We start from the raw sequence: 56,718 nt of genomic DNA on the forward strand, positions 1-56,718 counted from the left end.
ACTTCACGCCAGCCAGCGTGTGCCCGTCCGCCTTGTCGGTGAAGCCGAAGTCGACGGCCTTGAATTTGTAGGCGCTGTCTTCCAGCAGACCGACCGTCTTGTCAGTACCCGAAGGAGCGTCGTTGACGGGCTTGATCGAAAAGCGGAACGCATTCGGCGTCGGATCGGTGTTGATCCCGCCATTGGCCGTTCCGCCATTGTCGATGACCTGGAAGGTGAAGGAGACGGTGGCATTGGCATTGGCAGCCGGCGTATAGACCAGCTTGCCGAGATCGGCTGCGGTGACGATCTGGCCGGCCTTGAGCGCCTTGCCGGACAGCGTCAGGCTTCCAGCGGACGGCAGCGTCGCGAATTTCACGCCTGCCAGCGCATGGCCGTCCGCCTTGTCGGTGAAGCCGAAGTCGGCAGTTTTGAAGGTATAGGTCCTGTCTTCGAGAAGATCGATCATGCGGTCCGTTCCGGACGGAGCGTCGTTGACCGGCGAAATCTCGAACCGGAAGGTCTTCGGCACGGGATCGATATTGTTGCTTGTCCCCTGGTCGATGACCTGAAAGGTGAAGCTGGCGATCCCGGAAGCGTCTGCCGCCGGCATGTAGACAAGCTTCGCGATGTCGCCATAAGCGATCCTCTCTCCCGCCGAAACCGACCGGCCTTCCAGCAGCAGCAGGCCGGGCGGAAGGCTGGTGACCTGCAACATCGCAAAGGATTGGCCGTCGGCGTCGCTGAAGCCGAAGTCGGAGGCTGTAAAGCCGTAAGGCTCGTCCTCCAGAACCACCACCGTCTTGTCCTTGCCGGTGGGGATGTCATCTACCGCGGTGACATCGAAGGTGATCGTGTTGGCCTCGTCGTCCTTGTTGCGAGATCCGTCCGAGCCATATGCGCCGGCATCGATGATCTTGAAGTCTATCGACGCATAATCTGTGCCGTGCTGATCCGGACCCGGCCGGTAGACGAGCAGGCCGATATCATCGGCATCGATGAACCGCCCCACGGCGACCTGCGCGCCGTCGAACAGAAGTGTCCCCTGCTCCGGCAGTGCGGTGATTTCGATTGCGGCCAGCCCATCGTTGTTTGCGTCCGAAAACTGGAAATCATCGGCTGCGAAGACATGCACTCCGTCTTCCAAAAGCGTGATCGTTGCGTCGAGGCCTTCCGGAGCATCCCCGACGTAGTCGACGGAAAGCTGGCGGACCTGCTTTGATCCACCGTCGCTGGTGAGAAATGCGATCGAGAAGTCGCCATCCGGCAGGGCGGTTACGGTGGCCGGCGTGGTGGTATGAAGGTCCGGCAGGGCTGCAATATCGAAGACCGCCCCGTCCAGGCTGCCATCTGCATTGATCCGCAGACCCTGCAGCACGGGCGTTTCGCCCTGGGGTGCCCGGGTCCAGGTAGCCAATATGTCGCCGTCACTCAGTTGCGTGAGGCTCAGAGTCATGTTTCGGACGGATGAGGGCAGGTCGAAAATGGAGGCGTTCGTCGCTTCGCCGGCGTGAAGATCGATGAACGTGACGAAAAGCTGGTTCGATTCCACATAGGCGGTCACACTCTCGCCCGGGCCGATAGGTGTTGCGATGGAAGCGTAATTCGTAACCCATAACCGCTCGAACGACAGCAATTGCAGCTGGGCATCGTAGTGATAGGCAAAATAGACACTATCGTAGCCCTCATAGTCGAAGCCCAGCAGGAAGACGCCGCCTTCACCGTCGGGAATTGCCGTGTATTCGTAGATGAACTGGGGCGCTACGACCGGGTCGCCGACGGGGTCGCCGACGCTGTCGACCATCTGCAACATCAAGCCGTCCCAATGCTCGTAGGAGGCGAGCCAGTTGCCGTTCGAAAGCGGGCTCAGGGAGGCATTGAGGAACGGGATCGCCCCGTTGTCGTCCTGGAACATCTCCACGTCGCCGACCGGCTGGCCGCTGGCATCGAGCACTTGCTGGAAGAGGCCGGCGCCCTTGTTTGCCGCCCACATCAGGACATAGCCGGTTTCGCCTTCACCCGGTTTCGGAATGAGCCACAGTCGCACCGGCGCGGCATTGACCTCCAATGTGAAGCGCTGACTGTCGCCGTCGGGGCCGAAGCCGTGGATGACGATGCTCGCTCCCGTCCCTGCCTGGGCCAGGACATGGCTGGCTGCCATCCGGAGATCCTGCTGAGGCGGGCCTTGTCAGAAGTGACGAAAGATCAAGAACGTCGACGGTTCCGCTGATGTGGCTCACGGCATATCCCTCGCCCAAGCGCGCGGCACACGGAGGCCCGTTCGCGCGAACGTTGTGCTCGCGCGTTAGATCCCTCGCGGATCGCGTCGGTTTGCTGCTAAATTCCCCGGGGCTAAATTATGACACAATTCAACGTTGCGCAATCGGCGCGCGCAATTTTCTTCTTGCGGGTTGTGCTCGATATGCTAGTGGCGCGGCGAATGTGATTCGGCGTGGTTGCATCGGGATGTGCCAATCGTGCCCGACCCGCCGCATGAAGTGGGGTGACGCGCAGGATTCGACGCGCGCAATTTTGCGGCGCCGATCAGTTGCAAGCCATCACTAATGGCGAGGATGCGAGCGCTGTGCCGCCGTTCAGTCGAACAGGCTGGAGACGGACTCTTCCGCTGCGGTCCGGTTGATGGCTTCACCAAGCAGGCCGGCGGTGGTGATGACGCGGATGTTGTGGGCGGACTGCACCGCCGTCGTCGGCTGGATCGAGTCGGTGATCACCAGTTCCTTGAGCTTGGACGAGGTGACGCGGGTGACGGCGCCGCCGGACAGGACACCGTGCGTGATATAGGCGGTGACGCTTGTTGCGCCGTTCTTCAGCAGGGCTTCTGCCGCGTTGCAGAGCGTGCCGCCGGAATCGACGATGTCGTCGATCAGCAGGCAGTCCTTGCCGGAGACATCGCCGATGACGTTCATGACCTCGGACTCACCCGGCCGGTCGCGGCGCTTGTCGACGATCGCCAGCAGACAGTCCAGCCGCTTGGCGAGCGCGCGGGCGCGTACCACGCCGCCGACGTCGGGCGAGACGACCATGACGTTCTTCAGGTCGTAATTGTCCTTCACGTCGCGGGCGAGGATCGGAATGGCGTAGAGATTGTCGGTGGGGATATCGAAGAAGCCCTGGATCTGGCCGGCATGCAGGTCGAGCGTGAGGACACGGTCGGCGCCGGCTTCGGTGATCAGGTTTGCAACCAGCTTGGCCGAGATCGGCGTGCGCGGACCGGGTTTGCGGTCCTGTCGGGCGTAGCCGAAGTAGGGGAGGACGGCGGTGATGCGGCGGGCGGAAGAGCGCCGCATCGCATCGATCATGATCAGGAGTTCCATCAGATGGTCGTTGGTGGGGAACGACGTCGACTGGACGACGAAGACATCCTCACCACGCACGTTTTCCTGGATCTCGACGAAGATCTCCTGGTCTGCGAAGCGGCGCACACTGGCGCGGCCTAGGGGGACATTGAGATAGTTGCAGATCGCTTCGGCCAGCAGCCGGTTCGAGTTGCCCGCGAAAACCTTCATCTATGGTCCGCCTGTTTGATGGCCTACGAGAATGCTGATGGGCTGCCTTTTAGCGTTCCCGGGCGTGAATGCAAGTCCCGTGCCGCAGGGTTTGCGCTCTTTCCTCCACCGTGTTGCTTGTCGGAATGCGCTCGCTGCGCCGGCAGACTGCGGTTAGCAGCCGGCAATGGACAGGATTGTGGCCTTCGGGCGGTGTCTCGCCGCAGCGCTACGGTGGTCCGTGCGTTGCAGCACTCGTGCCCACCGTAAGTCTTTCGGTCTAGTTTGTTTCGTTTCGTTCTCATGATTTTGGAGGCGTGGACAAAATTACAAAGTAAGAACAACATGATTGTGCGGCGAAATCTGTCATTTTTTTCACTACCTTCCGGCCATGGTCTCCCCATGCCGCGAAAACTCTTTGGAATACTTACGTCATTGCAAGGAGGATGAAATGGCAATGTTCGGGAAAGTGCACAATCTGGCTGTAAAGCTTGGAAAATCCGCCTACCACCATGCCCAGGAGCTCAAGTCGCTCGAATGGCTCTTGCTCATCGATCCTGTGGAACACGTGATCCTCGGAACGAGACGCAGCGACGTCCTTGCGACGAAGTCGGAAGGCGACATCGTGTTCGGTCTCGGCGCCGGCGACTGGCTGAGCAGCAGCCACAATCGCACCGCGCTCGTCGGCGGCAGCGGCGACGACAAGCTGAAGACGACGGTGGTGGTCCCTATGCAGGGCGACGATCCGGTCAAGGGGCTCGCCATACAGATGGGCGGGTCCGGCAGAGACAAACTCGAGGCGACAATTACTCTTCAAGGGGGATTGCTTACATTTCCGGAGCGTCAGCTTTCGGCAGAGATCCGGCAGGACGGGGGCAGGGGTGATGACATCATCAAGGCCACTGCGAACCTGGCACAGCCTATCGTCGCAGATTTCACGGCGAAAATTCATATTCTCGGCGGATCCGGCGACGACAAGATCGATGCGTTTGCGGATACGCGCGGCGCTCTCGGCGACCTCCTGGCGGAAAACTTTGTCGCTGGCGGCTCTGGCGACGACTACGTGAAGGCGCGTGCGGAGACCGAACTGGTGGGCTTTCTGGCCACAGCGCGTAACGTTCTCTACGGCGGGTCCGGTGACGATGTTCTCGATGCCACCGCGATAGGACGTTCCAACGTTACCACACTGGTGTCAAACTCGCTGCATGGCGGTCACGGGAACGACTTTCTGCGTGCCTACAATTATACGAACTCCAATTCGAAGGCCCCGGTCGGCGTCAATGAGCTGTGGGGCGGTCAGGGCAATGATCGGCTTGAAGTCGAGCAGATCGACACAGGCAATACCTTCACAGATGTAACGAGCAGATTGTATGGCGGGACGGGCAACGATCGTCTGAAGGCGGAAACGAGCGCGGGGAGCCAGCACGTCAAGGCGTTGAACCATCTTGACGGCGGAGACGGCAGGGACGTGCTGGAAGCTTCGCTCGATGTCCGCGGCGGTTCCTACGAGGTTGCGAATGTTCTTGTTGGCGGGTGGGGAGACGACCGCCTCGAGACCACGATTTCCGCCACTCCGGGGTTGTCGCCAACGGGCACGTCCAGCGTCGAAAACCGGCTCGACGGGGGCTGGGGCGACGATGTGCTGATTGCGACGGTGACTGCGGGCTCGCTCGGGTCGAGCTTCCTGAAGGGCGGCTTCGGCGACGACAAGCTGACCGTGGTCGGCGGCACCGGCAACGTGCTGGACGGCGGCGCCGGGCGGGACTGGCTGATCGGCGGGACCGGCGACGATCACATGATCGGCAGGGCGGGCGCGGACCGCTTCGTGTTCGCGCCGCAGAACGGGCACGACAAGGTCGACTTCGACAAGGGCTGGGACAAGATCGACCTAGAGGCCTTCGCCGCGGTCGGCATTCACGCCTTCACGGATCTGGACATCGATGTCGGCGGTGGCGACAGCATCGTTCGCTTCGATGCCGCAAACGACATCACCGTGGCCGGCGTGACCGATCTCAGCGCGGAGGATTTTCTGTTCGCGTGACCGGAGAGCGGCTGCATGGCGCATTCCAGTGGGGCAGGATTGCCTTGACAGGCATGTGCCACGCGGCGACCGCGTGAGGGATCGCAAGTCGCCTGCGTCGGGAAGGGGGGGCGGCTTGCGTCGGGAGGTGGCGTGGAGCTTCATACCGTGCTCTCATGCCGTGCTTCGAGCGGTTGTCTCAGCCGCCCGACTGACTCTTCCAGCTGACATATTCCTGGATCGTGCGCTGCGCGATCGCCTCCATCGTGGCGGCCGGCACTGCGGCCCAGGGGTCTTTTGCGGTGGCGTTCACGCTGTCCTGGCCCTGGATGCGATGAAGCCGGGCGCCGGAGCTGTCGAGCACGTCCCAGACATACACCACGTTGGTCTTGCCGCCGTCCTGCATGGCCGAGAAATATCCCTTCAGGATATATCGGCTGCTATTGTCGGAGGAACTCTTGATCGTCAGGCCGCTGGCACGGGCCTGCGCGCCGAGTTGGCGGGAGAGCGGAGTCACGGCTTCGACCGGCGCGCCGATGATGGGCAGGAAGCGGATGCTGTCGCCGCCGGCGGCCGGTGCGAGGGCGGCGGTCTCGGTCTGTTGGGTGGAAGGCTGCGGCTGGCGCTGACTGTTTTGGTCCTGGGGCTGCTGTGCGGCCAGCGACTGCTGTCCGCCCGGATCGATGACGGTGCCGCCAGCGCCGCTTGCGACCGGGTTTTGCTGGCTGCGCGAAAGGGCGTCGGCCTGCGCCTCCAGCGTCCCCGAGCCGGCTGCCTGGCCAGATCCTGCCGGCGAACCGGTCATCGCGGTCGCCTGTGTGTTTCCGACCGGTGGGTTTTCCGCACTCATCTGGTCGAGATCACGCTGGGTGACGGGCGGAGAGCGCATCGTGCCGCCGCCGACATCGACCTGCGGGGTGAGCGCATCCGTGCTGTTGCATCCCGCAAGGAGAAGAAGGCCGACCAGGGTGACCCGTTGCATCAACTCACGCATCCGTTTCCGTTCGCCGTTTGCGAAGTGCATCGTCCCTCCATTCCACGGACGGATTTATGCTGTGCGGTGCGGTAGCGTGTCAATTCCGGATTTGTCCGCCGGCGGGCGCTCATACCTCGATGAAATCGAGCCCGTAGCGCGACAGCGGCTTCGGAGCGTCCGGGGTAGTCAGGTAAGTCTGGCCCAGCGTCATGGCCGTTCCGGTGTCGGAATCCATGATGATCATGTGCACGAAGAGCGACATGTCGGGCAGGATTTCCTGTGGATTGCCGACGTGGAACATCTGATGCTCCATCCAGGACGGCGAGAAGCGAGCGCCTAGCGAATAGCCGCAGGCGTTCAGCCGGTGGCGGGCGAGGCCGCGCTCTTCCATGATCCGGGCGTGCGTTTCGAAGACGGTGCCGAAGGTGTTGCCGGGCCGCAGCACCATTTCGATGGACTGGATGGCTTCGCGGCAGGCGCTGTAGAGCTCGCGGTGACGGTTGGTGGCCTCGCCGATGATCACGGTGCGCATCATCGCGGCGTGATAATGCGCGCTCACGCCCGCCCATTCGAGGGTCAGCTGGTCGTTCGCATCGAGCCGGCGCCGCCCCGACTTGTAGCGGCAGAGGAGGGCGTCCGCGCCCGAGCCGATAATGAACTCGTTGGCCGGATAGTCGCCGCCGCCGGCCAGCACCGCACCCTGCATGGCCGCGAGGATCGCAGCCTCGTCACCGCCGGGCGCAATCAGGGGTAGCGCCGCTTCGAGCGCATCGTCGGCAAGGGCGGCGGCCTTCTCGACGTAGGCGATCTCTGCCGCGCTCTTGATGAGGCGCAGCCGGCTGACGACATGGGAGGCATCCACAAGCTCGCCGAAACTCTGGAGCTGGTTGTCGAGCAGCCGCGTATTCCTGCCCGTCAGGCCATGGGTGTCGTACTCCACGCCGATCCGGCAGCCGAGCAGGTCCATCTCGGAAAGCAGGTTTTTCAGGTCCATGGCCGGATCAGCATTGGCGCGGTCGACCCAGATTTCGATCTTCTCGATGTTCGAGGTCTGGCGCGCCTGCCTGAGATCCGCCGAGCGGGTGAGCAGCACCATGTCGCCGTCGGACTTCACCACCAGGCACTGGAAGAAGCAGTAGCCGAAGGTGTCGTAGCCGGTCAGCCAGTACATACTCTCCTGCGCGAAAAGCAGCATGGCGTCCAGCTTCTCCTCGCGCATCCTCGCCGTCAGGCGCTGCAGCCGGTTGGCATATTCCTCAGTGTCGAATTGCAGGGCCATGCTTCGCTCCCCGGTCTGCTCAGTCGTTGATCATGATCGCCGAAATCTGCCGTCCGTAGTCGGGTTCCTTGCGGTGGACGGTCCGGCGATAGGAGAAATAGTTCGCCGCTTCGGGATAGGTGCAGATGTCGAGATTTTCCGCCTTAACCCCGGCATCGGCCAGCCGCTTCAGTGTGAGCGCCGGCAGGTCGAACATGGAATGGCCGTCCCGTTCGGACCTTGAAAAGAATTCGCCGTAGCCGGGATTTGTTCCGATAAAGCGCTCGACGAACTCAGGCCCGACCTCGTAGTTGCGTCCGCTGATCGACGGGCCGAGGCAGGCGACGATGTTTTCCCGCGTCGCGCCAAGCGCTTCCATCGCATCGATGGTGTTTTCCAGTACGCCCGTAAGCGCGCCTTTCCAGCCGGCATGCGCTGCGCCGACGACGCGTGCTTCCGGGTCTGCAAAGAGGATCGGGCCGCAATCGGCGGTGAGGACGCCGATGACGAGGCCGGGGGTGGCCGTGACGAGCGCATCGGCCTGCGGACGTTCTCCGGCATAGGTGGTGTCCACCGTGAACACGTCCGGCGAATGGACCTGGTGGACGGTGGCGAGCCGGCCGTGATCGGCGCCGAACCACCGGCCGACCCGAGTGCGGTTTTCGACGACGCTTTCACGCTCGTCGTTGGAGCCGAGTCCGACGTTCAGGCCGGCATAGATCCCTTCGGAGACGCCGCCGGCGCGGGTGAAATAGCCGTGGCGGACACTTGCGCCGGCCGCGCTTTCGATCAGGGGACTCTGGACAGGGGAAAGCACGGCATCATCCTCATCGCTTCGATGCGGCCCCGCGAACGGGACCTCTGGCGGGCTGCGGACAAGGCGGTGTCCGATTCAAATCGCGGCGATGCTGATCGCCGGGGGCAAGGGTCAGGACCTATTAAATTCATTCATTCTGCGTGGCGGATTTCGCGTCTGGCCAGGAGGGGAGATGCAGGAAATGCCCATCATTTTCAGATCTTTCCGACGCTGTCCAGACGCGAAATCCGTCACGCCCGAAGGGTTGGGCTGCATGAGCCGCCTGATCGAAAGCAATGCTCGACAAGGCTGAAAGCCTTGCCTTGCGCTTGCTTTCTTCCATCCAATCTCATGCAGCCGAACAGAATGAATGAATTTAATAGGTCCTGACCGTAAGCTGTCAATCCGAAGGCCGGAACGGGGCGAGCGGCACATCGGCGCTGGCGACGGCGATCACCTTGAAGAGATCGCCCATGTTTCCGGCGCCCGATCCCGCCAGGCGCTCCACATCGGCGATGATCTGCCGTTGCAATTCCTCGTCGCGTCCGCGGCCGAGCGCGGATGCCCGGTCCGCCAGGCCGAGCCCCATGAGAAAGTCGCCCTGGTGCAGCGGGCCGTGAACGCGCAGGCCACTGTCGCGGGCAACGATCGACAGCCGTTCGAAATCGACGTGACTGGTCAGATCCGCCTGCCCGGGATGAGCCAGCGGTGGATCGAAGGCGTGCTGAAGGACGGCCTGCAGCGTGTCGCCGAAACCGGTCACGACGTAGCCGTAGTCGATGACGAGCGCGGCCCCCCCATGCGCGCGCAGTCGCTCGCAAATGGCCGCCATGACCGCTTCTCGCGCCGGGGCGATCTCGAAGATCGTGCCGGGTGGCTCCGTCTTGTGCCCCTTGGGCAAAAGGTCCGGATCGATGCCCGCTGTGCCCGCGGCAAACATCAGCTCGCCGTCCGCGTCAAGCCCAACCATGCGTTCGCGAAACCCGGTGGGAGTGCGGACGAATTGGCGGATCGGAATCGCATCGAACAGCTCGTTGGCGGCAAGCAGCAGGAAGCCGGGCGGCACTTCGTCGAAACTGTCGTGCCAGGAGACGCGCTGCGCGTGCTTTTCCAGCGTCTTCTTCTGCACGTCTCTCAGGCGCGGGCTGGTCTCCACCAGATGGAAGGTTGCCCCGTCGTAGAGCGCCGGTGCGAGCCTCGATACGACCCGCAGCATGTCGGCCATCATCGTGCCGCGGCCGGGTCCGATCTCGGCGAAGCGCACGGCCTGCGGCGAGCCGTGGCGCTGCCAGGCGTGCACCATGAAGACGCCGAGCATCTCCCCGAAGAGCTGGCTGATTTCCGGGGCGGTGATGAAGTCGCCTTCGGTGCCGAATGGTTCGCGCGTGCGATAGTAGCCGTGTTCCGGGTCGGCCAGGCACAGGGAGAAATAATCGGTGACGCTGATCGGCCCGTTGGTGCGGATCAGCGCCTTGATCTTCTGGGCGAGCGGGGTCGGCATGGCCGGTCTCCGGGTTCAGATCGCGGCACGACGGGCGCGCAGCATCGCCCAGATGCCAAGCGCCAGCATCGGCAGCGAAAGCAGCATGCCCATGGTGAGCCAGCCGCCGAAAAGGTAGCCGAGCTGCGCATCCGGCTCGCGGAAGAATTCCACGAAGATGCGGCTGATCGCATAGCCGGCGACGAACATGCCGGTCACGAAGCCCGGCCGCTTCAGCGCCTTGAAGGCGTAGACGGCGACGGCGAGCAGGCCAAGCAGGACGATGCCTTCCAGTGCGGCTTCGTAAAGCTGGCTCGGATGGCGGGCAAACGGGCCGGCATTCGGGAAGACGAAGGCCCAGGGTGCGCCGGACAGCCGGCCCCAGAGCTCACCGTTGACGAAGTTGGCGATACGGCCGAAGAAAAGCCCGATCGGCACGACGGCGGCGACGATGTCGAACAGGCTCCAGAGCGCAATCTTGTTCTTGCGGGCAAACAGGAACATGGCGATCGCCGTTCCGGTGAAGCCGCCATGAAAGGACATGCCGCCGTTCCAGATCTCGAAAGCGCGCAGCGGATTAGCTGCAATCGCGGCGAAATCGTAGAAGAGGATGTAGCCGATCCGGCCGCCGAGAATGACGCCGAGCGCTGCCCAGACGAGGAAGTCGTCGAGCTGGGCGACTGTCATCGGTGGCGTATCCCTGGTCCACAGATCGGCGCGCGTCACCAGCCGGCGGGCATAGAACCAGCCCAGCAGAATGCCGGCGACATAGGCTAGGCCGTACCAATGAACGGCGATGGGGCCGATGGAGAACGCGATCGGGTCGATATTCGGGAATGCCAGGACGGCAAGAAGTTCGGCAGCTGGGATCAAGGGTTTACGGTCCGGTTGACGTGCGCGGAACATGGCGTTCGCATGCGGCACGGTCAAGCCGCTTTCGCCGAAATGGTGGCAGACGCCCCAGCTTATGCAGGCGTGCGGGTGATTCCGCTTGCATACCGGCGCGCCAGCTCCTACCTCAGAAACGGATGCGGCTGCAGCCGCGAATTGAGACTTGAAGCCGAGGAGGCGCGCCATGACGACCGGAACCAGTCGAATTCTCGACGACTTCGCCAAGCTGATGACCGATGCCGCAGGGGCCGCCCAGGGCGTGCGGCAGGAGATGGAGACGGTGTTTCGCGCCCAGGCAGAGCGGTTCCTGAACGGCATGGATCTCGTCAAGCGCGAGGAATTCGAGGCGGTGCGCGAAATGGCCGTCAAGGCGCGCGACGAAAACGACGCGTTGCTGAAGCGCATCGAGGCGCTCGAGGCGCAGCTGGCAGCAAAGAAAAAGTAGTTCCGGCTTCTTCACTTACGTTACGGCAGGCCGGCGCGATACAGATCGCGCCGGCCTCTTTTTTTCGCAGAAATTTTGGGTCCTGTGGACATCATTAAAAAAGCCTTATCGCAGAGTCGTTTAAGGTCCCGGGCTGAATCGTTTTGGGAACCTCTGTCCACAACGCCGGCGATAAAATGCGCCCGGGGGGCTGGTCTGCGGACTCTGCCGTTATAGACTGATTTTAAATGATGATTCGAAACGGCGGCGCCAGCTTGGGGCAGGGTTAGTAAGTCAGGGTACTGGTCGCGCCGCGCAATCATTCAGTGTTGTTTCCGGGTAGGTTGCCGCGTTCGTGTGAGTGATCGCGAAGACGTTTGCCTTTCCGGGCCTAAAGGGTGACGCATGAACCTGATGGAATTGGATGTCGTACGCCAGTCGAACCCGGTCGACATGATCGAGTTCGTCGCTGCGAATAATGACTGGTCGTTCGAACGGTCGGGCGAAGACGAAATCGCGATGACGGTCGAAGGCAAGTGGGCTGACTACCACGTCTCCTTTTCCTGGATGGAAGAGTTCGAAGCGCTGCATCTCGCCTGCGCCTTTGACATCAAGGTGCCGGAAAGCCGTGTCAATGAAGTGATCAGGCTCCTGTCGCACGTCAACGGTCAGGTCCTGATGGGACATTTCGACCTGTGGCGGCACGAGGACGTGGTGATCTTCCGCCAGTCGCTCCTGCTCGCAGGCGGTGCGGAGCCGACGAACCGGCAGGTCGAGGTGCTGCTCTCCAGCGCGCTCGAAACATGCGAAGCGTACTTTCAGGCATTCCAGTTCGTCGTCTGGTCGGGTATGGAAGCGCAGGCCGCGGTCGACGCGGTCATGTTCGAGACAGTCGGAGTGGCGTAGTTATGAGTGTAGATGCAGCAGGCCCCATCGTTTTGGTCGGAGCTGGAAACATGGGCGGGGCCATGCTCTCGGGCTGGCTGAAGAGCGGCGTGCCCGGTTCTTCCTTTCTCGTTCTGGATCCCGGCCCGTCGCCGGCCATGCAGTCCCTTCTTGCCGAAAAAGGCGTGCGTCACGAGACGTCTGCGCCTGCCGGCGTCCAGGCATCGATCCTGTTCGTCGCGGTGAAGCCGCAGTTGATCGACGCCGTGCTTCCGCCGCTGAAGGGCCTCGTCGGTCCCGGCACCGTCGTCGTCTCGGTCGCCGCGGGCAAGACGCTCGCCAACCTGGAAGCGCATCTCGGCAAGGCGGGCATGGTTCGTGCAATGCCCAACACGCCGGCAATGGTCGGCCGGGGCGTTACCGGCGCTTATGCCAATGAGGGTGTAACCGCGGAGCAGCGCGCAGAGGTCGAAACGCTCCTGAAAGTCAGCGGCCCCGTCGAGTGGGTGGCGACGGAAGCCGATATCGACGCCGTGACCGCCGTTTCCGGCAGTGGACCGGCTTATGTCTTCTATCTCGTGGAGTGCATGGCTGAGGCGGGTCGCAAAGCTGGCCTGCCGGCGGACCTTGCCATGCGCCTCGCACGGGAAACTGTCTCGGGGGCTGGCGAACTTCTTCACCAGTCCCCCGATGACGCTTCGAAGCTGCGCCAGAACGTGACCTCTCCCGGCGGTACGACAGCAGCAGCGCTGTCCGTGCTGATGGCCGAGGACGGCATGCAGCCGCTGTTCGACCGGGCGATCGCCGCTGCCCGCAAACGCGCCGAAGAACTCGCCGGTTGACGCCGTACCGTCGAACCGGCTTCGACGGCTGCCCGTCCGTTCAATGAGTGTCGTCCCGCGCGCCTGACCGGCGAGGCGGGACGGATCCGTTTACCGTCTGCATTCGGGGAGCGCTCCATGTCCGATACCATCTCCTTTTCCGATTTCGAGCGGGTCGATATTCGTGTCGGCACGATTGTCGAGGCCTCCGAGTTTCCCGAGGCGCGCAAGCCGGCCTACAAGCTGACGATCGACTTCGGGCCGGAAATCGGGATCAAGAAGTCGTCCGCGCAGATCACAGTGCACTACGATGCCGATCGGCTGGTGGGGCGGCAGGTGCTGGGCGTGGTCAACTTTCCGCCGCGACAGATCGGGCCGGTTCGCTCCGAGGTGCTGACGCTCGGCTTTGCCGACGAGGCGGGCGAGATCGTGCTGGCTGCCACTGAGCGCCCGGTCCCGAACGGCGCGCGGCTCTGCTGACGGGCTGCTCAGGCTTCTGTTCTGAGATTTTTCACGGCGTTTTCTTCGATACGGCCACCTGAAATTGGCAGCTGCGATTGCTGTCTTGCGGACTGATGGGGCATCGCCAGCGGGCTGTGTGCTGTGCGCTCGATTTGCCCTCCGGAACGCCCCACCGCCGCAATATTGCGCCTGCTTTTGCGGCAAGCCTCTTCAAGCCGGAATGCGGATCGTGGCCCTGAGGCCGCCGAGCGGACTGTCGGAGAGTGTGACGTTGCCGCCGTGGCTGCGGGCGATGTCTCGGGCGATCGCCAGGCCGAGGCCGGTGCCGGACGAATCCAGATTGCGCGCCTCGTCAAGACGGAAGAACGGCTTGAACACGTCGTCGCGCGAACGCTCGGGAATGCCCGGGCCGTCATCGTCGACGACTATCGTCAGCCATTTGGCGCTGTGGCGGGCCTGGATGTCCACCTTGTTGGCGTAACGCAGCGCATTGGAGACGATGTTGCCGACCAGACGCGAGAAGGCGTTCGGCCGCACGAGCACCTCGTCCTCGCCCTCGATCGAGCTTGTCAGTTCCTTGCCGTTCAGTTCCGCCTCGATTTCAAACTTCTCGAACAGGTTCGTCAGGCGAAGCTGTCCCACGTCTTCCTCCGCTTCACCACGGGCGAAGGAAAGATAGCCCTCGAGCATGCTCTGCATGTCCTCGACGTCCTGGTTGAGGCCTTCGAGGTCGGGGTTCTTGCCAGCCAGCGCCAGTTGCAGCTTGAAGCGGGTCAGGATGGTGCGAAGGTCGTGGCTGACGCCTGTCAGCATCGCGGTGCGCTGCTCCATCTGGCGTTCGATCCGCTCGCGCATGAGCATGAAGGCGAGGCCGGCGCGGCGCACCTCGTCGGCGCCGCGCGGGGCAAAGTCCTCGGGCATCTTCTGCCCCTTGCCGAAACTTTCGGCCGCCTGCGCGAGCGTCAGGATCGGACGGATCTGGCCGCGCAGGAACAGGATCGAGATGGCGAGCAGCACCAGCGACGTGCCGACCATCCAGATCAGGAAGATATGGGTATTCGACGCATAGGTATGGTTGCGGCGGGCATAAACGCGCAGAATCCTGTCCTCGTCGACCTGGATACGGATCTCGACCAGATTGCTGTCGCCCAGCGTATCGATCCAGAACGGCAGCTTCACCTGGCGCGTGATCTGTTCGCTGAGGATGTTGTCAAGGATGTTGAAGAAGGGTTTCGGGCGCGGAGGGGGAAGCTGGTCGCCCCTTTCGATCGCGATGTTCAGGTTCAGCCGGTCGCGGGCGATGCGCATGATCTCCGCATCGGCGCCGTCATTCGGAAACGTGTCGATGAGGTCGATGAGCGCCGCGATATCGCGGGTGACGGCCATGGAGAGGCGCTCCGTCACGAGCTGCCAGTGGCGCTCCATGAAGACGAAGGCGACGACGGACTGCAGCAGCACCATCGGGATGATGATGATCAGCAGCGAGCGCGTGTAGAGGCCGGTCGGCAATTGCCGGCGCAGCCATTTCGCGACCCTGCGCCAGCCGCCCAGTGGCCGTCGCTCGATCTCGCGCTTGAACGTCTCGAAAGTCGTCATATCGGCGCTTCGCCTTCCGCCGCCATCCGGCGGTCTACTCTATACTCAGCCTGTAGCCGATGCCGCGAACCGTCTGAAGCCAGACGGGGTTGGTCGGGTCGTCCTCGATCTTGCGCCGCAGCCGGTTGATCTGCACGTCGATCGTCCGTTCGCCCACATCCGTCTCCTCGCCGATCAGTTCGTGGCGCGGGATGGTCTCGCCCGCCCGCAGCGAAAAGAGCAGCATGATCTCCTGCTCGCGGTCGGTCAGCCTGATGGGATCGCCGCCGCGCTTGAGCTCCTTGCGCACGATAGAAAAGGTGTATGGCCCGAACATGACCTGTTCGATCTTCGGGGCGGCGGGCTGTGCGTTGCGCTTGAGGATGTTGTTGACGCGCAGCACGAGTTCGCGCGGCTCGAACGGCTTTGCCAGATAGTCGTCGGCCCCCGCCTCGAGCCCCTCGATGCGTGCGGTGGTTTCCGTCAGCGCCGTCAGCATGATGATCGGGATGCTGCGGATGGCGCGCAGGCTCTGCGTCAGCTGCAGGCCGGTTTCGCCGGGCATCATCACGTCCATGACGATGAGGTCGAAATCGAGCCCCTGCAACTTGCGGCGCGCTTCGTCGGCATCGCCGGCCACGGTCACGCGGAAACCTTCACCGGTGAGGTAGCGGCTCAAAAGTTCGCGGATGCGTTTGTCGTCATCGACGATCAATAGATGCGCTGCGTCGTCGGATGGCCTGTCCATGGTCGTCATTGCCGTTCGTCCCGGTTAGCGTCGCGCGCATTCTGCATACCGGTCAGGAAGCGGGTGATCGCCCGGCGATCGTCCGCGCTCATGCCGTCGAAAGCGCGCTTGATGCGCTGATGCTGCGGTTCGGCCAGCGCCAGCGCCAGCTCGCGGCCGGCCCGCGTCGGGTAAAGCTTGCGCTGCCGGCGATCTTCGGGGCCTGCGAGTTGGCAAATATAGCCCGAGTCGATCAGCTGCTTCAAAACCCGCGCCAGGCTCTGCTTGGTAATCTTCAGCGTATCGAGCAGATCGGCCACTGTCAGTCCCGGTTCGCGGTTGACGAAATGCACGACGCGGTGATGCGCGCGGCCGAAGCCGCTGCGTTCAAGAATCGCGTCAGGGTCGGAAATGAAATCGCGATAGGCGAAGAAGAACCCCTCGATAATCTCGAAATCTATGCCGCCCTCGTCGGTCAAGGGCTGGTCGAAGAACTCGATCGCGCCCTTGCGTTCCGGTGTCTGTCGTACCACGCGGTCATTTCCTTTCATTGCATCGATACTCGGCGCAACATTCGCAAAAATACGTCAGCGTTATTGACATAATTTTACCTCCTTGTTACCCCATGTCCACAGCTTGCCGACGCAATCCCCATCGCATGCGCCAGGTGACGACGCCGGCGCCTGCCGGTATTCGGCCGTGTTGGCAAGGCAGTATCATGCCTGTGTCTGGTTTGACCGTATCGGGCGGAGAAATCAACATCAAGAACGGTCCTCAAGGGCCGGGAGGAGATCATCATGGCGGTTCCCTTTGATCAGCTGGAAGGGCAGATCTGGTTCAATGGCGAGTTCGTGGACTGGAAGGACGCCAAGATCCACGTCCTCACGCACGGGCTGCACTATGCAAGCGCGGTCTTCGAGGGCGAGCGCGCCTATGGCGGCCGCATCTTCAAGCTCACCGAGCACAATCGCCGCCTGCACCGCTCCGCCGAAGTCCTCGGCTTCAAGATCCCGTATTCGGTCGAGGAACTGGATGCGGCGAGCATCGAGCTTTTGAAGCGGCAGGGCTTCTCCGAAGCCTATGTGCGCCCGATCGCCTGGCGCGGTTCGGAAATGATGGGCGTCTCGGCACAGAGCAACCGCATCAACGTCGCCATCGCCATCTGGCAGTGGGGCAGCTATTTCAATCCGGCGGAAAAGCTGAAGGGCATCCGGCTCGATATCGCCGAGTACCGCCGCCCCGATCCGCGCACGGCCCCGTGCGAATCCAAGGCTGCCGGCCTCTACATGATCTGCACGATCTCCAAGCACGCCGCAGAGGCGAAGGGCTATGCCGATGCGATGATGCTGGACTATCGCGGCCAGGTGGCCGAGGCGACCGGCGCCAACATCTTCTTCGTCAAGGACGGCGTGCTGCATACGCCGACGCCGGACTGCTTCCTCAACGGGCTCACGCGCCAGACGGTGATCGAGCTGGCCAAGCGCCGCGGCTATCAGGTCGTCGAGCGGGCGATCATGCCCGAGGAGCTTTCGAGCTTCAGCGAATGCTTCCTGACGGGTTCGGCTGCGGAAGTGACGCCGGTTTCGGAGATCGGCCCCTACCGGTTCACGCCGGCGGCGATCACCGAGACGCTGATGAACGACTACATGAAGGAAGTCCAGCCGCTCGCGACCGCGGCGGAGTAACGGACAGATCATGGGAAAGGCGGCGTTCCATGCGCCGCCTTTCCCAAATGTGCGTTCAGGCCGATTTGCGGCCGAGCAGGCTTCCGGCGATCGCCTGCAGCACGCCGCCGCCGATCAGGCCGCCGATGCCGTTGGCGACGAGATTGGAAAGGCCGGCCTCACCGCCCAGCGCCTGCAGGAGCAGGCCTCCGCCGATGCCGCCGATCGCGCCGACGATGGTACGCACGATGACATTGGTCGCCTGCTGTTTGAGGACGGCTGCAACGGCATTGCCGCCGATGGCCCCGCTGATGAGCTGCGTGATGAGTGGCATCAAAGCTTCCATGTGCACTTCCCCCGATTAGGTCGTGCCGGAAGCGCGTCCACGCCGTCCGGCATCGAACACGTGAACCTGGCAGCTGCCGTCCCATGCGGCCGACTCGCCAGTCGCCGATACTTTCGGCATCTCTAAAGTGGTTGCAAATTGTGCAACTGTCAATTTCACCGGGAAGTTGGCCGAGGGAGCGGACGTTCAAGCCGTGCCGCGTGCGCCTAAGTCGGCATAGACGGGGTTCTTCTGTGCTGAAAAAGGAGCAGCCGCCCCTGAGGGCGGCGGCCGTGCTTGGCGGGAGGGACTGGGGAGTGCCGCTATTCGGCCGCGTCGTTGAAGACGCCGCGACGGATCTGGTCCTGCTCGATCGATTCGAACAGCGCCTTGAAGTTGCCTTCGCCGAAGCCTTCGTCGCCCTTGCGCTGGATGAACTCGAAGAAGATCGGCCCGATGACGGTCTTGGAGAAGATCTGCAGCAGGATCTTCGTCGTGCCGCCGTTCACCACGCCTTCGCCGTCAATCAGGATGCCGTGCTTCTTCAGCCGCTCGATCGGTTCCTCATGGTCGTGTACCCGCCCATGTGACGCCTCGTAATAAGTCTCCGGCGGGCCGGGCATGAATTTCAGGCCGTTTTCGGCAAGCTTGTCGGTGGCGTCGTAGATCGCGTCGGTGCCGACGGCGATGTGCTGGATGCCTTCGCCCTTGTACTTGCGCAGATACTCCTCGATCTGGCTCCTGTCGTCGGTTGATTCGTTCAGGGGAATGCGGATCTTGCCGCAGGGCGAGGTGATGGCGCGCGACACCAGCCCGCTCATCTTGCCGGCGATGTCGAAGAAGTGGATCTGCCGGAAATTGAAGAGTTCGCGGTAGAAGGCCCACCATTTGTCCATGTTTCCGCGGAAGACGTTGTGGGTCAGGTGGTCGAGATAGTAGAAGCCCACCCCCGCCGGCTTGGGATTGCGCTCCGCGACCCATTCGAACTCGGCGTCGTAGGCGGAACCCTTCTCGCCATAGCGATCGACGAAATAGAGGAGCGAGCCGCCGATGCCCACGATGGCGGGGACGTCGATACACTTGTCGGTGCCGGTATATTCCTCGGCGCCCATCGATACCGCGTGCTTCAGCGCATGCTGCGCATCGACGACGCGCCAGGCCATGGAAGGCGCGCAGGGACCGTGCTTTTCGACGAAGTGATCGGCAAAGGAGCCCTTCTCGGCATTCAGGATGTAGTTGATGTCCCCCTGCCGCCAGACGGAAATGTCCTTCGTCCGGTGGCGGGCGACTTCGCTATAGCCCATGCGGGCGAACAGTTCGCGGAGCTTTTCCGGTTCGGGATGTGCGAACTCGACGAATTCGAAGCCGTCGGTGCCGGCCGGATTTTCGGCCGTGATTTCAGCGGGTGGTGCATCGTGCGGGAAAGGTCCCATGGCTTGTCCTCCGTCAATTCCGTTACCCGATGCAAGTATGCGCCGAGATCGCCGCATGAAGTTTGCAAAGTGTGTGGGCAATCCGGTGGGAATGACGTATTCTTGCATGAATTAATCTCGCGGAGACGAAATCGTGCATCTTGACGCATTCGACCGGAAATTGCTGGCGCTCCTGCAGCAGGATGCGCGCCTGACGAACAACGAGCTCTCGGAGCGGATCAATCTCTCGGCCTCGCAATGCTCGCGGCGGAGGTCGCGCCTGGAGGGGGAGGGGATCATCCGTGCCTACCGGGCCGAACTTGACCGCGAGAAGCTCGATCTCGGCATCGTCATCATCGTCACGGTGACGCTGGCCACGCACAATCGCGACAATGCGCAGCGCTTCGCCCGCCTGATATCGAGCCTGCCGGAGGTTCTGGAGGCGTTCTCGCTGACGGGCGAGATGGACTACATCATCAAGGTGGTCGTGCCGAACCTGAAGGCGCTCTCGGCGTTCGTGAACGACGTGCTGCTGCCGCACGAATCCGTTTCGCACGTCAAGACGGCGATCGTGCTCGATACCTTGAAGGAGACCACGGCGCTGCCGGTGTAGCGGCCGCTTTCGGCGGTCGGTCTGGCATGAACGTTACAGACGGCGAATGAATTGTCCGCATCGAACGTGTACCTCTCGGAACAGAATGGCCGACATCGCCGTTGTAGGTTGCATTCGAGAAAGCGTTCATGCCTGAGAGGTAAGGGGACAGGTCGATGGAAAGCCAGATGATGGAGACGGGCTCGGTTGCGAGCCGCCTGCGGGCGGTGGTCTATACGTATTTTGCAGCAAATATCGCCGTCGCAGCCCTGCTGTTGACGACGGTGACATCCGACCCGGCGGCACAGGCCGGGCACATGCATTCCCAGGAAATCGCCAGCGCCAGATAGCCTCAGGCGTCGCCGCCCGACGCGGACTTGCGCATTGAAGAATGGAACCGGAGGCGTGGAACCTCTATATGCGTGGCAGCCACAAACTCACGCGAGGACACCATGGGCATGCTTCAGGCGGGCGTCATCCCCGTCACCCCTTTCCAGCAGAACTGCACGATCCTCTTCGACATGGATACCAAGGAAGGCGTGATCGTCGATCCCGGCGGTGACGTCGATGCGATCCTGGACGTCATCCGCAAGAACGGAATCACGCTGAAGGCGATCTGGCTGACACATGGTCACCTCGATCATGCGGGCGGCGCGAAGGAGCTGAAGGAAGCGCTGGGGCTCGACATCGTCGGGCCGCACAAGGACGATCTGCCGCTGCTACAGCGCATGGAGACGCAGGCGGAGAAGTTCGGCGTGGCCATGAAAGTGCAGAACGTCGTTCCCGATCGCTGGCTCGAGGATGGCGACCGGGTGTCCTTCGGCGAACACGAATTCGAGGTCTACCATACGCCCGGCCATGCGCCGGGGCATGTGATCTTCTTCAACCGGCAGCAGAACTTCGCCCATCTCGGCGACGTGCTCTTTCGCGGATCGGTCGGCCGGACCGACCTTCCGGGCGGCGACGAGAAGGTGCTGCTGGAATCGATCCGCACGAAGGTGCTTCCCCTCGGAGACGAGGTCGGCTTCATCTGCGGCCATGGTCCGGGCGGCCGGATCGGCGAGGAACGGCTGACCAATCCCTTTCTCAGGGGCATCTGATCGCCGGGTGAAAACGCCCGGGTGGAAAATGCGAAAGGCGGATGGGATCCATCCGCCTTCTTCAAGTCAGGCTGTCGACCGGTATCAGCCGGCGACGCAGAAATGTTCCAGCCCGTCATAGCCGACGAACGTGCCGCTGCGCGGATTGAACGAACGGTAGGTGCCCTCGCAGTAGCGGTACCATTCCGGGGTCCAGGGCTCGAAGGTGCGCACAGCGACCGGAGCCGGGCGATAGACGCGACGCTCCGGATAGTATTCGGGCTCGACATAGACGCGGCGCGGCGCGGCACGATAGTAGCCGCCGTCATTGGCAATCGCGCTGCCGACGATGACGCCGGTGACAAGGCCTGCGGCTCCCGCCGCCCAGGCGGCGTCGTTGTTGTGGTGATGACGGCGCCAGCGGTCGCCTGCTTCGGCGACGCCGAAGGAGGCTGCGGTGGTCGCAGCGACTGCGGCTGCCAGCACAATTGTCTTCAAGAACCTTTTCATTTCGCTCGTCCCTGACAAGGCCGACTATCGGCTTCCATGTCATCGAGAGTAGGGGCGGGCGCATGAATGTGCGCTGAACAAAAAAAACCCGGCAAGAATGCCGGGCCACAACAGTTCTTTTGCAGTGCGCCTTAGCCGGCGACCTGCAGATTGACCGCCTTCGGTCCCTTGCCGCGACGATCCGGCTCGGTCTCGAAGCTCACTTTCTGGTTTTCAGAAAGGCCGTTCAGGCCAGATGCCTGTACAGCGGAGATGTGTACGAAGATATCCGCACCACCATTGTCGGGCTTGATGAATCCGAAGCCCTTTTCGGTGTTGAAGAATTTTACGGTGCCAGTTTCGGCCATGCGTCAGGTCCTTTTCTCTCTGCCCGATATTGTGGCGGCGGGCAGCATTTCGATTTGCCCCGATAGGGGCGTGAGGCAGGCAGTTTCGATGTGAGGAAAGGGTCCTGTTTTACCGCAGCCAGCCAAGCGTCGTTCCAAAAGAACATATCAGCACGGCTGCCCGGATTTTCTCGCGTCTCCGGCGCGCTTTTATTCTAAGGTCTTCCCGTGTTCGCAAATTGCCCGAACGGACGAAGAGTGCTGTGTTTATCATGAATTGGCAAGCAAAAGTTTCATACTTCTGATATGTAGCCTCAATTTGGCCGATTTCCATCGCGCGCCGTAATAGTGTTGCAACATTCTGGCACAATCCCCAAGCAGCGCGGAAAAATATATTCGGATTGCCGCGCTATAAACGCAGATGATGAAGCATTGCGTGCCAGCGTTCATTTACATGTGTAATAACGGGGCGGTCTAAGCCGTCGCGGCCCCGCGTTCCTTGGCCTTGGAGAATTCCGGCACGAGTTCCGTCGCCAACATCGCCACGAAGATGATCGCGCAGCCGGCATACCCGGCCGCACCGATGCTGTCGCCCATGATGAGCACGCCGAAGATGGCAGCGAACAGGGCTTCGCTGGAAAGGAAGATCGCTGCCTGCGGCGCGGTCGTGTAGCGCTGGGCGACGTTCTGGCACATGAAGGCGAGGCCGCTGGAGAAGAAGCCGGAAAACAGGATCTCCGGCAGCGCTCCTCTGATCGCCGAAAGACTGATGGGCTCGATGGCCGCGGCTACGGTGCAGCCCAGGATCGCGCAGACGGCAAACTGGACCGCTGAAAGCGCCAGCGGACGTTGCGAGCGCCCGGCAAAGGTGCCGACGCAGATCATCTGCACCGACCACAGGAAGGCGCAGGCGATCGTGAGCATGTCGCCGACTGTCAGTCGCGAGAAGGCTCCACCGCTCAGCAGGAAGATGCCGACCGTCGCCATCAGAGCCGCCGGCCAGATCACCCAGTGGGGCTGCTTGCGCAGGACGAGCGTGGTCAGGATCGGCGTGAAGACGACGTACAGCCCCGTCAAAAAGCCGGAATTGGTAACCGTCGTGGTCAGCAGTCCGACCTGTTGGGTGGCAGCGGCGGCAAAGAGGGCGAGCCCCGTGGCGACAAAACCGAGCCAGTCGCCGCGCGTGGCCGGCTTGCTGACGCGTTTGTCTTCGGCCAGCGCAAAGGGAAGGGCCACGAAGGTGGCGACGGCGAATCGCAGGCCGATGAACCAGATCGGGCCCAGCGTTTCCATGGCGGTTGCTTGAGTGATGAATCCCGCGCCCCAGATGGCGCCTGTCAGCAGCAGAAGGAGATTCGCCTGAAGACGGGACACGACGGATCCTCGATTGTCGGGATTGATTTGCGCTTGCGGTTAGCATTTGCCTTCAAAACAGGCAAGCGGATGCCCGGATGCGTCGTTGTTGTTCAGTATTCTTGATAGATCGCGGATGTAACTTGCTGGCGCCTTGGAGGCCCATGCCAAGTACTACAAGGGAATTCGGAGGCCGGGACGGATGCCGGCTGGAGCTGTTGGGAACCGGTTATACCAAGTCTCGATGATAGGAACCGATAGGACCGGCTCGATCGGGTTTTCTGGCCAGGAGAGGTCCGCGGAGCGATGCTGTTGCATCGGTCAAGGACCTCGACGACGCCAGAAAGCCGAGAAGCCGGCCGCAGTCGGCTTATGGCTAGTCTCCGGCGTCGTTGCGACGCTTGGCCGATGCGACAGCATCGCCCTGCGCGCCGCGCCTAGTCGGCGACCAGCCATAAGCCATCCTATCGGTTCCTATCATCGAGACTTGGTATTAGTGGGACGAGGGGGCGCGGTGGAGGCGCAGCAGTTGTCCGTCTTCGCCGTCCGTCAGGAGCAGTACGGAGCCGTCGGGCGCGACCTTGACATCGCGCAGCCGCCCATATTCTCCGTCGAGCAGGCGCTCTTCGCTCAAGATCTCACCGGCATCGTCGCGTTCCAGCCGTGCGAGCAACTGGTATTTCAGCGCGGCGACGAGCAGGTTGCCGTCCCATTCCGGAAACATCGCGCCGCGATAGACGGCGATCGCGCTGGGTGCGATGGAAGGATCCCAGTAGTAGGCGGGTTGCTCGTGGCCGTCCTTCGAGGTGCCGTCACCGATCTCCGCCCCGGAATAGTGCTTTCCGTAGCTGATGATCGGCCAGCCGTAGTTCTTGCCCGGCTGCGGATAGTTTACTTCGTCGCCGCCGCGCGCGCCGTGCTCGACGGTCACGAGCGTCCCGTCTTTCGGATCGATGTCGATCCCCTGCGGGTTGCGATGGCCTTTCGACCAGATTTCCGGCAGGCCGCCATTGAGGTCGGCGTAGGGGTTGTTTCCCGGAATGGTTCCATCCGGATTGATGTGGAGAATGGATCCGGCGTGGTCGCGCGGATTTTGCGCCCGGGCCTGCTGACCCCGGTCTCCGATGCCGAGGAAGAGGCTGCCGTCGGCGGCGATCGCGATGCGGGAGCCGAAGTGCTGCCGCCGGCCGGTCAGCCGGTTCATGACGAAGATCTGCCGAACCTCTTCCAGGCTTTTCTCGTCGTCGGACAATCGGGCCCGGGCGACGGCTGTTCCGGCCCCGCCGCGTCCGGGTGCGCTGTAGGTGAGAAAGAGGATCCGGCTGGTCGAAAAGTCGCGGGCCAGTGCCACATCGAGCAGTCCGCCCTGGCCTGTGGCAGCCACGCGCGGAACGCCCCGGATCGGCTCGGAGGCCTCGCCGTTTCGCACGATGCGCAGGGCGCCGCGCTTCTCGGTGACGATATAGGCGCCGTCGGGCAGGACCTCGACCGCCCAGGGGCTGGCCAGGCCGGTTGCGACGGGCTCTACCAGCAGGCTCGCCTTCTTGCTCGGTACTTCCCGGACGTCCGCCGAGGCCGGCGCGAGCATGCACGACAGCAGCAGGAGCGACGTGCCCCAAAGGCGGCCGATCGCTGCAAGTCGTTTGCCGGGTCGGAAATCGGTAGACGTCATATGCGCTTGCTCCTTCGCTTTCATCCTAACTGCAGGGATCGGTAAGCGTTTTCAAGATGCCTTCACGAAAGGATGATTGCGGAGCGCTTGCGCTGCCCCTCGGTACCGGAAAGCGCCGAGGGCGGCATGTGTTCATGCTTCGCTGTGCCAGGTGACGTTCGGCGAGGGGTTGCCGTTCGAACTGCGGCCGGCGATCTGGCTGAGGCCGGCAAGCGTGATGAGGCCGCTCAGCCCGATTGCGGTTGCCAGGCGCCGGTCGACGGAGGAAGCCTCGTCTCTTGTGGCTTTGTCGTCACTGGTCTTCGTGCTTGCCGTCGTCATCCTGTCGATGCCGTCGACGGCAAGCAGGTCCGCACCCGCGTCGAAGGTCGGTCCGGAACGGTGCAGGTCGAGTGCGAGACGTGTTTCGCCGAACTGGCCCTGCAGGATCGAGCGTTCGTCGTCGAAGGTCGCTGCGGAAGCGACATTCATGAGGCCTACGATCATCAGCACGCAGGCTGCGAGTGCCGTGACGGTGATGTAGACTACCGCACGGCTTTCGCGCCTGCGGCCATCCCTGACCATCTTCTCGTCGTCTATGAACATCTTCTTCTCCCGTCAGATTTGGCTTGGCGCCTTGTTGAGGGGTAGAAGGCACGCCGAAATCGGCGTCAGGGGGACTGAAATAGGGCGTCCCTCGACCGATGTTGTGGTGATATCGTGGCGTGCAGAAAAAGCTGGGTACTCGCCGAATTTCTGCGAATAGAACGCTTGTCGTGCCCGTCAAGGTCAGCTGGCGCAGGGTGGTACTTATGAGGCTACTTCAGCCGGTGCGCCGCCCGAAGGTACGGCGACTGCGCGTCGGGGCTATCGCATCGTTCGGCGGGCTGGCTGCCCCGTACACGGCCAGGTCGTCCGGATCGGGAAAATCGAGGCCGAAGGAGGTCGGCGCCAGTTGAGGCCGGGCGAGCAGGTATCCCTGCATCAGCGGCATGCCGATCTCCCGGCAAAGCTCCATCTGCCAGGCCTCCTCGATGTTGGCAACGATGGGACGGATGCCCTCGCGCTCGAGTTGGGCGACGATGACCCGCAGGAGGGCCGCGGCCGTTGGCTGCCGGCCGAAGCGCTGTAACCAGATCGGATCGAACTTCAGGAGATCGGGCGCCAGCCGCGCAAGGCGCGCAAGATCGCCGTCTCCGGCGGCATATTCGTCGATGGCGACGAGAAAACCCGCATCGTGCAGTTGCCCGGACAGATCCGCCGCCGCGTCGGTCTCGTCGTCCGGCAAGTCGCGAATTTCGCAGGCGATCGACGAAGAGGGGAGGGCTGCCTCATATGCGGCGAGCCGCATCCGATCGACTTCCTGACGGATCGCATGCGCGGACTGGAAAAGGCCGGGCTGCGAATTGACCAACAGGACGGCGTCGGGTCGGCTGAGATGGCCGGCATTGAGGATATGCAGGCTGCGGCACAGGCTGTCGACCATCGGCCGGTCGTCCTGCGGGACAAGGGCAAAGAAGTCTGCCGGCGAGACGAGCGCGCCATCGCATTCGACGCGGACGAGCCCCTCGATTGCTTCCAGCGAGAAGATACCCTCGGACGTTTCGCGCAGGATCGGCTGGAAGGCGGATTTGAGGGTATAGGGGCCGTAGCAGGCAGTGGCGATGCCGTCGGCGTCGCGGTTCAGATTGGCGAATATGCTGCGTTCTGTCATTGGCATCGTCCGGCGCACCCTGAACGTCAGGTAGCCTCACGGATACTATACCGGCAGCATTAACCCTGCCTGAACATTTCCCGTCAAATGCGGTGGGAAGCTGCCGCAGAAGGGCGCGCGATCCATCTGAGCTGGTGATGGTGTTCATGAAAACTCTTCATCCTGCGGCGAATGCAGGCGCTTGGCGCTATTTTTCGAGCGCCGAGCCTTGCAAGACGGGTGCAGTTTGGCCATAGACCTATCCGCCATGGGACAGCCGCGGCCGGCCCATGGCCTCAAGCTGTCTTTGAACCCGAAAACGGACAATCGACCATGGCCTTTCTTGCCGACGCCCTTTCCCGTGTGAAGCCTTCCGCCACCATCGCCGTCTCGCAGAAGGCGCGCGAGCTCAAAGCGAAAGGCCGTGACGTGATCGGCCTCGGCGCCGGCGAGCCGGACTTCGACACGCCCGACAACATCAAGCAGGCTGCGATCGAGGCGATCAACCGCGGCGAGACGAAGTACACGCCCGTCTCCGGCATTCCCGAACTGCGCGAGGCGATCGTCAAGAAGTTCAAGCGCGAGAACAACCTCGACTACACGGCCGCCCAGACGATCGTCGGCACCGGTGGAAAGCAGATTCTTTTCAACGCCTTCATGGCAACGCTGAATCCGGGCGATGAAGTCGTCATCCCCACCCCCTACTGGGTCTCCTATCCGGAGATGGTGGCGCTGTGCGGCGGCACGCCGGTGTTCGTCGCCACGACGCAGGAAAACAAGTTCAAGCTGACGCCTGAGGATCTCGACCGTGCGATCACGCCGAAGACGAAGTGGTTCATCTTCAACTCGCCGTCCAACCCGTCGGGTGCCGCCTATTCGCACGACGAACTGAAGGCGCTGACCGACGTGCTCCTGAAGCATCCGCATGTCTGGATCCTGACCGATGACATGTACGAGCACCTGACCTATGGCGACTTCAAGTTCGCGACCCCGGTCGAGGTCGAGCCGAAGCTCTACGACCGCACGCTGACGATGAACGGCGTCTCCAAGGCTTATGCGATGACCGGCTGGCGCATCGGCTACGCCGCAGGCCCGCTGAGCCTGATCAAGGCGATGGACATGATCCAGGGCCAGCAGACCTCGGGTGCGTGCTCGATCGCCCAATGGGCCGCCGTCGAGGCGTTGAACGGCACGCAGGATTTCATCCCCGAGAACAAGAAGATCTTCGAGGGCCGCCGCGACCTCGTCGTCTCCATGCTGAACCAGGCCAAGGGCATCGAGTGCCCCTCTCCGGAAGGTGCCTTCTACGTTTACCCGTCGTGCAAGGGCCTGATCGGCAAGACCGCACCCTCGGGCAAGGTCATCGAGACCGACGAGGACTTCGTCTCCGAGCTGCTCGAAGCGGAAGGCGTGGCGGTCGTTCACGGGTCAGCCTTCGGCCTCGGCCCCAACTTCCGCATTTCCTATGCGACGTCGGAAGCCCAGCTGGAAGAAGCCTGCAAGCGCATCCAGCGCTTCTGCGCCGCCTGCAAGTAATCAGCCGGTACGACGACGGCCAGAACGAAACCCGCCAGCAATGGCGGGTTTTTTCGTGGGGGCTGGCCTGCTCCGAAAGCGATTCAAGTCGCTACGGATGCGATTCCGGAATTCGGTCTAACTGTCTGAAATCATTTGCTTAGTGTCTATCTGATAGTATCGGGCGGCGGCCACTGTGATTGGTGGTTGCCGCATCCCCTGCCCATTGACGGCGCATGGTTATGCGATTTAAATGGTTGCATGATGCAACTTTATTGAGGCCACGTCGATCATGTCCGATGAGAATGCGCATGTCTCCGTCGACGCCATCCGGGCCGTCTCCCGCCAACTCGTTCGCGAACTGGGCTTTATGGGAGGAGACTTCGCCGGGACCGATCTGCCGCCATCGGCCGTCCATGCGCTGATCGAGATCGAGGGCGGTTGCGTCACTGCGCGTGACCTTGCTGTGCGCCTCCTCCTGGAAAAGTCGAGCATCAGCCGCATGCTGCGGAAGCTTGTCGAGGCGGGTGCGGTGCAGGAAGAGGCAGGGGAAGAAGACGGCCGCGTCAAGCGACTGTCCCTGACTGCGTCCGGCAGGAAACGTGTTGCGGCCATCAACGCCTTCGCCCGCGCCCGGGTGTCCGGTGCGCTCGGACGGCTGAAGCCAGGTCAGGACCTTGCCGTTCTGGAGGGACTGCAACTCTATGTGGACGCGCTGGCGGCGCCGTCGGCCGTTCACCCAGCCGCCCCGGCTGCAGCGATCGTCCGCGGATATCGTCCGGGCCTGATCGCGCGCATTACGGCGATGCATGCGCTCTACTATGCCCGGACGTCGGGCTTCGGGCAGCGTTTCGAGTCCGTCGTGGCTGCCGGCCTTGCGGAGTTCTGCAACCGTCTCGGCAATCCTGGCAACGAAATCTGTGCGGCGATGCAGGGAAAAGAAATCGTCGGTTCGGTCGCAATCGACGGCGAGGACATCGGGGCGGGAACAGCCCATCTGCGATGGTTCATCGTGGATGATGCCATGCGCGGCTCAGGCAGCGGCAAGAGGCTGCTCGATGGGGCGCTGGCGTTTGCCGACGAGACGGGCTTTGCCGAGACGCATCTTTGGACCTTTTCGGGGCTCGATGCGGCGCGCCATCTCTATGAAACGCGGGGTTTCGTTCTGGCGGAGGAACGCCCCGGCACCCAATGGGGCAGCGAGGTGCTCGAGCAGCGCTTTGTGCGGTTCCGTCAAGGAGGGAGCGCCGAGCGGTTGAGCGTCGTCTCGGATACCTAAGCCGTCTCGCATGAGAAAGATTCACGCGAGACGATTCAGGTCTATGTTTTGCGCAGTCGTTGTCGCAAAACCGCGGCACACTTTTGCGCGGCTTGCTTTAGAGCCCGATCACCGTCAGCATCACGAAGGTCGAAAAAAGAATGAAGTGGGTCATGCCCTCGATGGCGTTGGTCATGCCGTCGTTGAGGTTGATTGCGGCGACGATGAGGGTGATCGCCACCATCACCGTCTGCGCCGGGCTCATCGCCATGATGAACGGCTGTCCGGTATAGAGCGCGATCGTCTCCATCACCGGCACGGTCAGGATGACCGTCGACAGCGACGCACCCATGGCGATGTTGACCACGGACTGCATGCGGTTTGCCAGGGCGGCGCGCATGGCGGTCAGAATCTCGGGGGCAGCCGAGATCGCAGCGACAATGACGGCCATCAGCGCCACCGGCGCGCCGGTGCCTTCCAGTCCGGCGCTCAACGTCGTTGACATCACCTCCGCGAGCGCACCGATGATGACGACGCCGGCGATGATGACGAGAATCGAAGGCAGGGCGGGCTCGTCGTCCTTTTCGGCATGCCCGCTATGTTGCCCCGCCTGTGCGGCGCGGGGATAGGCATAGCTGAAGAAGTAGCTGTGCTGGCCGACCTGCAGGCGCAGGAAGAGCGTGTAGAGCGCAATCATGGCCAGGATCGTGAACATGGAATAGAGCTGCCAGCTCTCGCGCGGAACGAATTCCGGTACGATCATCGAAATGCCCATGGCGGTCAGGATCATGACGCTGTAGGTGCGGCTGGAGTCGTCATTATAGGGTTGCTCGCCGTGGCGCAGGCCACCGAGCAGGGCTGCGAGCCCGATGATGCCGTTGATGTCGAGCATGACGGCTGCGTAGATGGTGTCGCGCACGAGGGTCGGCGAGGTCGCCTCCTGCATCATGATCGCCAGCACCACGACTTCCACCAGCACCGCCGACAGCGTCAGGATCATCGTTCCGTAGGGATCGCCGACCTTGGCGGCAAGCACCTCGGCATGGTGCGCCACCCGGGTCGAGGCGAGAATGATGGTGGCGACGAGTGCGAAGGCGATGACGAGGGTCAGCGCGCGACCCGCGGCCAGCACCTCATGTTCCGCCGCATAGGCCGCGATCGCCACGACCAGGGCGACGATGAGGTTTTTTTCCTCTCGGAGACGGCGAAGGTTTATCAAGATGAATACCCGTGGCTGGTCCTTCGTGTGCGATGCCGGCGTAACCTGCTGGAGTCAAAGGAAAACGCCGCTCCGGCAAGATAGCGCGGAGATGGGGCTTGGCAACTCGGCGATGATATTGTTCGTCGATCGCGTTCCGGCAGCTTCAGTTGCGAAAGACGATGCAGGCGCCGCCGGCGGTGCGGATGCGGTTGCAGAGCGCGTCGGCCTCTTTTCGCGACTGGCGAGCGATGCGGGCGGTATAGCGCGGTCTCGCGCCAAAGCGGGCCTGGCGCTCGCGCTGGATCAACGGCTTCTCGGCATTCAGCGGCGGCGGTAGCCGCTCTACGGCCATCGTGAAGAGGCGGTAGGCGGCCGGCTTGTTAAAATGGGCGGCGAGCTGCACGCCCCAGGGCGCCCACTCACCCTCGTCTGGAAAATCGAAATCCTTCAGCCTGCGGCTGTCGGCAAGCGCGACGCAGGCCTGCTGGAAGGGAATGTTCTTGTCGAGGGCCAGTTCGAGCTTTTCGGGCGGCGCCTCCTTCCATTGTTCGGCCGTGTGCGCCGTGATCGCGATGACATAGGCGCGCGTTTCGAGCGGAAGCTCGCCGGTCGCGATGAAGTTGGACAGGCCCCCTTCGCCGGCATTGTAGGCGGCGGCGGCAAGCCCGAGATTACCGAAGCGGTCGCGCAGGTCGGCCAGATATTCCGCCGATTTTCCAAGGGCTTCGAGCGGGTGAAAACTGTCCTTCAGCCCGCGCAGCCTGGCCGTGCCCGGCATGAACTGGGCGATGCCTTCGGCGCCTTTCGGGCTGACGGCATCGGGGCGGAACAGGCTTTCGCGCCAGATCAGGCGGGCAAAATAGTCGGCCGGCAGCGCATTGATGCGGGCGTAGCTCTCGATCGCGCGGCAGATGTCGCGATTATACGTCTGCTGCCGGATGCAGAGCCGGGTGCCGTCGGAAAGATCCGTTGCAAACAGGCAGGGCGGCGGGGCGCGGAACTCAGGCTGGGCCCTGACGGGAAAGGGGACGGTGGCGGCAATGGCGAGGGAAAAGGCGAGCGACAGCAGGACCCTGACAGGGCGCTTCAGTGCCGACCGCCATGTGCCTGCGAACATCGCCCCGTTCCTCGTGCCGTTGGCGCGCCTGCCTTGATAGCATCGCCGGGGCTGCGCGAGAAGTGGAGCCGCATATCGCGGCCGGCCGTTCGCTGATGACATGGCGATCGCTATGACAGGCCCCTCTGACCTGCCGGCCTTCTCCCCCCACAGGAGGAGCGAATCTGCCGTGCTTGCCTGCCAAAAGGGGGCGTGGCTGGGGAGGCTGGATTAAGCTCTTCCCCACGTGGGAAGGGTGGTGAAGGGCCTCTCTCGCCAGTGCGGCTGCCCTGCGTGCCGCGCGGGAGGGTGTCGCAGATGCCATCTCCCCGCCGGACGGGGAGATGGCGATGTTGAAGGCAGTCCGTGCCGGTTTCGCTCAGGCGACCTTGGGCTGCGCGGGATAGTCGGTATAGCCCTTTGCGCCGCCGCCGTAGAAGGTGGCCTGGTCCGGCGCGTTCAGCGGCGCGTCGGCACGAAGCCGCCCGACGAGATCGGGATTGGAGATGAAAAGCTTGCCGAACGCGACGAGGTCCGCATTGCCGCTTTCCACTGCTTCGATCGCCATCTGGCGGTCATAGCCGTTGTTGACCATCCAGGCCGCCTTGCCGCCCTTGTCGCGATAGGCGGCCTTCAGCGCGGCATAGTCGAAGGGAATGTCGCCCTGCAGATAGTCGCGCGGGCCGCCGGTGGCGCCCTCGATGATGTGGACATAGGAGAGATCGTCGGGCAGGCCCGCGACTACATGCTCGAACAGTGGCTGCGGCTCGGGATCGAAGACGTCGTTTGCCGGAGTGACCGGGGAGAGGCGGATCGCCGTGCGGCCGGCGCCGATCTCGGCGGTTATCGCGGCGACAACCTCGAAGAGGAAGCGCGCCCGGTTCTCGATGGAACCGCCATAGGAATCCGTGCGCTTGTTGCTGCCCGAACGCAGGAACTGGTCGAGAAGGTAGCCGTTGGCGGCATGGATCTCGACGCCGTCGAAGCCGGCTTCGATCGCGGCGCGCGCGGCCTTGCGATAGTCCTCGACGATGCCCGCAATCTCTGCGGTCTCGAGCGCGCGGGGCTCGGAGGTCGGGGCGAAGGCGCCGGTGCCGTCCGGGTTCATGATGTAGGTCTTGGACTGCGCGGTGATCGCCGACGGCGCCACGGGCTGGCCGCCGTTCGGTTGCAGGCTCGTGTGGGACACGCGACCGACGTGCCACATCTGCACGACGATCTTGCCGCCGGCCTTGTGAACCGCGTCGGTCACATGCTTCCAGCCGGCCAGTGCCTCCGGTGTGTAGAGGCCGGGAACGTCGGCGTAGCCCTGGCCCTGCTGGGTGATGGCCGTGCCCTCGGTGATCAGCAGTCCGGCGCTGGCGCGCTGCTCGTAGTAGGTCGTGTTCAGCGTGTTGGGAACAGCCTTGGGGGAGCGGTTGCGCGTCAGCGGCGCCATGACGATGCGGTTTGAGAGATGCAGGTCACCGGCGTCGGTGGGATCGAACAGGCTGGTCATGGGATGTCTCTTTCGGTTCTGGTCTGGGGATGGGCGTCGGGCTGGCCGCGGGAGGTGCGGCCAGCGGTAAGCAGTCAGAGGGTTTCGTTCACATGCTTCAGGAATGCGGCGATGGTTTCCTCGTTTCGCTTGTAGAAGATCCACTGGCCGATGCGCTTCGTGGTGACGAGATCGGCCCGGTGAAGGGTGGCGAGATGGGCCGACACGGTCGACTGCGAAAGCCCGCAACGCTCGAACTGGCTGGCGCAGACCCCCATGTCGAGCGGATGCTCCTGGCTTGCGAAGTGCTTTTCGGGCTCGCGCAGCCAGTTGAGAATTTCGACCCGGACCGGATGGGCCAATGCCTTGAAGATTTCCTCGGCTTCCATTGTTGCCTCGTTTCGCTAAATCGCGATTTACCGATATATCGATCGCCGATTTTCGATATTCAAGGGAGCGGCCAAAAAGATTTCACGAGGCAAAAAAAAGGGGCCGCAAGCAAAAGCCAGGGCCCTGTAGGTGTGAAGGTCTGAACCTCCAGAGGGGAACAGCCGATGCGGCGGCACTGGGAGGAAAAAACCGCCAAAACGCATCGACTGACACGGATATGGAGCAAACGCGGCACCGTTTCAAGGGAACGAATTGTCGACACATTGCCGCAGTCGGAAATAAATTTGCAAAGCGCAAGATTCAGGGCAAAAAAAGAGGGCCACAAGATGAACTTGGGCCCTTTATAGTTTTGAAGGTAAAAACCTCCAGAGGGGAACAGCTGCTGCGGGTGGCACTGGGAGGAAAACCACCGCAAATGCATCAGCTGCGCGCTGTATGCTGGTTTTTTGGGCAGCGGGCAATCATTTAATGTGCATGTCAGCCATGTCCTGGATGCAGGCCTGTGCCGGAAGCCGCGCACCAGGCGAAATCGCTTCGGAATCGATGGATTTAATCGATTTTATTGCAAACGGGCAGCACAGCTCTGGGGCCGTCGTATCAACCTCGCGCGGGGAGGGGCGCGTCCGCGCAAGGAAAAGGCGTGCGCGGTGCTTCTTTTTGTAAAGAGATGGACATGGCTTCAGTTCGCCCGCGGCCCGGGCGCAGCACGAATCGAAGCCGCCGGCGACGCCGATTGCCGTCAGAAGTTCCAGTTGCGCGCTTTCGAGACGATGAAGTCGCGGAAGACCTTGAGCTTCGCGGCATTCTTCATCTCGTGCGGATAGCAGAAATAGGTATCGAACGACGGCACGTCGGCATTCGTCACCAGCTGCAGCAGGCCCGGATCGCGGCCGACGATGTAGTCCGGCAGCATGGCGATGCCGATGCCGAGCAGGCAGGCCCGCTTGATCGAGGTCAGGCTGTTGATCTGCAGGACGGAGGGGCGGGGGTTGTCCGAATCGCGCCCGGCGATCTGCAGCCAGTTGACGTCGAGCAGGTAGTTCGGCGCCGGCTCGCCGAAGGTGATGATCTTGTGGTGGTCGAGGTCGTCGATCGACTGCGGCTCGCCGTAGCGGTTGATGTAGGAGGGCGCGGCATAGACGTGCATGTGCACGGTGAAGAGCTTGCGCTGGATGAGGTCGGACTGCTGCGGCTCGCGCAGGCGGATGGCGCAGTCGGCGTGGCGCATGTTGACGTCCAGTTCCTCGTTGTCGAGGATCAGCTGGACCTGCATGTCCGGATAAAGGGCCAGGAATTCCTGGACCTTGTCTGTGAGCCACCCCTGGCCGAGGCCGACGGTCGTGGTAATGCGCAGCTTGCCGCTTGGCTTTTCCGTCGTCTCGGTCAGCTGGACGCGGACACTCTCGAGCTTCATCAGCACGTCGTGGGCGGTGCGATAGAGGATTTCGCCCTGTTCGGTCAGGATCAGCCCGCGGGCATGCCGATGGAACAGCTTGATGCCGACATCCTGCTCCAGCGCGCTGACCTGGCGGCTGATGGCGGATTGCGACAGGTGAAGCTTGTCCGCTGCGTGTGTGAACGAACCGGCCTCGGCTGCGGCATGAAATATCCGCAGCTTGTCCCAGTCGAGCGCCATTACGTCCCCCATATCTTCAGGGCGGGGAACGTCGACCGTTTCCCGCCCGTTGCTGACAATCTGTTCCCACTCCCGCGTGTGCGGGACGCGGCCCGCCTCGCGTTATTGGCGGCTTCTACTCGGCCGCAATTGCGACAGGCATATGACCGGCGAGATATCTTTCCGTCTCGAGCGCGGCCATGCAGCCCATGCCGGCCGCGGTGACGGCTTGGCGATAGATGTCGTCGGTGACGTCGCCCGCGGCGAAAACGCCGGGCACGTCGGTTGCCGTCGAATCGGCGGCGGTCCACAGATAGCCGTTCGGCTTCTGCTTCAGCTTGCCGACAAACAGTTCGACGGCGGGCGCGTGGCCGATCGCTACGAATACCCCGTCGGTCTGCATGTCGGTGACCGCGCCGGTCTTGGTGTTCTTCAGCCGGACGCCGTTGACCGAGGCCGGCATCGGCGGCTTCGCCTCGCTGCCGAGATACTCTATCACCTCGTGGTCCCAGATCACCTTCACGTTATCCTTGGCGAACAGCCGCTCCTGCAGGATCTTTTCGGAGCGGAAGGAATCGCGACGGTGGACGACCGTGACGGTCTTTGCCAGGTTCGACAGGTAGAGCGCTTCCTCGACGGCCGAATTGCCGCCGCCGACGACGATCACGTCCTTGTTGCGATAAAAGAAACCGTCGCAGGTGGCGCAGGCCGAAACGCCGAAGCCCTGGAACTTGTGCTCGGTTTCGATGCCGAGCCACTTGGCCTTGGCGCCGGTCGCGATGATCAGGGCATCAGCGGTCCAGACCTTGCCGCTGTCGGTATGGATGCGGAAGGGGCGCACGTCGAGATCGACGGCGGTGACGAGATCGTTGACGATCTCCGCGCCGACGTGCTGGGCCTGCTTGAGCATCTGCTCCATCATCCACGGCCCCTGCACAGGTTCGGCGTAGCCTGGATAGTTCTCGACGTCGGTGGTGATCATGAGCTGGCCGCCCTGTTCCATGCCGGCGATCAGTACCGGTTCCAGCATGGCGCGCGCCGTGTAGATGGCGGCCGTGTAGCCGGCCGGGCCGGAGCCGATGATCAGGACTTTGACGTGACGGGCAGACATGGCTGCACTCCCTGGCATTGCTCGCCCGTCCATCAAACAAAGATGCGGGGCGACTGAAGAATTTTGTCGTTCATTTATGAGTGCGGGGGGCCAAGATTCAAGGGCGTGGAACCAATTGCCAACAGACTTGGCGTCCGGCGTGACATTTTTGTTCTTGCCGCTGCAATTATCTTACGTCAGCGGGCGGTTTCTGGTAATCCGCCAGCCAAACAAAATCAGGGAAGACCAGCCGTGTTTCGCGCCGAACTCGATGCCATCGACATCAAGATACTCAAGGAGCTTCAGGCCGATGGCCGCATGACCAATGTGGAGCTGGCCGCCAAGGCCGGAATTTCCGCGCCGCCCTGCCTGCGGCGGGTCCGCAAGCTGGAGGAGGCTGGCATCATCGAGGGCTATCATGCGATGCTGAACGCGCCGGCGCTCGGCTTCGACCTGGTCGCCTTCTGCATGGTGGGCCTGAAACACCAGTCCGAGGCGAACCTGAAGGCCTTTGCCGCGGCCACCGCCGAATGGCCATTGGTCCGCCAGGCATGGATGGTTTCCGGCGACAGCGACTTCCTGCTGCATTGCGTGGCCGAAAACCTGACCCGTTTCCAGGACTTCGTGATCGAGGTGCTGACCGCAAATGAGCACGTCGACACCGTTCGCACCATGCTGACCATCCGCCAGGTCAAGAAGCTCGGGCTGGTGGAGGTCTGAGGCGATGGCGCGCTCGGACCGACCTTTCTCCCGCTCGCTGATCAAGCTCGGCGCCCGGCTCTTTCTCGGCCGGAACCTCGCCCATGCGCAGGACTGGTTCCCGGGGCTTTCGATCGACGGGAAGCGGGTGCTGCACTATCGCAGCCAGCCGGTGGTCGGGCTCGAGGGGACGGACATTCTTCTCGATGGTTCGCGCGAGTGGATCCATATCATAGGCTCCGGGCCGTCCGTCGCCGGCGCAGATCTCTCCCGCCTCGATCCGCGCGGTGCGATACTTCTGAACGGTGCCATTCATCTCGCCGGCGGCCCGGTTGCCTCGCCGCTCGCCATTGCGGTGGAGGACGAACGCTTCGTCCATCGGCATTTCGACCTGATGCGGGAGAAGATCGCGGCAGGCCAGGCCTGCCTGTTCTCGGTCGCAGCCTTAAGGGCGATCTGCGAGCACGATCGCGGCTGGCTCGCCGACAAGCGCGTGGTCCTGATCAACGATATTCGCAAGCCCTACGGTCTGCCGCGCCGCACGCCCGCACAGATCGGCGGGCTGGATTTCGTGCGGCTGGATCCGACCGGTGAATACGGCTTTTCGCTTCAGCCCGATCGCGGCGTGTTCCAGGGCGGATCGGTGGCCGTATCAGTGCTGCAGTTCGCGGTGGCGTTGCGCCCGATGATGATCGGCTTCGTCGGTATCGATATCCGCAACGCCAGGCAGCCGCGGTTCTATGAAGAGAAGGGCACATCGGCATTTTCCGGCGTGGCCGATGCCGAAGGCCGCATTCTCGGACACATCGCTCTGGCAAAGGCCGTGGCCGAAGAGCAGGGCATCGGGTTAGTCAACTTTTCACCGGTCTCGGCGCTGGCCGACATCGCAATCGCCTATGACGACCGGCTGGTGCGAACCGGCGTCTGACCGCTGGCCGTCAGGACAGCAGCCGCCGGTAGACTTCCCCGATGGCGCGGGCTTCCTTTTCGAGCGCAAATTTGGCGCGCACGTGGTCCAGCGCCTTGCGTCCCGCCGCAAGCGTTGCATCCGGGTCGGCCATGTAGCGGCCGATCGCGTTCGTCATGGCGGTGCCGTCGCCTGCCGGAACGACCGCGCCGGTCACGCCTTCGATGGTCATTTCCGCATAGGCGCCGGCATCGGAGGTGACGACGGCCGTCTGCGAGGCCATGGCTTCGAGCGGGGTGAGGCCGAAGCCTTCGTTGCGGGAGGGCGCCACGTAGAGCGCCAGTCGCCGGTACCAGGGCTTGATGTCGTCGACCTCGCCGAGAAAGACAATGCGGGACGAAAGGCCGGCGGCTGCGATCTGCGCCTTCAGGTCGTCCGCAAACCCCTTGTGTTCGGGCGTGATTCGACCGGAAATAACGGCCGTCCATTCCGGATGGTGCGGCAGGAGCTCGATCATCGCGCGGACGAACAGGTCCGTGCCCTTCTGGTGACGCACGCGGCCGAAGCAGCCGACCAGATATTTTCCCGGCAGCCCGGCAGCCTCAATCGTGTCTTCGGCGCCCTGCGGCGGATGGAAGCGCTCCAGATCGACGCCGTGCTGGATGACGGTATGCGGCACCTCGAGATAGGAGCCGGAGCGTTCGCTGGTGGCGATCACCGCGTCCATGCGGCTGATCAGGAACTTTGTATAGCGGCTGTGGCGACGCTGGGCGGCGGAGGTGAAGAGAAGCTTCAGCGGCATGCGCAGCACGTCGCGCAGCAGGATCCCCGGCAGCATTTCGGTGTTGCGGCGCGCATGCCAGACGCGATGGCTGCGGCCGGCAGGAGGGCGCCAGAGCGAAACCAGATCGCGGAAACGCATGTGCGGCAGGTCGCGCGGCAGGCCGGGACCGAGCGTGGCGACGCGCTGGCCGAGCAAGCGCTGCATCGGTACCAGCTGGATGATCGTTGAGGTGACGCCGGAAAGGCGGCGCTTGAAATTCGGCGCGATGGCGTCGACATCGGCAATGTCGACGCCGCCTTCGTTATCTGGCAGCCTGCCTGTCATGCTGACGGCATCAACCCCAGCTGATCGAGAGGATCTCGTAGGCCTTGGAGCCGCCGGGCGCGTTGACCTCGATCGATTCACCGACCTCCTTGCCGATCAGCGCACGCGCGATCGGGGACGAGATCGAGATGCGGCCGGCCTTCACGTCAGCTTCCTGGTCGCCGACGATCTGGTAGACCTTCTCTTCCTCGGTGTCCTCGTCGACGAGCTTCACCTTGGCGCCGAACTTGACCGTGTCGCCGGACATCTTGGAGAGGTCGATCACCTCGGCGCGCGCGGTCAGGTCCTCGAGCTCGGTGATCCGGCCTTCGTTGTGGCTCTGCGCTTCCTTGGCGGCATGGTATTCGGCGTTCTCCGAAAGGTCGCCATGGGCGCGGGCTTCGGAAATTGCCTCGATGATTCGCGGGCGCTCCTCCTGCTGGCGCCAGCGCAGTTCTTCCTGCAGCTTGACGAAACCGCCCTGAGTCATCGGTACCTTTTCGACCATTTTCCTTTGTCCTTTCGCCGTGCCCGCCTTGTGGCAGACACAAAACAAAACAGGTCCCGAAGGCAAACTTCGGAACCATGTTCAGATCTAACTTCGGTGCTTATAGCAGATCGTCATGATCGATGGCCAGATAATTCGCACCACGCAAGTTGTGTGCCGGATAATCGGCGTCTCCTGCGGGAGAAACGGCCGGAGGGCATCCGCCGGGCGACGGGCGATCTGCGCCTGACGATCGAGGAAGCCGCCGAAGCGACATTGATGGCGGATTGCTAGCTCGACAACATACCGCGACACCCTCTCACCATGTGTGCCGATCGGTGCTATGAGCCTGCCAAATCGTATCCTGGAGACCCAATCCGTGAGCAACAACTGGAACAAGGCCGTGACTTTGGCGCTGGAAGCACCGGGCAAATTCACGACCATAAGCAACATTCAACAGGCCTCATGGGCGCTCATCGAGGATTGGCCGCTTGAAGAGGGCGAGGCGCTGGACCGGGCCCTGCTCGTCATCGAGGCGGCGATGAAGGGTAAGAAGACGCCCGAAGAAGCCAGGTTCGCATTCATCGCCGCGGCGCATGAGGCCGGGATCGAGATCAGAGAGTGAACATGTAGGAAAGTGCGGTTGCAGATTGCGGCCGGTGCCAGTGGCAGGCTAGGTCGTCATTCGTGACTGTGTGCCGCCATGTTCAGTCGCGGCGTACCCGGAAAAAGCGCCGGCACTCTATTGGAGGCAGCTTCCAGCATTGCTCTTTGTAGCCGGCGCCAGCAGATATAGCCCTTCTGTGCTTGAGACGAGCAGACCTCGTGAATTCGGCATTGCGCCTTGGCTCGTGACGCGGCCGGTGAGTTCCTTGCTCCGCGGTATGAGCTTCCAGGCACCTTGCGGCTCGAGGGTGAATATACCGGCCGACGAGAACAGCACCAGATTTTGGTCGGGCGGATATTCTTGGACATCAGTGAGCTCAACGTGGGCCGCGTCAAACGGGAGTTCAAAGGGGATGCTGGCTTCCTCGTGCTGGCGCCAGAGACCTGAGGATCGCCAGGCGAATCGATTTTCGCCTATCTCAGGTCCGGGATGAAGTTTGGGTACCTTTGTCGGAGCGGGGCGTTGTCGAACGATGTGCGCATCTTCCACTGGCGAAAAGCGGCCGGAAGCGTCCTTGCCTGGCGGCGAAACCGTGAACTCGTTCCAGTACGTCTTTATATGGATTTTCCCGTCCCGGCTGCGGCCGACCTTCACGACATAGTCCCATTCTTCCAAGGTGGCCAGCAGGACGGTGTGTCCGCTATCGTCCCGCAGAAATACTTTTTCTCGCGGGTTCAGGATAAGAGCGCTGAACTCGGGTAAATCGAACACTTTCCCCGGCCTGCCTACGGCATCTAGCGGCAGGTCCGTCAGGCGCAACTGGCTATCGAGGAGATAAATTCCAGTTCGATCGGACACTACAAATCCGCCGAGACGAGGCACATAGGTGACGGCATGCGGGGCTTGCAGGGGGCCATCATCTGCGGCGTAAAGAGGCGTGAACTGCGTCCCTCCGGCGCGGATCATAAATACGCCCTCGGAGGAGTTAATTCCGATGACATTTCCCGTAGATGGATCTGCTGCGTAGCTGTCGTGAACCAGGTTTCGCGGGAATTCACCGCCGAAGCGTATGAACCGGTTGCTTTCGTCAATCGTCCATACGCCTCCTCGATTCATTGCATAGACGATAGGCCTTGATATGCCGTCGAAAGCAAGAAACCTGGACACCATTCGCCAAGTTTCTCCGATATCCTGCTGCGTTGGCTGCCCGTCTTCGACGGGAATGAGACAGAGTTCCCCTGATTGCACATCCGATGCAGCAGCCGACTGCGGCAACAGCAGCGAAAAGAGCGACGTCGAGAAAATTGATGTTGCCAACAATATGCGGAGCATCTGACACCTCTTCAGCGGCCGATACATAAGGAAGTCCAATATTCTTACCACAGGTTGCGCCTGCGCTGAGCTACTTCCTCAATGCGCCGCGGCGATGGCTTTCTCGTCGATATGCGCGCGGGCATAGATTCCGCGTGCCACCGCGGCAAGCGCGAGCAGCGTGACGGAGGCCAGCAGGCAGCTTGCGGCAAAGCCGTTGGAGAAGGACTGGCGCGCAGCCTCCAGCCAGGCGGGCACGGCGGCTTCCCCAAGCACGTCCACACCCAGTGTCCTCGCGGTATCGACCGCACCGCCGATCGTCGCCTTCACCGCCGCCGCCTCAGCGGGGGCGAGGCCTGCGACGTCCACGCCGCCCATCAGCATGCGGTAGATCAACGTGCCGAAACTGCCGAGCAGGGCGATGCCGAGCGCGCCGCCGAATTCGGCGCTGGTCTCCGAGATCGCCGAAGCTGAGCCGGATCGTTCCGGCGGTGCGGTGCCGACGATCAGCCCCGTGGTCGTCAGCACCACCGGCACGAAGCCGACGGCGATGATCATCGTCGCGCCGAGCACGCCGTAGATGTTCTCGAACCAGGCGGCGACCGCCATCACCAGCGTTCCCGCGGCGTTGACGACCAGCCCCAGCAAGACGGTCCTGACGGGTCCGAAGCGGTTGGTGAAGCGATAGGCCTGGAGCGACATGACCGTAAAGACGATCGACGACGGTACGGACCAGAGCGCGGCTTCCAGCGGGGAAAGGCCGAGCACGAACTGGAGAAACAGGTTCTGGTAGAGAAAGACGCCGAAGACGAAGAACATGCCGGCAAGGTTCACCAGCAGGGAGGCGGTGAAGGCCGGGATGTGGAAGAGTTTCAGGTCGATCAGCGGGTGGGACAGGGTCTGCTGGCGGCGGGCAAACAGCCATCCGAACGCAAACCCGGCCGCGATCGGCAGCAGATGGCGCAGATGGAACCCGTCTGCCGCCATGTGCTTCAGGCCGTAGATGATCGGCAGAACGGTTGCCAGTGACAGGAACACGCTCGGCAGATCAAGCCGGGCGCCGTCCGGGCTCTTGTATTCCGGCAACAGCCGCGGGGCGACGAGTAGCAGGACCAGCATGACCGGGATATTGATGAGAAACACCGCCCCCCAATGGAAATGCTGAAGCAGGAAGCCGCCCAGCAACGGCCCGATGAGACCGCCAAGCGAGAAAGCCGTTCCCCAGACGCCGATGGCGCGGTTTCGCTCCGCGTCGTTCCTGAAAAGGTTGACGATCAGCGACAGGGTCGACGGCGCGATCGTGGCACCGGCAATGCCGAGCAGCGCGCGCGACACGATGAGCTGCTGTGCGGTGGAGGAGAAGGCTGCAAGCGCCGAGGCCACCCCGAAGGCGAAGGCCCCGATCAGCAGCACCCGCCGGCGGCCGATCCGGTCTCCCAGCGTCCCCATGGTAACCAGGAAGCCCGCGACCATGAAACCGTAGATGTCGTTGATCCAGAGCAGCTGCGATGCGGACGGGTCGAGATCGGCGACGATGGCAGGCGTCGCCAGGAACAGGATGGACAGGTCCATCGAGTAGATCAGGCAGGCAATCGACAGCACGCCGAGGCCGATCCACTCCCGGCGGCCGGCAAGGGGCTGTCCCGCGTCCTGCGATGGCGTCTGCATGATGGTCCTCCCGGCCCGAGACAGGCGATGTAAGCCGCTGCCGGGGTTTGGTAACCGGCCGGCCCCCGAAAAACAACCGGCGTCGGAAATAGAACGCGCGTCGAAGCGCCCCCATCGTCATTGACAATGGGCTCGACCGAAACGAATGCAATCCTGTCCGTCATGCCGGGCTCGATCCGGCATCCCGTAGCGCGATGTCTATCGCGCGAAAGAAACTTTTCCGATCGATGGCTTGATTGTTCTGGATCCCGGCTCAAGGCAGGGAAGGCGGTGGTGAATGCGGTCCGGTCGGATCACACGTATCGGCCCGGCAACTTTTTTTGGCAATCTGGCGGGCGCCCGGAGCGCCCGCCATTGTTTGTCAGGCGAAATAGCTCTGCAGCGGATGGACCTCGAGTTGGCCTTCCTTGAGCGCCTTGATCGCCTCGGCGGCGGCGGCAGCACCGGCCATCGTCGTGTAGTAGGGGACCTTCTGCATCAGGGCGGCGCGGCGGAGCGACTTCGAATCCGAGATCGCCTTCGTGCCGTCGGTCGTGTTGATGACGAGCTGGACCTGGCGGTTGCGGATGGCGTCCTCGATGTGCGGACGGCCTTCCTGGACCTTGTTGATCTTGACGGCCTCGATGCCGTGCTCGCCAAGGAAGCGTGCGGTGCCCGACGTGGCCATGACCTTGAAGCCGATCCCGACCAGCGTGCTGATCGCCGGCAGGACGCGGTCCTTGTCCTCGTCGCGGATGGAGACGAACACCGTGCCGTCGCGCGGCAGGTCGACATTGGCGCCGAGCTGCGACTTGGCGAAGGCGACCGCGAAGTTCCTGTCGAGGCCCATGACCTCGCCGGTGGAGCGCATTTCCGGGCCGAGCAGCGTGTCGACGCCGGGGAAGCGGGCGAACGGGAAGACGGCTTCCTTGACGGCGATGTGCTTGAGGTTGCGCGGATCGGGCTTTTCGCCATAGGCCGAAATCGCTGCGTCCAGCTTCTCGCCGGCCATGACGCGGGCGGCGATCTTGGCGATCGGCGCGCCGATCGTCTTGGCGACGAAGGGCACGGTGCGCGAGGCGCGCGGGTTGACCTCAAGCACGTAGATCGTGCCGTCCTTGATGGCGTACTGAACGTTCATGAGGCCGCCGACGTTGAGCGCCTTCGCCAGCGCCTTGGTCTGCCGCTCCAGCTCGTCGACGATCTCCGGGGACAGCGTGCGCACCGGCAGCGAGCAGGCACTGTCGCCCGAATGGATGCCGGCTTCCTCGATGTGCTCCATGATGCCGGAGACGAACACGCTTTCACCGTCGCAGAGCGCATCGACGTCCACTTCGACCGCGTTGGTCAGGTAGCTATCGAACAGCAGCGGGTTCTTGCCGAGCAGGGTGTTGATTTGGCCCGTCTTGTCGTTCGGGTAGCGCTGCTTGATGTCCTCGGGCACGAGGCCGGGGACGGTGTCGAGCAGGTAGGTCTGCAGCATCGATTCCGAATGGATGATCTGCATGGCGCGGCCGCCGAGCACGTAGGACGGGCGCACGACCAGCGGGAAGCCGATTTCGGCCGCGACGAGGCGCGCCTGCTCGACCGAATAGGCGATGCCGTTGTTCGGCTGGGCGAGGTCCAGTTTCTGGAGCAACTTCTGGAAGCGGTCGCGGTCCTCGGCGAGGTCGATCATATCGGGTGCTGTACCGAGGATCGGGATGCCGTTCTTCTCAAGCGCTTCTGCGAGCTTCAGCGGCGTCTGGCCGCCGAACTGGACGATGACGCCGACGAGCGTGCCGTTGGTCTGCTCGGCCTTGAGGATCTCGATGACGTCCTCGGCCGTCAGCGGCTCGAAATAGAGGCGATCGGAGGTGTCATAGTCGGTCGAGACGGTCTCCGGGTTGCAGTTGACCATGATCGCTTCATAGCCCGCATCCTTCAGCGCGAAGGCGGCATGGCAGCAGCAATAGTCGAACTCGATGCCCTGGCCGATGCGGTTCGGGCCGCCGCCGAGGATGACGACCTTCTTCTTGTCGGAAATGCCGGCTTCCGAGCGCGTCTGTCCGGCAAAGGGCTGCTCGTAGGTCGAGTACATGTAGGCCGTCGGCGAGGCGAACTCGGCAGCGCAGGTGTCGATGCGCTTGAAGACGGGGCGGACGTCGAGGCTGTTGCGCAGTTCGGCCACTTCCTTCGGCCGCTTGCCCGAGAGCGTGGCGAGGCGGGCGTCGGAGAAGCCCATTGCCTTCAGCATGCGCAGGTTCTGCGCGTCTTCCGGCAGGCCATGCTCGCGGATGCGGGCCTCCATGTCGACGATCGCCTTGAACTGGGCGATGAACCAGGGGTCGATCTTCGAGCCGTCGTGCACCTCTTCCGGCGTGAAGCCCATGCGAAGCGCCTGGGCGACCATGCGCAGGCGGTCGGGCGTCGGCGTCGAGATCGCCGCGCGCACCGCGTTCTTGCCGTCACCGTTTTCGTAGCCGGGGATTTCGATCTCGTCGAGGCCGGTCAGGCCGGTTTCCAGCCCGCGCAGCGCCTTCTGCAGCGATTCGGCAAAGGTGCGGCCGATCGCCATGACCTCGCCGACGGACTTCATCGCGGTCGTCAGCGTCGGCTCGGCGCCAGGGAATTTTTCGAAGGCGAAGCGCGGGATCTTGGTGACGACGTAGTCGATCGAGGGCTCGAAGGAGGCCGGCGTCGCACCGCCGGTGATGTCGTTCTCCAGCTCGTCCAGCGTATAGCCGATCGCGAGCTTGGCGGCGATCTTGGCGATCGGGAAGCCTGTCGCCTTGGAGGCCAGCGCAGACGAGCGCGAGACGCGCGGGTTCATCTCGATGACGACGAGGCGGCCGTTTTCGGGATTGACGGCGAACTGCACGTTCGAGCCGCCGGTCTCTACCCCGATCTCGCGCAGCACCGCAATCGAGGCGTTGCGCATGATCTGGTATTCCTTGTCCGTCAGCGTCAGCGCCGGCGCGACCGTGATCGAATCGCCGGTGTGTACGCCCATCGGGTCGATGTTCTCGATCGAGCAGATGATGATGCAGTTGTCCGCGGTGTCGCGGACAACTTCCATCTCGTATTCCTTCCAGCCGAGCACCGATTCCTCGATCAGCACTTCGGTCGTCGGCGAGGCGTCGAGGCCGGAATTGACGATCTCGAAGAACTCCGAGCGGTTGTAGGCGATTCCGCCGCCGGTGCCGCCGAGGGTGAAGGACGGGCGGATGATGGCGGGAAGGCCGATCTCGTCCAGCGCCTGCGCGCCGACCGCCATGGCGTGGCTCATGTAGCGCTGCTTGCGGTCGGTCTCGCCGAGGTTCCACTGGTTCTCCAGTTCGTCCAGCGCCTTGTCCAGTGCCTCGCCGGACAGCTCTGCCTTGAGCTTGGCGCGCTCGGCCTCGTGCTTCTTGCGGTCGGCGTCCTTGATCTCGGTGGCATTGGCCAGCAGCGACTTCGGCGTCTCCAGCCCGATCTTGGCCATCGCCTCGCGGAACAGCGCGCGGTCCTCGGCCTTGTCGATCGCCTCCGGCTTGGCGCCGATCATCTCGACGTTGTAGCGCTCCAGCACGCCCATGCGCTTCAGCGAGAGTGCCGTGTTGAGCGCCGTCTGCCCGCCCATGGTCGGCAAGAGCGCGTCGGGGCGCTCCTTGGCGATGATCTTGGCGACGACTTCGGGGGTGATCGGCTCGATGTAGGTGGCGTCCGCCAGGCCCGGGTCGGTCATGATCGTCGCCGGGTTGGAGTTGACCAGGATGACCCGGTAACCTTCTTCCTTCAGCGCCTTGCAGGCTTGCGTGCCGGAATAGTCGAATTCGCAGGCCTGCCCGATGACGATCGGCCCCGCGCCGATGATGAGGATCGATTTGATGTCTTGGCGCTTGGGCATGGCTCTATCCGTTCTTTAGCCTGCGCGAAAAACCGGCCAGGGTGGGAAGGTCACCGGCCGGGGCGCGAAAGCTTGGTCTTTAAAGGCTAGAAGCGGCTTATAGGCAAATGCGTTGCGGAGCGAAACCCCGAAAATTCCAGAATCGACAGAATAGAGAAGCGTGCGCGATCGCGCGTGCGGTCAGGGGATTTGCCCCATCGGTACTCGAGCACCGCCGGGTGGAAGACGGAGCGCAATTCGTTTTGCAACCGTCGCGTCCCGCCCTATAAGTGAATTGTCTGGAACGAAACCCGGTCTGCGGCGTTCCGGCGGGGCGCAAGAGAGGGAACGGTCATGGAGTGGAAGGGACGCCGTCAGTCCGGCAACGTCGAGGATCAGCGCGGGGCCGGGGGGGCGCGCAGCAATCCCTTCGGCCGCGGCGGCGGTTTCCGTATTCCCATGGGCGGTGGCCCTCGTCGGACCGGCGGTTTCAGCTTCGGCACGATCATCTTTCTCGTCGTGATCTATTTCGTCCTCAGGATGATGGGCGTCGATCTCTTGCAGGTGCTGGGCGAGGGCGGTGGCGGACAGACGAACCTGCCGGGCTTCGAACAGACCGAAAGTGGTTCGCGCGCGAATTCGCCAGCGCAGGAGGAGACCAAGCAGTTCATGGCGACGGTCCTTGCCGAGACGGAGGACGTCTGGAACGGCATCTTCCAGGCCAGCGGCGAAAACTACCAGGAGCCGAAGCTCGTGCTGTTTTCCGGCAGCATCCAGTCGGCCTGCGGCTTCGCTTCGGCGGCCTCCGGACCGTTCTACTGCCCCGGCGACCGCAAGGTCTATCTGGACATGAGCTTCTTCGACGAACTGGCCAACCGCTTCGATGCGGCCGGCGATTTCGCCCAGGCCTATGTCGTCGCCCATGAGGTCGGCCATCACGTCCAGAACCTGACGGGTGTCCTGCCGCAGTTCAATCGCGCCCGGCAGAGCATGAGCGAAGCCGAGGCCAACCAGATGTCGATCCGCGTCGAGCTACAGGCCGATTGCTATGCCGGCATCTGGGGCAAGTACACCGAGCAGAAGGGGCTGCTGGATACCGGCGACTTGCAGGAGGCGCTGAACGCCGCCGTGCAGATCGGCGACGACACGATCCAGAAGCGCATGCAGGGCTATGTCGTGCCGGAAAGCTTCAACCACGGCACCTCCGAACAGCGCATGCGCTGGTTCAAGCGCGGCTTCGACAGCGGCCGCGTCCAGGATTGCGACACGTTTCGCGTCGCCGACCCTTGATGGCGCCGAAGGCAGGGGCAGTCAGCATAGCCCCTGCCACTGCACGTCAAAACCCGGCATGGTGATTGAAGGATATACTTAATCGCTAATTAACGGTGTCCCACTAGTTTGCCTGCAGCGCGCGGCCATGCCTCTTCATCGAAGGTGCCCCGACCGAGACGCGCGTTGTCGTGGGAGTCCAACGAAATGTCTCGCTTTCCGAAATTCGGCCTGGATGCCTCGGCCGTGCTTGAGGCCCTGAGCCGGTCGCAGGCCATCATCGAGTTCGATCTGGCTGGCAACATCCTGACGGCGAATGAAAATTTCTGCAGGGCAGTGGGCTATCAGCGATCCGAGATCGTCGGCCGCCACCACAGCATGTTCGTGCTTTCGGACGAGGCCGCTTCGCCTGAATACCGGGCGTTCTGGGCAAAGCTGGCGCGCGGCGAATATGACCAGTGCCAGTACCAGCGCCGGGCGAAGAACGGCCAGGAGATCTGGATCGAAGCTTCGTACAACCCCGTCTTCCGCCGCGGCAAGCCCTACAAGGTAATCAAGATCGCCACGGACATAAGCGCGGTCAAGCGCAAGAGCGTCGAGGACGAGGGCAAGCTGGCAGCGCTTTCGCGTGCACAGGCCGTGATCGAATTCAGCCCCGACGGAAAGATTCTTGGGGCCAACGAGAATTTCCTGGCCGCGCTCGGCTATGACGCCGAGGAAATCGTCGGGAAGCATCATTCGATGTTCTGCGAAGACGGATATGCGCATTCGCAGGAATATCGCGAATTCTGGGAAGAGCTTCGGGCGGGGCGGTTTTCGACCGGGCAGTTCATGCGGCTTGCAAAGGGCGGCAGGCGCGTCTTCATCCAGGCATCCTACAATCCGATCATCGATGAGAAGGGGCGGGTCTGCAAAGTCGTCAAGTTCGCCCTCGACGTGACGGACCGCATGCATGCGGTGGAAGAACTCGGCGCGGCGCTGGAGCGGCTTTCTCACTGCAATATCCGCATCACGCTGGACGAGCCGTTCGTCGGCGAATTCGAAAGGCTGCGAAGGGATTTCAACAAGTCGATCGGCGAGTTCCAGAAGACGCTGGTCCACGTGCTCGGCCAGACCGGCGACCTCAGCAGAAGCAGCCAGGAAGTCCGCGAGGCCTCCGAGCTTCTGGCTGAACGCTCCCGGGAGCAGGCGGCGGCGCTTGAGGAGACGTCCGCAGCCCTTGGCGAGATCACTCGGACGGTCCACTCGTCGACCGAGAACACGAAGGAAACACGCCAGCTCGTCCAGAGGGCGCGGGCATCGACGGCTGCATCGACGGAGGTCGTTCAGCAGACGGTTGATGCCATGCAACGTATCGAAACTGCGTCCCGCGAGATAAGCCAGATCATCGGCGTCATCGACGAGATTGCATTCCAGACGAACCTTCTGGCTTTGAATGCGGGTGTGGAAGCCGCACGTGCGGGCGACGCGGGCAAGGGATTTGCCGTGGTCGCCCAGGAAGTGCGGGAGCTTGCCCAACGCTCCGCAAACGCCGCAAAGGAAATCAAGACGCTCATCAACAACTCGGGTGCGGGAGTTCTGGAAGGGGTGAGACTGGTCGGCAAGACCGGCGAGGCGCTGAAGGAAATCGACGTGCTGGTGAAGGACATCGACGGCAATGTCGACAAGATCGCCAAGGCTGCCGATGAACAGACGACGGGCCTCGGCGAAATCAGCAAGGCGGTCGGCCGGCTCGACCAGATGACTCAGCAGAATGCCGCCATGAGTTCGCGGACGACGGCGATCAGCAGCACGCTGGCACAGGGCGCCGACGCCCTGGCGCAGTTGGTCAGCCTCTTCAAGCTGAACCGCCGTGCCATCCAGCGCGAAGACGGATCGTCCGTCAAGTCGAACTACTCGGCCGGCGGGCGTGGCGGTCAAGATACCGGACGCGCCGCAGCTTGAAGCTGCGATGCTCCGGCCTTGCGGCGACCCTCGTCCAGACCGAGGATCGCCAAAATCCCTTAAGACTGGTGCGCCTCAGCGGTTTTTCTCGCTGTCCATATGCGCCAGCAGCGCCTCGGGGTAACGGGCGCCGGCGGCGGCGCCCTTCGGGACGGCTTTTTCAATCGTGACGAGGTCGTCATTCGACAGCGTGAGTTGCAGCGCGCCGAGGGCTTCTTCAAGGCGGTCCCTCCGCCTTGCCCCCACGAGCGGTACGATGTCCTCGCCCTGGGCCGTCACCCAGGCGATCGCGACCTGGGCTACCGTCGCGCCGGTGTTGCCTGCAATCGCGCGCAGCGCCTCCACGAGTTCCAGGTTGCGCTCGACATTGCCCTCCTGGAAGCGCGGACTCATCGTCCGGAAATCGCCCTTTGCGGTGGCGGTGTCCTTCTGCCAGTGACCGCTGATCAGGCCGCGGGAGAGCACGCCATAGGCCGTGATGCCGATGCCGAGCGCGCGGCAGGCGGGCAGGATCTCGTCCTCGATGCCGCGCGAGATCAGCGAATACTCGATCTGCAGGTCAGAGATCGGATGCACGGCGGCGGCGCGGCGGATCGTCTCGGCGCCGACTTCGGAGAGGCCGACGTGGCGCACGTAGCCCTGCTTGACGAGGTCGGCGATGGTGCCGATCGTGTCTTCGATCGGCACGTTCGGGTCGAGGCGGGAAGGGCGGTAGATATCGATGTGATCGACGCCCAGCCTCTGCAGCGAATAGGCGACGAAGTTGCGGATCGCCGCCGGGCGGGAATCGTAGCCGTTCCAGTTTCCGGCCGGGTCGCGCAGCGCGCCGAACTTGACGCTGATGATCGCCCGATCGCGGTTGCGGCCCTTCAGCGCCTCGCCGATGAGCATCTCGTTGTGGCCCATTCCATAGAAGTCGCCAGTATCCAGAAGCGTGACGCCGGCATCGAGGGCCGCATGGATCGTGGCGATGCTTTCCGTGCGATCGGCCGGTCCGTACATGCCGGACATGCCCATGCAGCCCAGTCCGAGGGCGGATACTTCGGGTCCCGTCTTGCCGAGGCGATAGGTCTTCATGGTCTTTCTCCTTTTGCTTCGTCGGGCATCGCCCGCGTCGTCGAGATCCGTTCTAACGCGGATCGTTTTGTGCGATAATCTGGCCTTTGGTGAACAGCTTATACGGAATTTTGCACAATGGACGATCTGCCGCTTGGCGAACTCGATGCCTTCGTGGCCGTTGCGCGGGAGCGCAGCTTTCGTGCTGCCGCCCGCCGGCGCGGCGTATCCCCGTCGGCGTTGAGCGCCGCACTCCGGCGCCTGGAAGAGCGGCTCGGGGTGCGGCTTCTCAACCGGACCACCCGCAGCGTGACGCCGACCGATGCCGGCTTGCGGCTGATGGAGCGCCTTGCCCCCGCGCTCGGCGAGATATCGACCGCACTCGACCAGTTGGAAAGCTCGCGCGACAGCCCCGCCGGCACCGTTCGCCTGAACGTGCCGACGATCGTTGCCCGCGCCGTGTTGCCGGACATCGCCACGCGCTTTCTCAAAGCCTATCCGAAAATCACGCTCGAAATCGTGGCGGAGGACAGCTTTATCGACGTTCTTGCCGCCGGCTACGACGCCGGCATCCGCTATGACGAACGGCTGGAGCGGGACATGATCGCGATTGCGATCGGCCCCCGCCGGCAGCGCTACGTCACGGCCGCTTCGCCCTCCTATCTCGAAGGCCGGGGTGTGCCGTCGCAGCCGGAGGAACTGCTCGAGCACGAATGCATCCGCCACCGCTTCACCAGCGGCCACGCGCTGCCGTGGGAGTTCGAGCGCGACGGCCGGTCGGTGACGATCAGCCCGTCCGGCCCGCTCGTCGCCAACGCGCTCGACATGGAGCTTGCAGCCGCCATCGCCGGCCTCGGCATCGTGCACACGTTCGAGGAGGCGCTGGCGCCCGCGCTGGGTTCCGGTGCGCTTGTTCGGATACTGGAAGACTGGTCGCCGGAATTTTCCGGGCCGTTCCTCTACTATGCCGGACGCCGGCACATGCCCGCGCCGCTCCGGGCCTTCATCGATTTCGTCAAGAGCGATCGGCGCAGCACCGGCTGAGGTCTGGAAACGGATTTCTTCGTTTTGCGGCGATCTTTCAGGATTTCAGGCCGAATTTTGTCGCGAAACTTGTGAAATTCGGCGAAAAATCGTCCTGTTTCGCGCCAAATTCGCAATTTTGTTGGATGCATCAATTCTATTCGATTGATTGCAGCTGCGCGTTGTGGTCGGAAGCAGCCGAAAGGCGGACGTTCGATGCACATGACCGTAAGACGCGAAGAAAACAGTTGGGGCGCACATTTCCGGGCGACACTGGCGCTCGGCATCCCGCTGATCGGGGCGCAGCTGGCCCAGCTTGGCATCCATACGACAGATGTGGTCATTCTCGGCCGGCTGGGGGCGACGCATCTGGCTGCAATCGTGCTCGCCGGCCAGTTCTTCTTCACCATCTTCATCTTCGGCTCGGGCTTCGCCACGGCCGTCATCCCGATGGTCGCGCAGGCCTACGGGCGCGGTGACGTCGTCTCCGTCCGCCGCGCGGTGCGGATGGGGATGTGGGTGGTGCTGCTCTATTCGATCGTCACCTTCCCGCTCTTTTCCTATTCGGGCGACATCCTGCTCTTTGCCGACCAGAAGCCGGAGGTGGCCGCACTTGCGCACGAGTACCTGGCGATCGCCCATTGGGGCATGCCGCCAGCGTTGCTGTTCATGACGCTGCGCGGCCTTGTCAGTGCGCATGGCAAGGCGGGCATCATCATGACGATCACGCTCATAATCCTGGTCGTCAACGCCATCTTCGCCTATGCGCTGGTGCTTGGTCACTTCGGCCTGCCAGCACTTGGCATGAAGGGGGCGGCCTATGTCTCTGCCGGGGTGAACCTGCTGTCCTTCGTCCTGATGGTCACCTATGTGCAGAGCCGGCCCGAACTGCGCCGGTACGAGCTGTTCGTGCGCTTCTGGCGACCGGACTGGCAGGCCTTCATCGAGGTGCTGCATCTGGGGCTGCCGATCAGCCTCACCGTCATCGCGGAAGTGAGCCTCTTCACCGTGGCTTCTCTCTTGATGGGGGCGATCGGTACGATCGAGCTCGCCGCTCACGGGATCGCTCTGCAGCTTGCGTCCATCGCCTTCATGTTTCCCTATGGGCTCGCGCAGGCCGCGACCGTGCGGGTGGGCGTGGCGCACGGGCGTAACGATCATCTCGGCGTGGTACGCGCTTCGGTTGCGGTCCTCGTCATCGCCACGGCCATCGCCATCACCGGCACCACGCTTTTTGCGATCGCGCCCATGCAGCTTGCCGGCATCTTCCTCGACCGCCATTCGAGCGAGGCTGCTGCGGTGCTCGCCTATGCCGGGCCGCTCGTCATCATCGCCGGTATCTTTCAGCTGGTCGACGGGCTGCAGGCGATTGCGGCGGGCCTCCTGCGCGGCCTGAAGGATACGCGCGTGCCAATGGTGCTGGCGATGATCGCCTATTGGCCGATCGGCTTCGGGTGCGCCTTGCTCTTCGCATTCCCGCTCGGCTTCGGCGGGATCGGCGTATGGTTCGGTTTCCTCGGCGGCCTTGCGGCCGCAGCCGTGATGCTGTGCTGGCGCTACTATGCGCTGCTGCGACGGGAAGGGCAGTCCGCGGCGGCGTGAGCCGGTCCGTGGTTGGGCCTTCAAGGACAGGGTGAGCAGACGAAAAAGGCCCGGAACGCGATCAGCGTCCGGGCCTTTGTAATTCCTTGCCGTGGCAGCTTATGCCCGCTCGGGGATCGCCTCTTCGCCCTTCTTCTCGCGCACCAGGTTGATGAAGCGGCGGAAGAGGTAGTGGCTGTCCTGCGGGCCGGGCGAGGCCTCGGGGTGATGCTGGACCGAGAAGACAGGCTTGCCGGCCAGACGCAGGCCGCAGTTGGAGCCGTCGAACAGCGAGACGTGCGTTTCCTCGACGCCTTCGGGCAGGCTTTCGGAGGAGACGGCGAAGCCGTGGTTCATCGATACGATCTCCACCTTGCCGGTGGTGTGGTCCTTGACCGGATGATTGGCGCCGTGGTGGCCCTGATGCATCTTTTCGGTCTTGGCGCCGACGGCGAGGCCGAGCATCTGGTGGCCGAGGCAGATGCCGAACAGCGGGATGTCGGTCTTGATCAGGTCCTGGATGACCGGAACCGCATATTTGCCGGTTGCCGCCGGATCGCCGGGGCCGTTCGAGAGGAAGATGCCGTCCGGCTTCTGGGCCAGCACTTCTTCGGTGCTGGAGGTCGCCGGCATGACGGTGACCTTGCAGCCGAGACCTGCGAACAGGCGCAGGATGTTGCGCTTCACGCCGAAGTCGAGGGCGACGATGTTGTACTTCGCGTCGCTCTCGGCGAGATCCTCGAACCCTTCGTTCCAGACCCAGGGCTCCTGGCTCCAGCGCGAGGACTGGCCGGACGATGCGACCTTGGCGAGGTCGAGGCCTTCCAGCCCGCTCCAGGCCTTTGCTTCGGCTTTCAGCGTCTCGATGTCGAAGACGCCGGCGGGGTCATGGGCAATGACGGCATTGGGTGCGCCGTGTTCGCGGATCCATGCGGTGAGCGCGCGGGTGTCGATGCCGCACAGTCCGATGATGCCGCGCGCCTTCAGCCACTGGTCCAGGTGCTTGGCGGCACGGTAGTTCGAGGGATCGGTGATATCGGCCTTGAAGATCACGCCGACGGCGCCGTGGCGGGCGGCGGGCGTCAGGTCCTCGATGTCTTCGTCGTTGGTGCCGACATTGCCGATGTGGGGGAAGGTGAAGGTGACGATCTGGCCGAGATAGGAGGGGTCGGTGAGGATTTCCTCATAGCCGGTCAGAGCCGTGTTGAAGCAGACCTCGGCCTGAACCTTTCCGGTTGCGCCGATGCCCCTGCCTTCGATCACGGTGCCATCGGCGAGAACGAGCAGCGCGGTCGGCTTTTCGGTGGTCCAGGGGGCAGTCGAGGTCATGGTCATCCCTTTTCCGGCGCGCCTTGCCGTCCGCCTTGAAAGGCGATGGGTCAGCCGCCATTTAATGTCGCAAACGTGGGCGCGCGGAGGTTCCGCGGCAAGGCCACCACATGCAAATTTCGTGCAGGTGCCGGAAAATAGACAAAGCACATGGCCGGGTCAACCGGAACGCTGTGGATTGGCCGGATTTATAGTCCGGCTAAATCAAGGTGTTAAGTAATCAATTTGATTGCAATGGCCTTGCCGGTCTATGAGAGCGCACGAAGAAACGTAAAAACATCGACGTCATCCGATCCGCCCCGGCCGGCGGCGGGGACGTCTGTCGGAGTAAGGACAATGCGCGAGCAACTCGCAGAATGCCTCAAGGATTCGCTGAAGAACAAGGATACGCGCCGAACATCGACGGTGCGGCTGATCCAGGCCGCGATCAAGGATCGCGACATCGCCAACCGCGGAGCCGGCAAGGATCCCGTCGATGACGACGGTATCCGCCAGATCCTGGCGAAGATGATCAAGCAGCGCGAGGAATCGGCGCGGATCTACGAAGAGAACGGCCGTCCCGAGCTTGCCGCGCACGAGCGCGAGGAAATCACCGTGATCAACGGCTTCCTGCCGGAGCAACTGCCCGAGGACAAGGTCAGGTCGCTCTGTGCCGACGTCGTGCGCGACACCGGCGCACAGGGGCTGCGCGACATGGGCAAGTGCATGAACGCCCTGAAGGAGCGCTATCCCGGGCAGATGGATTTCGCCAAGGCGTCCGGTGTCGTGAAGGATCTGCTGAAATAGGTTCAGTCGGTGCTTAGACGGAAGAATAGAACGCCGCGGCCTCGCCCGCGGCGTTGTCCGTCGTGCCTGCCTGCATCCATCTGGCGCATTGCCGGTGAAAGCGGCATTACCGGCCTTCGTCGGTCTTTCGGCAATTTGGGACGCAAAACCGCTTCGCGCCTTGCGGGAATTGCTCTAGCCGCCCGCCACTTCCTCGAAGGCTACGTCCACCAGCGCATGCTTGGCCGCCTGGTAACGGCTGTAGTCCTGCAGAAGCCGGTGCGAGATCCAGACCGCGCTTTCGCCGCGGCTGCCGCTCCAGCCGATATCGCCGGCTTCCGCCGCCTTGTTGAAAAGGCGCATGACATGGGTGCGGGAGATCGAGAACCGGCGAGCGACCTCGTTGATGGAAAGGGTGCCGGCGGCGATCCGCTCAGCCTGAAGGCCCACGCCGTCCTCGCCGGGTTCGACCGCGCCGATCAAGAGATCCATGAGCAGGCCGCCGAAGTTGGCCCAGGTGAACAGGTTGAAGGTCGCTCCCTGGTACCGGACCTCTTTGTCGGTGAGAATGCGCCGGGTGATGCGCGGCTGCAGCCGGTAGAGCAGCGACGGATCGGCCCCGTAGGTTTCGGCCCTCCTGCCGCCGTCGAAGCTGTCGAGGCAGCCCAAGTGGAGTTCCAGCCATTGCGACATCGCCTGTTCCGGAAGGTCGCTCGGCATCAAGGGCTTGCGCCGGCGGTCCTCCTGGCCTGGTGCGACATGGATGAAGCCATGCCCCAGAAGTTCCTGAATGAAGTCCGCCGCGGTGTTCTTGCTGGCAACGGCGTGCTCCTGCACCACGCTGATGAAGCGCGCCGCGTAGAGGCCGCTTGCGGCGTCGTCGGGATCATGCGAGCAGGCGAGCGCAAAGGCGGCATGGCTCATCAGCCAGCGCTGCTGGGAGGAGAAGAGCCCGCCGAGCGCCGGGTTCTCGTCGTAGATCGCCAGAAGCACCCTCGTGCCGTGCCGGAAGGAGAAGAAGAAACGGGGATCGGCGAGAAGCGAGGCGGAATCGATCGACATGTCATTTCCCGACAGCGAATTGTCCCTCTCATTGGCAATGATGGCTCCTG

Annotated in this window: 52 protein-coding genes; 19 read left to right on the forward strand and 33 right to left on the reverse strand. The window is 63.0% G+C overall.

Annotated features, from left to right (window positions below; all coding sequences use genetic code 11):
• Both HV823_RS21450 and HV823_RS21455 read right to left on the reverse strand, forming a co-directional pair.
• A partial coding sequence (locus tag HV823_RS21450) for an Ig-like domain-containing protein (protein ID WP_210270895.1) occupies positions 1-2,140 on the reverse strand: 2,140 nt, incomplete at its 3' end.
• A 433-nt stretch (positions 2,141-2,573) separates the two neighbouring features.
• Entirely contained in the window at positions 2,574-3,506 is a 933-nt protein-coding gene (locus HV823_RS21455; RefSeq protein ID WP_097142285.1) for a ribose-phosphate pyrophosphokinase, read from the reverse strand.
• A 430-nt stretch (positions 3,507-3,936) separates the two neighbouring features.
• Between HV823_RS21455 and HV823_RS21460 the strand changes: the two genes are divergently transcribed.
• Complete coding sequence (locus HV823_RS21460) at positions 3,937-5,526, forward strand: calcium-binding protein (protein ID WP_176951747.1); 1,590 nt, start codon at positions 3,937-3,939, stop codon at positions 5,524-5,526.
• 178 nt (positions 5,527-5,704) lie between these two features.
• On the opposite strand, the gene HV823_RS21465 is transcribed toward HV823_RS21460, so the two are convergent.
• The 6 genes from HV823_RS21465 to lgt all read right to left on the reverse strand — a co-directional run bounded on the left by HV823_RS21465 (position 5,705) and on the right by lgt (position 10,888).
• Positions 5,705-6,499: a hypothetical protein gene (locus tag HV823_RS21465; RefSeq protein WP_176951748.1), complete on the reverse strand. Its 795-nt coding sequence runs from the start codon at positions 6,497-6,499 to the stop codon at positions 5,705-5,707.
• A gap of 109 nt (positions 6,500-6,608) precedes the next feature.
• Positions 6,609-7,760, reverse strand: coding sequence for a M24 family metallopeptidase (locus HV823_RS21470; RefSeq protein WP_176951749.1), 1,152 nt, complete (start codon positions 7,758-7,760; stop codon positions 6,609-6,611).
• A 19-nt stretch (positions 7,761-7,779) separates the two neighbouring features.
• A complete protein-coding gene (gene pgeF, locus HV823_RS21475) occupies positions 7,780-8,556 on the reverse strand; it encodes a peptidoglycan editing factor PgeF (RefSeq protein ID WP_176951750.1) in 777 nt (258 codons plus the stop codon).
• Positions 8,557-8,683: 127 nt separating this feature from the next.
• A complete protein-coding gene (locus HV823_RS21480; protein WP_176951751.1) occupies positions 8,684-8,878 on the reverse strand; it encodes a hypothetical protein in 195 nt (64 codons plus the stop codon).
• Between the two features lie 57 nt (positions 8,879-8,935).
• Complete coding sequence (locus HV823_RS21485) at positions 8,936-10,036, reverse strand: class I SAM-dependent methyltransferase (RefSeq protein ID WP_176951752.1); 1,101 nt, start codon at positions 10,034-10,036, stop codon at positions 8,936-8,938.
• A 15-nt stretch (positions 10,037-10,051) separates the two neighbouring features.
• On the reverse strand, positions 10,052-10,888 hold the full coding sequence (lgt, locus tag HV823_RS21490) for a prolipoprotein diacylglyceryl transferase (RefSeq protein WP_176951753.1): 837 nt from the start codon (positions 10,886-10,888) through the stop codon (positions 10,052-10,054).
• Between the two features lie 202 nt (positions 10,889-11,090).
• On the opposite strand from lgt, the gene HV823_RS21495 reads away from it, so the two are divergent.
• From HV823_RS21495 to HV823_RS21510, 4 genes are all read left to right on the forward strand, one after another.
• Complete coding sequence (locus tag HV823_RS21495; RefSeq protein WP_176951754.1) at positions 11,091-11,351, forward strand: accessory factor UbiK family protein; 261 nt, start codon at positions 11,091-11,093, stop codon at positions 11,349-11,351.
• 384 nt (positions 11,352-11,735) lie between these two features.
• Positions 11,736-12,236 carry a type III secretion system chaperone family protein gene (locus HV823_RS21500; protein WP_176951755.1) on the forward strand — a complete coding sequence of 167 codons (501 nt, stop codon included), beginning with the start codon at positions 11,736-11,738 and terminating at the stop codon, positions 12,234-12,236.
• A gap of 2 nt (positions 12,237-12,238) precedes the next feature.
• Positions 12,239-13,057 carry a pyrroline-5-carboxylate reductase gene (gene proC, locus HV823_RS21505; protein WP_176951756.1) on the forward strand — a complete coding sequence of 273 codons (819 nt, stop codon included), beginning with the start codon at positions 12,239-12,241 and terminating at the stop codon, positions 13,055-13,057.
• Between the two features lie 117 nt (positions 13,058-13,174).
• Complete coding sequence (locus HV823_RS21510; protein ID WP_176951757.1) at positions 13,175-13,516, forward strand: tRNA-binding protein; 342 nt, start codon at positions 13,175-13,177, stop codon at positions 13,514-13,516.
• Positions 13,517-13,708: 192 nt separating this feature from the next.
• On the opposite strand, the gene HV823_RS21515 is transcribed toward HV823_RS21510, so the two are convergent.
• From HV823_RS21515 to HV823_RS21525, 3 genes are read right to left on the reverse strand one after another with little or no spacing between them, the layout of a single operon-like run.
• Positions 13,709-15,094 (reverse strand): ATP-binding protein, encoded by a 1,386-nt coding sequence (locus HV823_RS21515; protein WP_176951758.1) that lies wholly within the window; start codon positions 15,092-15,094, stop codon positions 13,709-13,711.
• A 34-nt stretch (positions 15,095-15,128) separates the two neighbouring features.
• The gene (locus HV823_RS21520; RefSeq protein ID WP_176951759.1) at positions 15,129-15,830 is read right to left on the reverse strand and encodes a response regulator; all 702 of its coding nucleotides are present in this window, start codon (positions 15,828-15,830) and stop codon (positions 15,129-15,131) included.
• Positions 15,827-16,333, reverse strand: coding sequence for a MarR family winged helix-turn-helix transcriptional regulator (locus tag HV823_RS21525; RefSeq protein ID WP_407071951.1), 507 nt, complete (start codon positions 16,331-16,333; stop codon positions 15,827-15,829). Before HV823_RS21525 ends, HV823_RS21520 begins: the two co-directional genes overlap by 4 nt.
• Before the next feature lie 261 nt (positions 16,334-16,594).
• On the opposite strand from HV823_RS21525, the gene HV823_RS21530 reads away from it, so the two are divergent.
• Complete coding sequence (locus tag HV823_RS21530) at positions 16,595-17,485, forward strand: branched-chain amino acid aminotransferase (RefSeq protein WP_176951821.1); 891 nt, start codon at positions 16,595-16,597, stop codon at positions 17,483-17,485.
• A gap of 55 nt (positions 17,486-17,540) precedes the next feature.
• On the opposite strand, the gene HV823_RS21535 is transcribed toward HV823_RS21530, so the two are convergent.
• The gene (locus tag HV823_RS21535) at positions 17,541-17,810 is read right to left on the reverse strand and encodes a hypothetical protein (RefSeq protein WP_176951760.1); all 270 of its coding nucleotides are present in this window, start codon (positions 17,808-17,810) and stop codon (positions 17,541-17,543) included.
• 302 nt (positions 17,811-18,112) lie between these two features.
• On the reverse strand, positions 18,113-19,222 hold the full coding sequence (gene hppD / locus HV823_RS21540) for a 4-hydroxyphenylpyruvate dioxygenase (protein ID WP_176951761.1): 1,110 nt from the start codon (positions 19,220-19,222) through the stop codon (positions 18,113-18,115).
• 130 nt (positions 19,223-19,352) lie between these two features.
• On the opposite strand from hppD, the gene HV823_RS21545 reads away from it, so the two are divergent.
• The 3 genes from HV823_RS21545 to HV823_RS21555 all read left to right on the forward strand — a co-directional run bounded on the left by HV823_RS21545 (position 19,353) and on the right by HV823_RS21555 (position 20,893).
• Positions 19,353-19,814 (forward strand): Lrp/AsnC ligand binding domain-containing protein, encoded by a 462-nt coding sequence (locus HV823_RS21545; protein WP_176951822.1) that lies wholly within the window; start codon positions 19,353-19,355, stop codon positions 19,812-19,814.
• Positions 19,815-19,969: 155 nt separating this feature from the next.
• On the forward strand, positions 19,970-20,143 hold the full coding sequence (locus tag HV823_RS21550; RefSeq protein WP_176951762.1) for a hypothetical protein: 174 nt from the start codon (positions 19,970-19,972) through the stop codon (positions 20,141-20,143).
• A 108-nt stretch (positions 20,144-20,251) separates the two neighbouring features.
• On the forward strand, positions 20,252-20,893 hold the full coding sequence (locus HV823_RS21555) for an MBL fold metallo-hydrolase (RefSeq protein ID WP_176951823.1): 642 nt from the start codon (positions 20,252-20,254) through the stop codon (positions 20,891-20,893).
• An 84-nt stretch (positions 20,894-20,977) separates the two neighbouring features.
• Here HV823_RS21555 and HV823_RS21560 read toward each other — a convergent pair whose 3' ends face one another.
• The 6 genes from HV823_RS21560 to HV823_RS21585 all read right to left on the reverse strand — a co-directional run bounded on the left by HV823_RS21560 (position 20,978) and on the right by HV823_RS21585 (position 26,426).
• Positions 20,978-21,382: a BA14K family protein gene (locus HV823_RS21560; RefSeq protein ID WP_176951763.1), complete on the reverse strand. Its 405-nt coding sequence runs from the start codon at positions 21,380-21,382 to the stop codon at positions 20,978-20,980.
• Positions 21,383-21,513: 131 nt separating this feature from the next.
• Positions 21,514-21,729 carry a cold-shock protein gene (locus tag HV823_RS21565; protein ID WP_176951764.1) on the reverse strand — a complete coding sequence of 72 codons (216 nt, stop codon included), beginning with the start codon at positions 21,727-21,729 and terminating at the stop codon, positions 21,514-21,516.
• A gap of 453 nt (positions 21,730-22,182) precedes the next feature.
• The gene (locus tag HV823_RS21570) at positions 22,183-23,082 is read right to left on the reverse strand and encodes an EamA family transporter (RefSeq protein ID WP_176951765.1); all 900 of its coding nucleotides are present in this window, start codon (positions 23,080-23,082) and stop codon (positions 22,183-22,185) included.
• 472 nt (positions 23,083-23,554) lie between these two features.
• Positions 23,555-24,649, reverse strand: a complete 1,095-nt coding sequence (locus HV823_RS21575) for a PQQ-dependent sugar dehydrogenase (protein ID WP_246301872.1) — start codon at positions 24,647-24,649, stop codon at positions 23,555-23,557.
• Positions 24,650-24,865: 216 nt separating this feature from the next.
• Complete coding sequence (locus tag HV823_RS21580; RefSeq protein ID WP_176951767.1) at positions 24,866-25,318, reverse strand: hypothetical protein; 453 nt, start codon at positions 25,316-25,318, stop codon at positions 24,866-24,868.
• 217 nt (positions 25,319-25,535) lie between these two features.
• On the reverse strand, positions 25,536-26,426 hold the full coding sequence (locus tag HV823_RS21585; RefSeq protein ID WP_176951768.1) for an EAL domain-containing protein: 891 nt from the start codon (positions 26,424-26,426) through the stop codon (positions 25,536-25,538).
• 312 nt (positions 26,427-26,738) lie between these two features.
• Here HV823_RS21585 and HV823_RS21590 point away from each other — a divergent pair, with 312 nt between their 5' ends.
• Together HV823_RS21590 and HV823_RS21595 are read left to right on the forward strand one after the other, a co-directional pair.
• Positions 26,739-27,941 carry a pyridoxal phosphate-dependent aminotransferase gene (locus HV823_RS21590; RefSeq protein WP_176951769.1) on the forward strand — a complete coding sequence of 401 codons (1,203 nt, stop codon included), beginning with the start codon at positions 26,739-26,741 and terminating at the stop codon, positions 27,939-27,941.
• Between the two features lie 271 nt (positions 27,942-28,212).
• Positions 28,213-29,199, forward strand: coding sequence for a bifunctional helix-turn-helix transcriptional regulator/GNAT family N-acetyltransferase (locus tag HV823_RS21595; protein ID WP_176951770.1), 987 nt, complete (start codon positions 28,213-28,215; stop codon positions 29,197-29,199).
• Between the two features lie 97 nt (positions 29,200-29,296).
• Here HV823_RS21595 and HV823_RS21600 read toward each other — a convergent pair whose 3' ends face one another.
• The 6 genes from HV823_RS21600 to trxB form a co-directional block, all read right to left on the reverse strand.
• Complete coding sequence (locus HV823_RS21600) at positions 29,297-30,397, reverse strand: calcium:cation antiporter (protein WP_176951771.1); 1,101 nt, start codon at positions 30,395-30,397, stop codon at positions 29,297-29,299.
• 145 nt (positions 30,398-30,542) lie between these two features.
• Positions 30,543-31,496: a lytic transglycosylase domain-containing protein gene (locus HV823_RS21605; RefSeq protein ID WP_176951772.1), complete on the reverse strand. Its 954-nt coding sequence runs from the start codon at positions 31,494-31,496 to the stop codon at positions 30,543-30,545.
• Positions 31,497-31,854: 358 nt separating this feature from the next.
• Positions 31,855-32,973, reverse strand: a complete 1,119-nt coding sequence (locus HV823_RS21610) for an alkene reductase (RefSeq protein ID WP_176951773.1) — start codon at positions 32,971-32,973, stop codon at positions 31,855-31,857.
• 74 nt (positions 32,974-33,047) lie between these two features.
• Positions 33,048-33,341 (reverse strand): ArsR/SmtB family transcription factor, encoded by a 294-nt coding sequence (locus HV823_RS21615; protein ID WP_176951774.1) that lies wholly within the window; start codon positions 33,339-33,341, stop codon positions 33,048-33,050.
• 740 nt (positions 33,342-34,081) lie between these two features.
• Positions 34,082-34,978: a LysR family transcriptional regulator VtlR gene (locus HV823_RS21620; protein ID WP_176951775.1), complete on the reverse strand. Its 897-nt coding sequence runs from the start codon at positions 34,976-34,978 to the stop codon at positions 34,082-34,084.
• A 115-nt stretch (positions 34,979-35,093) separates the two neighbouring features.
• A complete protein-coding gene (gene trxB, locus HV823_RS21625; protein WP_176951776.1) occupies positions 35,094-36,068 on the reverse strand; it encodes a thioredoxin-disulfide reductase in 975 nt (324 codons plus the stop codon).
• A 231-nt stretch (positions 36,069-36,299) separates the two neighbouring features.
• Here trxB and HV823_RS21630 point away from each other — a divergent pair, with 231 nt between their 5' ends.
• The gene (locus HV823_RS21630; RefSeq protein ID WP_108004002.1) at positions 36,300-36,767 is read left to right on the forward strand and encodes an Lrp/AsnC family transcriptional regulator; all 468 of its coding nucleotides are present in this window, start codon (positions 36,300-36,302) and stop codon (positions 36,765-36,767) included.
• A gap of 4 nt (positions 36,768-36,771) precedes the next feature.
• Positions 36,772-37,674: a glycosyl transferase gene (locus HV823_RS21635; RefSeq protein WP_176951777.1), complete on the forward strand. Its 903-nt coding sequence runs from the start codon at positions 36,772-36,774 to the stop codon at positions 37,672-37,674.
• A gap of 10 nt (positions 37,675-37,684) precedes the next feature.
• Here the strand turns inward: HV823_RS21635 and HV823_RS21640 are convergent, their stop codons facing one another.
• Positions 37,685-38,761 carry a glycosyltransferase family 4 protein gene (locus tag HV823_RS21640; protein ID WP_176951778.1) on the reverse strand — a complete coding sequence of 359 codons (1,077 nt, stop codon included), beginning with the start codon at positions 38,759-38,761 and terminating at the stop codon, positions 37,685-37,687.
• Between the two features lie 10 nt (positions 38,762-38,771).
• On the reverse strand, positions 38,772-39,248 hold the full coding sequence (gene greA, locus HV823_RS21645; protein WP_176951779.1) for a transcription elongation factor GreA: 477 nt from the start codon (positions 39,246-39,248) through the stop codon (positions 38,772-38,774).
• 322 nt (positions 39,249-39,570) lie between these two features.
• On the opposite strand from greA, the gene HV823_RS21650 reads away from it, so the two are divergent.
• Positions 39,571-39,852, forward strand: coding sequence for a DUF982 domain-containing protein (locus HV823_RS21650; RefSeq protein ID WP_210270897.1), 282 nt, complete (start codon positions 39,571-39,573; stop codon positions 39,850-39,852).
• A 117-nt stretch (positions 39,853-39,969) separates the two neighbouring features.
• Here HV823_RS21650 and HV823_RS21655 read toward each other — a convergent pair whose 3' ends face one another.
• From HV823_RS21655 to carB, 3 genes are all read right to left on the reverse strand, one after another.
• Positions 39,970-41,166, reverse strand: coding sequence for a hypothetical protein (locus tag HV823_RS21655; RefSeq protein ID WP_176951781.1), 1,197 nt, complete (start codon positions 41,164-41,166; stop codon positions 39,970-39,972).
• A gap of 78 nt (positions 41,167-41,244) precedes the next feature.
• Positions 41,245-42,813 carry an MFS transporter gene (locus HV823_RS21660; protein WP_176951782.1) on the reverse strand — a complete coding sequence of 523 codons (1,569 nt, stop codon included), beginning with the start codon at positions 42,811-42,813 and terminating at the stop codon, positions 41,245-41,247.
• A gap of 361 nt (positions 42,814-43,174) precedes the next feature.
• Positions 43,175-46,660, reverse strand: a complete 3,486-nt coding sequence (carB, locus tag HV823_RS21665) for a carbamoyl-phosphate synthase large subunit (RefSeq protein ID WP_176951783.1) — start codon at positions 46,658-46,660, stop codon at positions 43,175-43,177.
• A 333-nt stretch (positions 46,661-46,993) separates the two neighbouring features.
• Here carB and ypfJ point away from each other — a divergent pair, with 333 nt between their 5' ends.
• Positions 46,994-47,929: a KPN_02809 family neutral zinc metallopeptidase gene (gene ypfJ / locus HV823_RS21670; protein ID WP_176951784.1), complete on the forward strand. Its 936-nt coding sequence runs from the start codon at positions 46,994-46,996 to the stop codon at positions 47,927-47,929.
• A gap of 186 nt (positions 47,930-48,115) precedes the next feature.
• A complete protein-coding gene (locus HV823_RS21675) occupies positions 48,116-49,852 on the forward strand; it encodes a methyl-accepting chemotaxis protein (protein ID WP_176951785.1) in 1,737 nt (578 codons plus the stop codon).
• A gap of 75 nt (positions 49,853-49,927) precedes the next feature.
• On the opposite strand, the gene HV823_RS21680 is transcribed toward HV823_RS21675, so the two are convergent.
• Positions 49,928-50,929, reverse strand: a complete 1,002-nt coding sequence (locus tag HV823_RS21680) for an aldo/keto reductase (protein WP_176951786.1) — start codon at positions 50,927-50,929, stop codon at positions 49,928-49,930.
• 117 nt (positions 50,930-51,046) lie between these two features.
• Here HV823_RS21680 and HV823_RS21685 point away from each other — a divergent pair, with 117 nt between their 5' ends.
• Positions 51,047-51,952: a LysR family transcriptional regulator gene (locus HV823_RS21685; RefSeq protein WP_176951787.1), complete on the forward strand. Its 906-nt coding sequence runs from the start codon at positions 51,047-51,049 to the stop codon at positions 51,950-51,952.
• A gap of 195 nt (positions 51,953-52,147) precedes the next feature.
• Positions 52,148-53,533 carry an MATE family efflux transporter gene (locus HV823_RS21690; RefSeq protein WP_176951788.1) on the forward strand — a complete coding sequence of 462 codons (1,386 nt, stop codon included), beginning with the start codon at positions 52,148-52,150 and terminating at the stop codon, positions 53,531-53,533.
• A gap of 99 nt (positions 53,534-53,632) precedes the next feature.
• Here the strand turns inward: HV823_RS21690 and carA are convergent, their stop codons facing one another.
• Entirely contained in the window at positions 53,633-54,841 is a 1,209-nt protein-coding gene (gene carA / locus HV823_RS21695; RefSeq protein WP_176951789.1) for a glutamine-hydrolyzing carbamoyl-phosphate synthase small subunit, read from the reverse strand.
• 336 nt (positions 54,842-55,177) lie between these two features.
• Here carA and HV823_RS21700 point away from each other — a divergent pair, with 336 nt between their 5' ends.
• Entirely contained in the window at positions 55,178-55,627 is a 450-nt protein-coding gene (locus tag HV823_RS21700; RefSeq protein WP_176951790.1) for a GatB/YqeY domain-containing protein, read from the forward strand.
• A gap of 174 nt (positions 55,628-55,801) precedes the next feature.
• Here HV823_RS21700 and HV823_RS21705 read toward each other — a convergent pair whose 3' ends face one another.
• Positions 55,802-56,668, reverse strand: a complete 867-nt coding sequence (locus HV823_RS21705; protein ID WP_176951791.1) for a hypothetical protein — start codon at positions 56,666-56,668, stop codon at positions 55,802-55,804.
• Between the last annotated feature and the right edge of the window lie 50 nt (positions 56,669-56,718).

Source organism: Mycoplana rhizolycopersici (assembly GCF_013378445.1).
GTDB lineage: Bacteria > Pseudomonadota > Alphaproteobacteria > Rhizobiales > Rhizobiaceae > Mycoplana > Mycoplana rhizolycopersici.

Coding starts and splice junctions, on each gene's coding strand:
- HV823_RS21510 (WP_176951757.1), top strand. CDS start 13,175: ATGTCCGATACCATCTCCTTTTCCGATTTCGAGCGGGTCGATATTCGT.
- proC (WP_176951756.1), top strand. CDS start 12,239: ATGAGTGTAGATGCAGCAGGCCCCATCGTTTTGGTCGGAGCTGGAAAC.
- HV823_RS21550 (WP_176951762.1), top strand. CDS start 19,970: ATGGAAAGCCAGATGATGGAGACGGGCTCGGTTGCGAGCCGCCTGCGG.
- HV823_RS21560 (WP_176951763.1), bottom strand. CDS start 21,382: ATGAAAAGGTTCTTGAAGACAATTGTGCTGGCAGCCGCAGTCGCTGCG.
- HV823_RS21460 (WP_176951747.1), top strand. CDS start 3,937: ATGGCAATGTTCGGGAAAGTGCACAATCTGGCTGTAAAGCTTGGAAAA.
- HV823_RS21655 (WP_176951781.1), bottom strand. CDS start 41,166: ATGCTCCGCATATTGTTGGCAACATCAATTTTCTCGACGTCGCTCTTT.
- HV823_RS21635 (WP_176951777.1), top strand. CDS start 36,772: ATGGCGCGCTCGGACCGACCTTTCTCCCGCTCGCTGATCAAGCTCGGC.
- HV823_RS21455 (WP_097142285.1), bottom strand. CDS start 3,506: ATGAAGGTTTTCGCGGGCAACTCGAACCGGCTGCTGGCCGAAGCGATC.
- carB (WP_176951783.1), bottom strand. CDS start 46,660: ATGCCCAAGCGCCAAGACATCAAATCGATCCTCATCATCGGCGCGGGG.
- hppD (WP_176951761.1), bottom strand. CDS start 19,222: ATGGGACCTTTCCCGCACGATGCACCACCCGCTGAAATCACGGCCGAA.
- HV823_RS21650 (WP_210270897.1), top strand. CDS start 39,571: ATGAGCCTGCCAAATCGTATCCTGGAGACCCAATCCGTGAGCAACAAC.
- HV823_RS21520 (WP_176951759.1), bottom strand. CDS start 15,830: ATGACGACCATGGACAGGCCATCCGACGACGCAGCGCATCTATTGATC.
- HV823_RS21580 (WP_176951767.1), bottom strand. CDS start 25,318: ATGTTCATAGACGACGAGAAGATGGTCAGGGATGGCCGCAGGCGCGAA.
- greA (WP_176951779.1), bottom strand. CDS start 39,248: ATGGTCGAAAAGGTACCGATGACTCAGGGCGGTTTCGTCAAGCTGCAG.
- HV823_RS21675 (WP_176951785.1), top strand. CDS start 48,116: ATGTCTCGCTTTCCGAAATTCGGCCTGGATGCCTCGGCCGTGCTTGAG.
- HV823_RS21480 (WP_176951751.1), bottom strand. CDS start 8,878: ATGGAAGAAAGCAAGCGCAAGGCAAGGCTTTCAGCCTTGTCGAGCATT.
- ypfJ (WP_176951784.1), top strand. CDS start 46,994: ATGGAGTGGAAGGGACGCCGTCAGTCCGGCAACGTCGAGGATCAGCGC.
- HV823_RS21595 (WP_176951770.1), top strand. CDS start 28,213: ATGTCCGATGAGAATGCGCATGTCTCCGTCGACGCCATCCGGGCCGTC.
- HV823_RS21585 (WP_176951768.1), bottom strand. CDS start 26,426: ATGACAGAACGCAGCATATTCGCCAATCTGAACCGCGACGCCGACGGC.
- HV823_RS21500 (WP_176951755.1), top strand. CDS start 11,736: ATGAACCTGATGGAATTGGATGTCGTACGCCAGTCGAACCCGGTCGAC.
- HV823_RS21470 (WP_176951749.1), bottom strand. CDS start 7,760: ATGGCCCTGCAATTCGACACTGAGGAATATGCCAACCGGCTGCAGCGC.
- HV823_RS21685 (WP_176951787.1), top strand. CDS start 51,047: ATGGACGATCTGCCGCTTGGCGAACTCGATGCCTTCGTGGCCGTTGCG.
- HV823_RS21465 (WP_176951748.1), bottom strand. CDS start 6,499: ATGCGTGAGTTGATGCAACGGGTCACCCTGGTCGGCCTTCTTCTCCTT.
- carA (WP_176951789.1), bottom strand. CDS start 54,841: ATGACCTCGACTGCCCCCTGGACCACCGAAAAGCCGACCGCGCTGCTC.
- HV823_RS21690 (WP_176951788.1), top strand. CDS start 52,148: ATGCACATGACCGTAAGACGCGAAGAAAACAGTTGGGGCGCACATTTC.
- HV823_RS21700 (WP_176951790.1), top strand. CDS start 55,178: ATGCGCGAGCAACTCGCAGAATGCCTCAAGGATTCGCTGAAGAACAAG.
- HV823_RS21680 (WP_176951786.1), bottom strand. CDS start 50,929: ATGAAGACCTATCGCCTCGGCAAGACGGGACCCGAAGTATCCGCCCTC.
- HV823_RS21590 (WP_176951769.1), top strand. CDS start 26,739: ATGGCCTTTCTTGCCGACGCCCTTTCCCGTGTGAAGCCTTCCGCCACC.
- HV823_RS21485 (WP_176951752.1), bottom strand. CDS start 10,036: ATGCCGACCCCGCTCGCCCAGAAGATCAAGGCGCTGATCCGCACCAAC.
- HV823_RS21640 (WP_176951778.1), bottom strand. CDS start 38,761: ATGACAGGCAGGCTGCCAGATAACGAAGGCGGCGTCGACATTGCCGAT.
- HV823_RS21515 (WP_176951758.1), bottom strand. CDS start 15,094: ATGACGACTTTCGAGACGTTCAAGCGCGAGATCGAGCGACGGCCACTG.
- trxB (WP_176951776.1), bottom strand. CDS start 36,068: ATGTCTGCCCGTCACGTCAAAGTCCTGATCATCGGCTCCGGCCCGGCC.
- HV823_RS21705 (WP_176951791.1), bottom strand. CDS start 56,668: ATGTCGATCGATTCCGCCTCGCTTCTCGCCGATCCCCGTTTCTTCTTC.
- HV823_RS21495 (WP_176951754.1), top strand. CDS start 11,091: ATGACGACCGGAACCAGTCGAATTCTCGACGACTTCGCCAAGCTGATG.
- HV823_RS21535 (WP_176951760.1), bottom strand. CDS start 17,810: ATGGAAGCTTTGATGCCACTCATCACGCAGCTCATCAGCGGGGCCATC.
- HV823_RS21660 (WP_176951782.1), bottom strand. CDS start 42,813: ATGCAGACGCCATCGCAGGACGCGGGACAGCCCCTTGCCGGCCGCCGG.
- HV823_RS21555 (WP_176951823.1), top strand. CDS start 20,252: ATGCTTCAGGCGGGCGTCATCCCCGTCACCCCTTTCCAGCAGAACTGC.
- HV823_RS21575 (WP_246301872.1), bottom strand. CDS start 24,649: ATGCTCGCGCCGGCCTCGGCGGACGTCCGGGAAGTACCGAGCAAGAAG.
- HV823_RS21620 (WP_176951775.1), bottom strand. CDS start 34,978: ATGGCGCTCGACTGGGACAAGCTGCGGATATTTCATGCCGCAGCCGAG.
- HV823_RS21610 (WP_176951773.1), bottom strand. CDS start 32,973: ATGACCAGCCTGTTCGATCCCACCGACGCCGGTGACCTGCATCTCTCA.
- HV823_RS21565 (WP_176951764.1), bottom strand. CDS start 21,729: ATGGCCGAAACTGGCACCGTAAAATTCTTCAACACCGAAAAGGGCTTC.
- HV823_RS21605 (WP_176951772.1), bottom strand. CDS start 31,496: ATGTTCGCAGGCACATGGCGGTCGGCACTGAAGCGCCCTGTCAGGGTC.
- HV823_RS21615 (WP_176951774.1), bottom strand. CDS start 33,341: ATGGAAGCCGAGGAAATCTTCAAGGCATTGGCCCATCCGGTCCGGGTC.